Below are 53,934 nucleotides of genomic sequence, written 5' to 3'. Positions count from 1 at the left end.
CGACTGCTTCGTGCTCCTGACCCCGCCGGGGGAAGACCGGGTTGTGGCACTCAACGGCTCGGGCCGGGCGCCGGCGGCGCTCTCGGCCGCCGGGATGCGGGAACGGGGCCTGACCGCAGTACCCGAACGCAGCCCGGAGGCGGTGACGATCCCCGGCGCGGTCGACGCGTTCTGCCGGCTCTCGAAGGACTGGGGACGCATCGGGCTGAAGGCCAGTCTCGCCCCCGCGATCCACTATGCCGAGGCCGGGGTGCCCGTCGCGCCGCGCGTGGCGTTCGACTGGGCGATCGCGGCCGACACTCTTCAGGGCGCGGCGCGCGACAGCTATCTGCTGGGCGGCAAGGCGCCGCGCGTTGGCCAGGTCTTCCGGGCGCCGGGCCAGGCCGAGGTGCTGCGGCGCGTGGCGATGGACGGGCGCGCGGGCTTCTACGAAGGCGAAGTGGCCGAGGACATGGTCGCCAGCCTCAATGCGCTGGGCGGTGTCCATACGCTCGACGATTTCGCCGCCACCGCCTGCGACTATACCGAGCCCGTCTCGGGCCCCTACGGCCCGTTCGAATTGGTGGAGCACCCGCCCAACGGCCAGGGTGCAGTGGCGATCCTGCTGGCCAACATCCTGAGCCGCTTCGACCTGACCGCGATGGATCCGCGCGGGGTGGAGCGCGCGCATCTGGAGGCCGAGGCCGCGAAACTCGCCTATGACGCCCGCAACAGGTTCCTGGCGGATCCCGACCATATGACCCGGCTGGAACACATGCTCGCCCCCGAGACGGCGGAGAAACTGGCCGGGCTCATCGACATGAAGCGCGCCATGGACGCCCCCGCGGCGCTGAGCGAACAGGTCCACAAGGAGACGATCTATCTGACCGTGGTGGACCGCGACCGCATGGCGGTGTCGCTGATCTACTCGATCTTCCACAGCTTCGGCTCCGGCCTGGCCTCCGACAGGTTCGGGATCAATTTCCAGAATCGCGGCACGGGCTTCACGCTGGCAAAAGGCCATCCGAATGAGGCTGCGGGCGGCAAGCGCCCGATGCACACGATCATTCCCGGCATGCTGAAACGCGGTGGCCGGGTGGTGATGCCCTTCGGCGTGATGGGCGGGGCCTATCAGTCCTGCGGCCACGTGCACTTTGCCAGCAACCTCGCCGATTTCGGCATGGAACCGCAGGAAGCGATGGATGCGCCGCGCACGTTCGGCGCGCTGGGCGAGATGCAGGTGGAACGCGGCTATGACGAGGCGGTGCGGCGCGGGCTGGCCGATCTCGGGCACAAGGTGGTGATCCCGGAGAGCCCGATCGGCGGCTCGCAGGCGATCCTGATCGACCACGAGAACGGCGTGCTCCACGGCGCGTCGGACCACCGCAAGGACGGGTGCGCGCTGGGCTACTGACGCGGGGCTGCCCCGCGGCGCCGTCAGTTCAGTTGCACGTCGAGATCGTAGCAGCCGTTTTCGAGCGAGCCGAAAATCGACGGGATGTCGGGATGATCGACCGGATCGCCGGTTTCGTCGGGAACGAGGTTCTGTTCCGAGACGTAGGCGACATAGTAGCTTTGATCGTTCTCGGCCAGCAGGTGGTAGAACGGCTGATCGCGCCGCGGGCGGCTCTCTTCGGGGATCGCGTCGTACCATTCGTCCGTGTTCGAGAACTCGGGGTCGATATCGAAGACCACGCCGCGGAACGGATGCTTCCGGTGGCGCACGATCTGTCCGAGCATGTATTTGGCGTGCAATGCTTGCATGGTTAAAATTGCCCCCTTCCTTAATCGATAACGCCGCCAAGGCTTTGAGTCCACGGGGGGTTTGCCATTTTCCTGCCATATTCTGGAAACAGTCTGTGGACCGCAATTTAACAGTTTGCCCCCGAAAAGCGCCAAATCGGGAAACGCAGTGGTGCTTAGACCGTTCCAATTCGGGCGCAAATGTCTTAGTCTAGGCGCAATAAAAGACAAGACGATCGAGCAGGAAAAATGAGAAAACAGGCACTATTCGCGGTGCTCCTTCTTGTCGCGGCCTGCGGCGGGGGGAACGCCCCGCCGCGCAATCTCGACGATGCATGCCAGATCGCCGACGACCGGCGGAACTGGATGCGCGACATGGAACGGGTGGAACGCCGCTGGGGCGTCCCCGTTCATGTGCAGCTGGCCACGATCTATCAGGAGAGCAAGTTCGACGGCAAGGCCCGCACCCCGATGCAGTATTCGCTGGGTGTGATCCCGATGGGGCGGCAATCCTCGGCCTACGGCTTCGCGCAGGCCATCGACGGCACATGGGACTGGTATCGCGACGAAACGGGGCGGCGCTTCGCGCAGCGCGACAAATTCAGCGACGCGGTGGATTTCATGGGCTGGTACATGGACAAGAGCACCAAGCAGGCAGGCATCCCGAAATACGACGCCCGCAACCAGTATCTGGCCTATCACGAGGGGCATACCGGCTTCAAACGCGGCAGCTACAACAGCAAGTCCTGGCTTCTGCGGGTGGCCGACAGTGTTCAGGACCGGGCGAATATCTACGCCGTCCAGCTTGGCCAGTGCCGCCGCTAGGCCGCGCGGCCCGTCCTACTTGGTCGGGCCGGGCTGCTGGCCGATATCGGGCACGTCGAAGAGGCTGCCGGCCATCCGGACCCCGCGCTGCATCTCGCCCAGCACCACCGTCGTCTGATCGCCGGCTTCATTGGTGATCACCCATTGGCGTAACGCCAGCGGCTCGTCGGTGAACTTGAGCTGTATGTTGCCGTATTCGGGATGCTGCGGGTCCTGCGCGACGACCGTCGTCGCGGTGCCGTCGCCGGTGTGGCGCACCACCATGCGCGAGTCGGCCAGATCGACGCGCTCGGCCAGGATGATCGACAGCGGCGTGCGCCCCAGCGGGAACATCTCCGGCGCGGTGTTGGATTTCCGGTCGAAGACGGCGACATGGCCGCGCCCCACCACGACCAGCCCGTGCGCGGGCGGGTCGTATTCGAACCGGGCGCGGTTCGGTCGGCTGATATAGATCGTGCCGGTGGAGATCGACCCGTCCGCGTTGATCTGGGTGAACTCGCCCTTGGCGCGCTTGAGGCTGTTGAGATAGGCCGAGATTTCCGACAGCGGGATCTTCTCGGCGGCCGCGGCGGGCAGGGCCAGCGCGGCGGCGATAAGGGCGGGGAGGAACAGGCGCAATGTCTTCATGTCCCTTAGATAGGGCGCCCTGCGGCGGAGTTCACCTGTCAAGCAGCGCACCCCGGCAATTTATTGCTGCTCGGGCACCAGGATCTCGCGCTTGCCGACATGGTTCGCGGCCGACACGAGCCCGGCATCCTCCATCTGTTCGACCAACCGCGCGGCCTTGTTGTAGCCGATCGCCAGCTTGCGCTGGATGTAGGAGGTCGAACATTTCCGGTCCTTGACCACGATTGCCACCGCCTGGTCGTAGAGCGCGTCCTCGCTGTCGGTGTTGCCGCCGAGGCCCAAAACAAGGTCGATATCGCTTTCCGTGTCGTTGTCCGGGCCGTCCACGACGCCGCCGACATACTCCGGCGGGCCGTAGGCCTTGAGGCTGGCCACGACCTCTTCCACCTCCTCGTCCGACACGAAGGGCCCGTGGATGCGGGTGATCCGCCCGCCCCCGGCCATGTAGAGCATGTCGCCCATGCCCAGAAGCTGCTCGGCGCCCTGTTCGCCCAGGATTGTGCGGCTGTCGACCTTGGATGTGACCTGGAAACTGATCCGGGTCGGGAAGTTCGCCTTGATCGTACCGGTGATGACATCGACCGAAGGACGCTGGGTGGCCATGATCAGATGAATGCCCGACGCCCGCGCCATCTGCGCCAGGCGCTGGATGCAGGCCTCGATCTCCTTGCCGGCGACCATCATCAGGTCGGCCATCTCGTCCACGATCACGACGATATAGGGGATCGCCTCGGGGGCGAATTCCTCGGTTTCGAAGACCGGATCGCCGGTTTCGTCGTCGAAGCCCGTCTGCACGGTGCGGCTGAACATCTCGCCGCGGGACAGCGCCTCCTTCACGCGGCCGTTGTAGCCGTCGATGTTGCGCACGCCCATCTTGGACATCTTGCGATAGCGCTCCTCCATCTCGCCGACGACCCATTTCAGGGCGGCCACGGCCTTCTTGGGGTCGGTGACGACGGGCGAGAGCAGATGCGGGATGCCGTCATAGACGCTTAGTTCCAGCATCTTCGGGTCGATCATGATGAGCCGGCATTCATCGGGCGAGAGCTTGTAGAGCAGGCTCAGGATCATCGTGTTGATCGCCACCGACTTGCCCGATCCGGTGGTCCCGGCGATCAGCAGATGCGGCATCTTCGAGAGGTTCGCGACGACAGACTCGCCGCCGATATCCTTGCCGAGCGCAAGCGGAAGGCGCTGCGTGCCGTCCCCGAAATCGCGGCTCGACAGGATCTCGCGCAAGAGCACCTTCTCGCGCGTGGCGTTCGGCAATTCGATCCCGATCACCGACCGGCCCGGCACGGTGGAGACCCGCGCCGAAAGCGCCGACATCGACCGCGCGATATCGTCGGCCAGGCCGATCACCCGGCTGGCCTTCAGCCCTGGCGCGGGTTCAAGTTCGTACATCGTCACCACGGGGCCGGGGCGGACGCTCACGATCTCGCCCTTGACGCCGTAATCGTCCAGCACGTTCTCCAGCATCCGGGCGTTTTCCTCCAGCGCCTCGTCGCTGAGATGGGTGCGCACGACATCTGTGGGCGGGGTCAGCAGCGACAGCGGCGGTGGGGCATAGGCCTCGGCCTTCTCCTCGAACTCGAAGGCCGGCTGCGCCTCGGCTCGGGCCCGGCGGCTGGGCACGGCGGACTTGGTCGCGGCGGGCTGGACCACCTTGCGTTCCGCCGCCGGGGCGGGGGCCGCAGCGCGCCGGCGGGTAAAGACCGGCTCAGGCGGGGTGTCGGCATGGTCCGCGCCGGCGTTCAGGCGCGGGGCAGGCGGCACGCTGGCCGCTTCCGCCCCGATCGGCGGCTCCGCGCGCTCCTGGTACTCCAGCACCTTGGGCCGCTGCGTCCGGCTGCGGATCACATCGTTGATCTTGTTGCGGATGCGCTCGTCGCTGGGCGCGCTGACCTCGGCCTCGTCGCTGATCTGCGCATCGACCAGTTCCGGCTCGGGATCGGGCGCGCGGGCCGAGAGGATGGGCATCCGCGCCAGGAAGGAGGCCTTGCGCGGCGGCGCGGCCAGGCGGTCGTCGCGCGGTGCCGGTTCGGCCACCGGGATCGCGCGCTGCACGACCGGCTCGCGGTGGCGGGCCGCGGCGGCTGCGCGTTCGTCTGCACGGGCTTCGGCGCGGGCCTGCGCGGCGTCCCGGCGGGCCTGGTGAAGCGCGCCGGCGACCTTGACGCCGCGCGCGGTCAGCCCGCCCAGCCGCGACATCACCGCGACGATGCTGGCATAGCTCAGTACCGCGCCCACCAGCAGGAACCGCGCGGCGGCGCGCAGTTCGGCCTTGTCCGCACCCAACGTGAAGACCGTCATCCAGACCATCGTCACGCCCGACAGGACCGCCAGCACGCGCAGTCCGGCCTCGGCGCCCACCGGCAGGAAGGCCAGCACCGCACCCAGGACCGTGTCGCCGAAAAGCCCGCCCAGCCCGAAGGAATGGGTCCAGTCGCTCACCGGCACATGGGTCGAGGCATAGACCGCGGCCAGCGCGACGGCGATCGGTGCGAAGATCACCCGCGACATGGCGCGGTCGTTGCCGCGATGCAGCACGAAGCGAAGCCCCCACCCGCCCAGCAGAAGCGAGATGCCCCAGGCGCCCCAGCCGATGGTGATGTAGAGCATGTTGGCCACGGTCGCGCCGAATTGTCCCAGCGCGTTCTGCGCCGGCGCATCGGTCGAGGACAGCCAGTTCGGGTCCTCCGGCACATAGGAGCCCAGCATCATCGCCACCGCCAGACCCGCGGCCATCAGCGCCAGCCCCAGCAACTCCTTGCTGCGCCGTTCCAGCGCGGCTGCCATGTTGGTGTCCAGCAGCGGATCGCGTTGCCTTGTCTGATATGCCATCTCTACCCCGTCCTCGTGCTTAGTCGTACAGGCAGCTTCGGATTGCCTTCAGTCCGTGCTGCGTCTCTTGCTTGGGCGCCACAAGCGCTACCCTGATGAATTCGCGCCCCGGCGAGCGGCCCTCGACCTCGCGGCTCAGATAGTCGCCGGGCAGAACCCGCACCCCGGTTTCCCGCCAGAGCCGGATCGTCGCGGCCTCGCCGTCCGGCACCGGCAGCCACAGGAAAAATCCCGCCTGAAGCGGCGTGTAGCCGGGCACGCCCGCGAAAATCTCGTCGGCAATCAGGTATTTGTCGACATAGGCGGCGCGGTTCGCGGCGACATGATCCTCGTCCGCCCATGTGCGCTGCGCGGCGCGTTGCAGTGGCAGGGGCAGCGGCGCCCCGGCATAGGCGCGCAGGCGGCGCATCCGGGCGATGCTTTCCGGCCCGCCGGCGGCAAACCCGGACCGCAGACCGGGCAGGTTGGACCGCTTCGAGAGCGAATTGAACACCACCAGCCGTTCCGGATCGGTGCCGAGTTCCGCCGCCACCTCCAGCGCGCCTGCGGGCGGCGTATCGCCGCGGTAGATCTCGGAATAGCATTCGTCGGCGAAGATGCGGAAATCATGCGTCTCGGCCAGGCGCAGAAGGTCCGCCCAATAGTCCCGGCTGGCGACTGCGCCCTGCGGGTTCGATGGCGAGCAGAGATAGACCACCGCCGTCTGGTCCAGCACCGCGGGCGGCTGGCCCGCCACATCGGGCAGGAAGCCGGTCTCCGGCAGGGCGGGCAGATAGACGGGCTCGGCCCCCACAGCCAGCGCCGCCACAGCGTAGACCTGGTAGAACGGGTTGGGCATCAGCACCAGCGGGATGCGGCCGTGCTTCTGCTCGGGGCAGAGCGCCACGCAGGCGTTGAAAAGCCCCTCGCGCGTTCCGTTCAGCGCGATCAGGTGGCGTTCCGGGTCGAGCCGGACGTCATAACGCAGGGCGATCCAGTCGGATATCGCGTCCAGCAGTTCCGGCGCGCCCTCGTTGGGCGGGTAGGCCCCGAAACCCGCCGCATTCTCCGCGACGATGCGCGCCACCCAGTCCGGAAACGGGTGTTTTGGCTCGCCGATGGACATGTGCAGCGGCTCGGCGCCCGGCTGATAGGCGTCGAGAAGCGCGCGCAAGCGCGGGAACGCATATTCAGGAAGGGTCGAAAACCGCTCCGGGAATGCCATAACTGCCTCATGTTCGGGGTCTAAGTGCCCCTTTTCACTCACGATACAGAGACACCCCCTGCCGGTCCAGCCCTAGAACGCGGGGAAATATCCGCAGCGCGCGGTTGTGGCATTTCTGTTCGGGCCTGACCCGCTCAGGCCAGGGCGCGTTCCGCCGCCGCGCCGAGCCTCAGCAGCCGTTCCTCGGCCATCGGGGCGCCAAGAAGGCTGACGCCGGCCGACGGTACGCCGCTGGGCAGGGTCAGCACCGACAGCCCCATCAGGTTGCCGATCCGGGTGTTGCGGAGCGTCAGCAGGTTGCGTTCCTGGTAATAGGCCGAGTCCTTGCCCAGCCGGCGGATGTCGGGGGGCAGGATTGGGCAAGTCGGCACAAGGACCGCATCGAAACCGGCGACGCGCGTGGCCCAGATCTCGCGGATCGCATCCAGCCGCTGCCAGGCCTGGACGTAATCCGCCCCGGTATGGCGCGCGCCGCCGCGGAAGCGTTCCAGGATTTCCACGAACATCAGCCCCGGCGTGGCCTCGATAATGTTCTTCCAGGTGCCGTAGGCCTCGGTGGCAAAGAGAATGCCGGACATCTCCGTCGCTTCGGCAAGTTCGGGGATCTCGGCGTTGACGATCTGCGCGCCGGCACCTTCGAAGCGGCGCAGCGCGCGGTCGAACCCGGCGCGCGGCTCGGTTTCCAGATCCTCGAGCGCGGCCGTCTCCAGCACCATCAGCCGGGCGCCCTCCAGCCCCGTGTCCTCCAGGTCGGGCGGATTGCGGCCTTCCAGCGCGGCCAGGACCAGGGCGGCGTCCTCGACCGTGCGACAGAGCGGCCCGACCGTGTCGAACCGCGGACAGAGCGGCACCACCCCGTCGAGCGGCAGGCGCCCGGAGGTCGTCTTCAACCCGACGAGATCGTTCCAGGCCGACGGAACCCGGACCGACCCCCCGGTGTCGGAGCCGATGCCGGCCGCCGCCAACCCGAAGGCGACCGATGCCGCCGCGCCGGAGGACGACCCGCCGGCCACCGCGCTCTCGTGGTTCACGCAGGGCGGGGTGGCTGTGACCGGGTTGTAGCCCAGCCCCGAGAAGGCCAGTTCCGACATATGGGTCTTGCCCAGGCAGACGAGGCCCGCCGCGGTGGCGTTGCGCAGCACCTCGGCATCGCCAAGCGGCGTCCGGCCCTTGAGCAGCGCCGATCCGGCCTCGGTCTCCACCCCGGCTGTGTCGAAAAGATCCTTCCACGACACCGGCACACCGTCGAGCGGCCCGCGCCGCAGGCCGGCGGCGGCGCGCGCGGCGGCGGCTTCGGCCTCGGCGCGGGCGCGCTCATGCGTGACGCGGGCATAGATGCGCGCGGCAAGCGGATGGCTGTCGATCGCCGCGAGAAAGGTTTCGGTCAGCGCCGCCGGGTCGATCGCGCCCGCGCCGATGCCGCGGCCCAGATCGGCGGCGCTCATCCAGAGCCAGTCCTCGGACATAAGGTGCCTCCCGCGTTCTTGCCGGCGCGACGGTAGCGCCCAGATGGCGGATGGACAATCGCCAATGCGCGCGCATATTGAGGGACATGGACAGCACGGCGGATATCCTGATCGTGGGCGGCGGGCTCAACGGCCCGGCTCTGGCGCTGGCCCTGGCGCAGGGCGGGCTGCGGGTGACGCTGATCGACGCGCTGGAACCCGCCGCGCAGGCCGATCCGGGTTTCGACGGGCGCGCCTACGCGCTGGCGCTGGCCTCGCGCAGGCTTCTGGACGCTCTGGGGGTCTGGGGCAAGGTGGCGGGCGAGAGCCAGCCGATCCTGGAGATCCAGGTCACGGACGGGCGCGCGGGCGAAGGCGCCGCGCCCTGGTTCCTGCATTTCGATCATGGCGAGATCGAGGAAGGGCCGATGGGCCACATGATCGAGGACCGGTATCTGCGGCGCGCGTTGCACGAGGCGATGGCCGCCGATCCCCGCATCGCCCTTGTCGCGCCGGCGGAGGTCGTCGCGCAGGAGACCGGGCCGGGGGGCGTCACCGTCACCCTGGCCGACGGGGCGCAGCAGGCGGCGCGGCTTCTGGTCGGTTGCGACGGGCGCTCCAGCGGCACGGCGGCGCGCGCGGGCATCGGGCGCACCGGCTGGGACTACGGCCAGACGGCACTGGTTTGCGCGCTGCGCCACGAGCTTCCGCATCACGGCACCGCGCATCAGTTCTTCATGCCGCCGGGCCCGCTTGCGATCCTGCCGCTGCCGGGGAACCGCTCCTCCATCGTCTGGACCGAACGGACCGAGGCCGCGGCGGCCATAAACGCCTTGGACGATTCGGACTACCTGGCGGTGCTTCGGCCCCGCTTCGGGGATTTTCTTGGCGAGATCGCACTCGAGGGCGCCCGGTTCACCTATCCGCTAAACCTGACGCTGGCCAATGCCTTCGTGGCCGAGCGGCTGGCGCTTCTGGGCGATGCCGCGCATGGCGTCCATCCGATTGCGGGGCAGGGGCTGAACCTTGGGCTGCGCGACGTGGGCGCGCTGGCCGAAGTGATCGTCGACGCCGCCCGCCGGGGCGAGGATATCGGCGCGCCGGACGTGTTGGAGCGTTACCAGCGCTGGCGGCGTTGGGACACGACCACGCTGGCGCTTGGCACCGACATGGTCAACCGGCTCTTTTCCAATGACAACCCGCTCTTGCGGGCGGCGCGCGACATCGGCATGGGGGCGGTCAACGCGATGCCTGGCCTCAGACGGCGCTTCATCCGCGAGGCCGCGGGGCTGACCGGCGACCTGCCGCGGCTGATGAAAGGGCAGGCGATATGACCTTGCGGGACGCCACTACATGACGCGCCCGGCGGTGATCTTCCCGCTGGCGCTGGTCTTCATGGCCGCGGGCCTTTTCATGACCGGGCTGGTGCTGCTGGCCTCGCCCGACGCGCTGGTCGTGCAGGCGGCGCGCTTCATATCGGTGCCGCTGGCGCTGGTGGCCATGCCTGTCGTGCTGATCGGCGCACCCACGGCCCGCGCCGCCACCACCCGCGGACTGCTGGTGCTGGCGCTGCTGTGCTTCTGCGTCGCGGTGACCTTTCTCCGGGAGCCCTATCCAGACGGGCTGCTGGCCGACCTGCGCAACGGGCGCGACATTCACCCGGTCGGCGCGGTGCTGGCGCTGATCGTCTTCCTGCCCTTCGTGGTGGTGCTGGGCAAGGGGCTGGGCGTGGTCGCGGCCGGGCTGGGCGCAGCCTGCATGCTGGGTGCGCTTTTTCTGCGCCGGGCGGAAGGCTGACGCGCGCGTCCGTCAGTCCAGCTCCCGCGCCTCGTCCACCAGCATCACCGGGATGCCGCCGCGGATCGGGAAGGCCAGCTTGGCCTTCTTCGACACCAGTTCCGACGCCTCCGCGTCGTAGCTGAGCGTCTCGCCCGTCACCGGGCAGACCAGCGCTTCCAGCATCTTGCGGTCGAACTCGGGGGCGGCGGGACCGGTCACTGCAGCTTTTCCTCACCTTGCTGGCCGTGCAGTGCGAACTCGATCAGCGTGACCAGGGTCTCGCGCCGCGTCTTCAGGCAGGGCGCCTCCAACAGTGCCTGTTTCTCCTCGGGATCAAAGGGGCAAAGCATGGAGAGCGAGTTGATCAGCAGCTCGTTCTCGGCGCCCTTCATGCTGTCCCAGTCAGTGGACAGGCCCGCCTCCTCGAAATAACGGCAAAGCTGGGCCATGAATCCCTCGCGGTCAAAATCCTCGTCCTGTTCGGGTCCGCCCAGATCGCGTTCGAATCCATTCCAGCTCACATCCGCCCGGCGATAGGGGGAGAAACCGGCAATCTCCTCGCGGATGCGGAAGCGCGACTTGCCGGTGAGGGTGATCATGTAGCGCCCGTCCTCGGTTTCCGAGAAGGCGGTCACCCGACCCGCGCAGCCGATGGAGTGCAGGCGGCGCTCCGCCCGGTGCGGCACTTCCTGCGGCTGGACCATGCCGATCAGCCGGTGCGGCGTCTTGAGCGTATCGTCCAGCATCGCCAGGTAGCGCGGCTCGAAGATATGCAGCGGCAGGCGCGCCCGCGGCAGAAGCAACGCCCCCGGCAGCGGGAAGACTGGAATCGAATCCGGCAGATCGGGGCGATTCATCATGGCATTTGAGCTAGCCCGCCGGCCGCATCAGGCAAATATCATCGACGACAATTTCCGCCGCCCGTTCAGGACAATGGGATCCTGCGGCTTGAGCGCGTCGAAAATCGTCAGAAGCTGCGCTTTGGCGGCGCCGTCGTTCCATTCACGGTCGCGGCGGAAAAGTTCCAGCAATTCGGCGACCGCGTCTTCGGTCTGACCCGCGGCATGGAGGGCGGTCGCGAGGTCTAACCGTGCCTGGTGATTGTCGGGGTCGGCCTCGACCGCGGCGCGCAGTTCGGCCACGGGACCGGCCTCCCTTGCCTGGCGGGCAAGCTCCAGCGCCGAGCGCGCGGCGTGGATCTCCGGCGCGTCCGCGATCTCGGCCGGGGCGCCGTTCAGGACCGCCTCGGCCTGCTCGTCGTCGTCGAGCGCCAGATGCGCGCGCGCCAGCCCGCCATAGGCGGCGGCGCATTTGTCGTCCTCGCCCAGGATCGCGGCGTAGGTCTGGGCGGCATCCGTCACGGCGCCTTCGGCCAGCATCTGCTCGGCCGCTTCGAGCGCCTCGGTCAGCCCGTCCTCTTCCTCGCCGCCGCCCATCGCGGCCAGCTTCTCAACGAATTGCTTGATCTCGCCCGGTCCGATCGCGCCCTGGAAGCCGTCCACCGGCTGGCCCTGGAAGAAGGCATAAACCGTGGGGAGCGACTGGATGCGAAGCTGCGCGGCGATGGCCTGGTTCTCGTCCACATTGACCTTGACCATGCGCACCTTGCCGCCCGCCTTGGCCACTTCGGCCTCCAGCGCCGGGCCCAGCGACTTGCAGGGGCCACACCAGGGCGCCCAGAAATCCACGATTACCGGCACCGTGTTGGAGGCCTCGACCACATCGGCCATGAAGGTCGCTTCGGTCGTGTCCTTGATCACATCCGCCGCCGGCGCGGCATTCGCGTTTCCACCGAGTTCGAGCATGGGATTCCCCGTTTTTCTTCGCGTGTCAGATTTACAGTCTATATGAGCCGTCAAGCCCCGCGAGCCAAGACCGCCGTCAAAGATCGAAGCGCGCGAAGACCGGGGCATGGTCGCTGGGTTTCTCCCAGCCCCGCGCTTCGCGCAATATGCGCGAGCCGTGACCGGCCTGCGCGATGTCGGGCGTGGCCCAGACATGGTCCAGCCTTCGGCCCTTGTCGGCGGCGTTCCAGTCGCGCGCGCGGTAGGACCACCAGCTGTAGAGCCGGCCGTCGGGAATGTCGGCGCGGGTAATGTCCACCCAGCCGCCGGCCTCCTGCGCCTCGGCCAGGTGATCGACTTCCACCGGCGTGTGGCTGACGACCTTCAGAAGCTGCTTGTGGGACCACACGTCATCCTCGCGCGGGGCGATGTTCAGATCGCCCACCAGGATGGATTTCTCGGGCCGCTCCCGGCCGTACCAGTCGCGCATCTCGGTCAGGAAATCGAGCTTGTGGCCGAACTTCTCGTTCACCTCGCGATCGGGCACGTCGCCGCCTGCGGGGATGTAGTAGTTGTGGATCGTCACGCCGGTCTCCAGCCGCCCGGCGACATGGCGGGCATCGCCGCGTTCGCAGAAATCGCGGTGGCCCGCATCCGTGATCGGCAGGCGCGACAGGATGGCGACGCCGTTATAGCCCTTCTGCCCGCGCGCGATCATCCAGTTGTAGCCCAGCGCGCGGAAGCTTTCGGTCGGGATCTTCTCCACCGGGGACTTGCATTCCTGCAGGCACAGGATGTCCGGCGCCTCCTCGTGCAGCAGCTTCAGCACGATCGGTTCGCGCAGGCGAACGGAGTTGATGTTCCAGGTGGCGATGGTAAAGGTCATGGGCTGGCTCCGCTCCGGGTTTGGCGTATCTAGACCGACGGTCCGGGGCGCCACAAGGGGGCGGCGGCCCGGAGGCGCGTATGCGGCTGAAGAAACTGGAGAAGCGTATCCGCAAGAGCGCGTGGTTCCAGAAGACCACGCGCGCGTTCTATGCGCGCTATATCCGCTTCGTCTACCGGACCACGCGCTGGACCTTCCACGGGCATGAGGCGTTCGACGCCGACCTGGCCGCCGGCGTGCCGCATGTCCTGTGCTGCTGGCACAGCCGGATCGCGCTTTCCACCTTCTACCGGACCTGGGAGGATCACCCGTTCTACATCCTGGCCAGCGAGCATGAGGATGCGCGCATCGTCACCTCCGAGATGGTGGGGCGGGGGCTGAGGATCATCTGGCTCAAGACCTCCGGCGACAACCGCGTGGCGATCCGCGAGGCGGTGCGCGCGGTGCGCGGCGGCGCGCTGGTGGGGCTGGCCCCCGACGGCCCGCTCGGCCCGCGCGAGGAGGTGAAACCGGGTGCGATCATCCTGGCCTCGATGGCGCGCGCGGCGGTCACGCCCTATGCCTTCTCCACCCGGTGGCGCATCGTGCTGAAGACCTGGGACCGGTTCGTGCTGCCGCTGCCCTTCGGCCGCGGCGTCTTCCTGATGGGCGAGAGCTTCACGCCGCCCGCCCGGCTCTCGCAGGCCGCTCTGGACGCGCAATGCGCGAAACTGGCCGCCGCACTCGACGCCGTCTCGGCCGAGGCCGACCGCCTGGCCGACGGGGGGTGAAGGCGGGCGGGGACGGGCAAGAAAAAAACCCGGCGCGGGGCCGGGTTTTCGGGGGGTCTCGGGCGCGGCCGTCAGGCCATCAGGCGATAGCCGCCCGATTCGGTGACCAGCAGGCGGGCGTTGCCGGGATCGGGCTCGATCTTCTGGCGCAGGCGGTAGATATGCGTCTCCAGCGTGTGGGTCGTGACCCCGGCGTTGTAGCCCCAGACCTCGTGCAGCAGCGTGTCGCGCGGCACCACGTTGTCGGTGGAGCGGTAGAGATACTTGAGGATGTTGGTTTCCTTCTCGGTCAGCCGCACCTTGCGGTCGTTGCTGTCGATCAGCATCTTCATCGACGGCTTGAACGTGTAGGGCCCGAGCTGGAAGATCGCGTCCTCGGACTGTTCGTGCTGGCGAAGCTGCGCGCGGATGCGGGCCAGCAGGACCGGGAACTTGAACGGCTTTGGAATATAGTCGTTGGCGCCCGCGTCGAGCCCCAGGATCGTGTCGGCATCGGTGGTGTGGCCGGTCAGCATGATGACCGGGCATTTGACGCCCTGCTTGCGCATCAGGCGGCAAAGCTCGCGCCCGTCGGTGTCGGGCAGACCCACGTCGAGGATGACGAGATCGTAGAGCGCGGCCTTGGCCTTGGTCATCGCGGAATGACCGTCATCGGCTTCAAACACGTCGAATTCCTCGGTCATCACAAGCTGCTCGGACAGCGCCTCGCGCAGGTCGTCGTCGTCATCGACAAGCAGGATTCTCTTGAGTGTGCTCATGGTGAACTATCCCTTCTGTGAAACCCAGATGCGACTTCATCACGGGTTCAGCAATAACCTCACGAAACATTTCACGCGCTCGTGTCGAAACCGAGGGTTTTGTTTCATATTTCTTGCAAGGCACGCTATTGATGCGCGCAGAAACGCCGAACGGGACCTGTCAGGATGAGTTTCGCACCCACCCCGGAAGAACGTATCGCCCGCGCCCGCGCCGATCTCCGGCTGGGCGTGCCGGTGGTGCTGTCTGCGGGCGGCGGCGGCATTCTGGTGGCGGCTGCCGAGACCGCGCCGCCCGTGCGGCTGGCGGCGATGCGGGCGCTGGCCGCGCCGCTGGTGCTGGCGGTGACGGCGCGGCGTGCGGTGACGCTCAAGGCGCGGGCCTATGACGGCGATCTGGCGCGCATCCGCGTGCCCGCCGATGCCGACGCGGCCTGGCTGCGCGCCGTGGCCGACCCGAAGGACGACCTGAGCCACCCGATGAAGGGCCCGCTGATGACAGAGCGCGGTGGGTCCGCCGCCCTGCACCGCGCCGGGCTGGCGCTGGCCAAGCAGGCACGGCTGCTGCCCGCGGTCCTGGCGGTCGAACTGTCGGACGCCGCGACCTTCGCGGCGCTGCATGGGCTGACCCGGCTGGACATGGCCGACGCCGACCCGACCCGTGCCGACATGCGCCCCCCGCGCGAGGTGGTCGCGGCCCGCCTGCCGCTTGAGGTGAGCGAGGCCGGACGGCTGCATGTCTTCCGCCCCGACGATGGCGGCGAGGAGCATTACGCGGTCGAGATCGGCACGCCGTCGCGCCGCGCGCCGGTCCTGGTGCGGCTGCATTCCGCCTGTTTCACGGGCGACGTTCTGGGCTCGCTCAAATGCGATTGCGGCCCGCAGCTTCGCGCCGCGATGGCCCAGATCGGCGAGGCGGGCGCGGGCATCCTGCTCTATCTCAACCAAGAGGGGCGCGGCATCGGGCTGGCCAACAAGATGCGCGCCTATGCGCTTCAGGATCAGGGGTTCGACACGGTGGAGGCCAATCACCGGCTGGGGTTCGAGGATGACGAGCGCGATTTCCGTATCGGCGCGGAGATCCTTAAGAGCCTCGGCTTCTCGGCGGTCCGGCTGATGACGAACAATCCCGCGAAACTGGCGATGATGGAAGGCTGCGGGCTGCATGTGGCCGAGCGCGTGCCCCTGAAGGTCGGCCGCACCAGCCACAATACCGGTTACCTGACCACCAAGGCCGAGAAATCCGGACATCTGCTGTGATCCCGCGGCGCGGCGACCTGCGCGTCGGGAGCTGGGGCGCGGCTTTCGGCGGGCGCCGCCTGCCCTGCGCCATAGGGCGGGGCGGCATCACAAGCGACAAGCGCGAGGGCGACGGCGCGACGCCGGCGGGCAGTCACCGGATCACCGGGCTGCTCTACCGGCCCGACCGGATCGCGCGCGGCCTGCTGCCGGGCTGGGCGGAGCCCATCGGGCCGCAGGACGGCTGGTCGGATGACAGCGCGGATCCGGATTACAATCTGTGGGTCCGCCGGCCGCACCGATACGGACATGAGCGGCTGGCGCGAGCCGATCCGCTCTACGACATCATCCTGACGACGGATTGGAACTGGCCGCGTGCGGCGGCCGGGCGGGGCTCGGCGATCTTCCTGCATACCTGGCGCGCGCCCCGCCACCCCACGGCGGGCTGCGTGGCGTTTTCCCGCGCCGATCTTCTTTGGCTTGCCGCGCGCATCGGTCCGGGCACGCGGATGATCGTTCAGCCGTAGTCGCGTTCGCCGAAAATCGCAGATCCGACGCGCACATAGGTCGCGCCCTGCGCCACGGCGCGCTCGAAATCGGCGCTCATGCCCATGGACAACTCCGGCAGGCCGTTGCGCGCGGCGATCTTGGACAGAAGCGCAAAATGCAGGCTCGGCTCCTCCTCCAGCGGCGGGATGCACATCAGCCCTTCCACGGGCAGGTCCATGTCGCGGCACTGGGCGATGAAGGCGTCCGCATCGGCGGGCATTATTCCGGCCTTCTGCGGCTCCTCGCCGGTGTTGACCTGAATCATCAGCCGCGGGCAGGCGCCGCGTTCCTGCGCAAGATCGGCGAGCTTGCGCGCGAGCTTCGGCCGGTCGAGCGACTGGATCGCCTCGAAAAGCTCCACCGCCTGGCGCAGCTTGTTGCTTTGCAGCGGACCGATCAGGTGCAGCTCAATCCCGTCGTAGCGGTCGCGGAAATCCGGCCATTTCCCGGCCGCCTCCTGCACCCGGTTTTCACCGAAAAGCCGGTGGCCCTGATCCAGCACCGCCTCGATACGGTCGAGCGGCTGCACCTTCGAGACGGCGATCAGGCGGGTCGAGCCGGGGCTGCGCCCGGCCGCCTCCTCGGCCTTGCGGATACGTTCCAGGATATCGTCCAGTGCCATGTTCTCGCTGCTCCGGTAACGGTCCCTCTCTTTCAGCCACAGAGCGGTGGAAAAGGAAAGGGGGCGCGGGCGGATCACGTCCCGGTACGGGGCATGGAAAAACCTTGTCCCCCGATAGACGCTTCGGTACACATCCCCAACGGATACGGGCGGGGACCAACCGACATGAAACCTCTTTCGGGGCTAACGAAATGCCTGATCTGCGTGACGGTTCTCGCGCTGGCGGGCTGCGGCAATGTCGGCAGCGGAAACCTGTTCGGACGTGGCGGCGGTGACGACGAACGAGCCGAGCCGCGCCGCGGCCTCTTCGGCGGCGACAGCGGGCTTTTCGGCGGACGTCGCGACCGCGACAAGGTGGGCGAGCGGCCCGATCCCGGCGTCGCGGATCCCGGCGGGATGCCGGCGGGACCGGAACGTGTGCGCGAGGGCGAGCAGCCAGGCGAATTCAAGGTCGGTGGCGCCGATGTGGAAGAGGCCGGCGGCATGCCCCGCGGTGAGCCCTATACCGGCGACGGCAGCTACCGGCCCGGCGTCGACGTGGTCCTCGGCAGCGGCGCGCGGCCCGTGGGTGTTGCCGATCCCGGCGGCATGCCGCGCGGCCCTTCGACCGGTGGGCAACAGGGCGGCGTGCGCGTCGGCGGCGGCGGCGGCCGCCAGCTCTCCAACATTCCCGTCATCCGCCAGATCCAGCAACTTCTGGGCGGCGGCCGGGCACAACCCGCGCAGCAGGTGGCGGGGCCCGCCGGCGGCGAGCCCTCGCAGGCCGCCGTCGACGCGCGGGCCGAGGCGCAGGTCGCCGCCGCGCTCAGCAACCGGCGCGCCGCGCGCAAGGGCAATGTCTTCGGCCGCCAGCCCGATACCGGCATACAGGTCAACCGCTACCTGTGGCATGCCTCGCTCGACGTCCTGAGCTTCCTTCCGGTCCAGAGCGTCGATCCCTTCACCGGCGTCTTCGTCACCGATTGGGGCGCGCCGCCGGGCGGCAGCACCGCCTACAAGGCCACGGTTCTGGTGCAGGAGCCCGCGCTGGATGCGCGGTCGCTGAAGGTGGCGCTCAGCACCCGCTCGGGCCCGGTGGACCGCGACACGATCCGCGCGGTGGAAGACGCGATCCTGACGCGGGCGCGCCAGCTTCGGATCGAAGACGGGAAATATTGACGCCTCGGCCTAGACCTTTCCCGCAGGTGAGCATTAAAAACGCGCCGGGCCTTCTGGTCCGGCGCAGTTGTTGAAGGATGGATCACATGTCGCGCTACGATGCCAAGCTGGTGGAGCCGAAATGGCAGGCGGAATGGGACAAGGCCGATGTCTTCCGGGCCCGGCGCGACGAGACGCGGCCGAAATACTACGTGCTGGAGATGTTTCCCTATCCGTCGGGGCGCATCCATATGGGACATGTGCGAAACTACACGATGGGCGACGTGATCGCGCGCTACAAATCCGCCGCCGGCTTCAACGTGCTGCACCCGATGGGCTGGGACGCTTTCGGAATGCCCGCCGAGAACGCGGCGATGGCCGAGGGCGGGCACCCCGCCGACTGGACCTACCGCAATATCGCGGACATGCGCGACCAGCTTAAGCCGATGGGGCTCTCCATCGACTGGAGCCGCGAATTCGCCACCTGCGACGCTGAATATTACGGCCAGCAACAGGCCATGTTCATCGACATGATGGAGGCCGGGCTGGTCTACCGCAAATCCGCCACCGTGAACTGGGACCCGGTGGACATGACCGTGCTGGCCAACGAGCAGGTGATCGACGGCAAGGGCTGGCGGTCCGGCGCCGAGGTGGAGCGGCGCGAACTCACGCAATGGTTCTTCCGCATCTCCGATTATGCCGAGGACCTGCTCGACGCGCTCGACGGGCTGGAGAAATGGCCGGAGAAAGTCCGCCTGATGCAGCGCAACTGGATCGGCCGGTCGCTCGGGCTGCAATTCGGCTTTGCGACCACGGGTGCGCCGGCAGGCCATGAGCGGCTGGAGGTCTACACCACCCGGCCCGACACGCTGCTGGGCGCCAGTTTTGCCGCCGTCTCGCCCGATCATCCGCTGGCCAAGGCGCTGGAGAAGGACAACGCGGAGGTCGCGGCCTTCTGCGCCGAATGCCGCCGCATGGGCACCAGCGAGGAGGCGCTGGAGACCACCGAGAAACGCGGGGTAGACACTGGCATCACCGTGCGCCACCCGACCGACGGGCGCGACCTGCCGGTCTGGATCGCCAATTTCATCCTGATGGATTACGGCACCGGCGCGATTTTCGGCGTCCCCGCACATGACCAGCGCGACCTTGATTTTGCGCGCAAGTACGGGCTCGACGTCATCGACGTCTACTTCGCCGAAGGCGACGACACGCCGGTGGGCGACACCGCTTTCGTGCCGCCCAAGACCGACCTTGTGCGCTATGCCCGCGCCTGTGCGGGCCCGGAAATGCAGACCGGCGAAGCCGCCATCGAGGCCGCCATCGCGGCAGCCGAGGCCGCGGGCTTCGGCACCGGCGTCACCAAATACCGGCTGCGCGACTGGGGCATCTCGCGCCAGCGCTACTGGGGCTGCCCGATCCCGGTGGTGCATTGCGACGCCTGCGGCGTGGTGCCCGAGCGCAAGGAGAACCTGCCGGTCGAACTGCCCAGGGATGTCAGCTTCGACAAGCCCGGCAACCCGCTCGACCGCCACCCGAGCTGGGCGCGGACGGCCTGCCCGAAATGCGGCAAGCCCGCGCGGCGCGAGACCGACACGATGGACACGTTCGTGGACAGCTCGTGGTATTACGCGCGCTTCACTGCGCCGCGGGCCGAGACGCCCACGAACCTGGCGGATGCGGAATACTGGATGAATGTCGACCAATATATCGGCGGCATCGAGCACGCGATCCTGCACCTCCTTTACTCGCGCTTCTTCGCGCGGGCCATGCACAAGACCGGCCACCTGCCCGCCAAGGCGATCGAGCCTTTCGACGCGCTCTTCACGCAGGGGATGGTCACGCATGAGATCTATGTGACGAGCGATGCCAATGGCCGCCCGGTCTTCCACTTACCAGAGGAGGTGATTTGGAAGGATGGCAAACCTTTTGTAGAAGGTGGACATTTGCTTCTAGAAGATGGCGGAAAGCTGCCTTTGGAAGACGGTTCTCCACTCAAGCTTGAGGATGTGAAAGTCATCCCCTCCGCCAAAATGTCGAAATCCAAGAAGAACGTCGTCGATCCGGTGAACATCATCGGCGCCTACGGGGCCGATACCGCGCGCTGGTTCATGCTCTCCGACAGCCCGCCGGAACGCGACGTGGAATGGACCGCCGCCGGGGCCGAGGCCGCGTGGAAGCACCTCTCGCGGGTCTGGCGTCTGGCCGACGAGGTGCGCGCGGCGGGCGACGGGGACGGGGCAGCGGATACGGCGCTGGAACGCGCAACACACCGCGCCATCGACGAGGTGACGCGCGGGATCGAGGGGTTCGCCTTCAACAAGGCGGTGGCCAAGCTCTACGAATTCACCAACACCATCGCCCGATCCGGCGCCGGGGCGGGGGCGCAGCGCGCCGCGCTCCGGGTCATGGCGCAGCTCATGGCGCCGATGGTCCCGCATCTGGCCGAGGAGGTCTGGTCGATGCTGGGCGGCGCAGGGCTGGTGGCCCGCGCGCCCTGGCCCGAGGCCGATCCGGCGATGCTGGTCGAGGACACGGTGACGCTGCCCATCCAGGTCAACGGCAAGCGGCGGTCGGAGATCGCCGTGCCCCGCGACATGGCCAAGGAAGAGGTTGAAAAGCTGGTGCTGGCGGATGATGCTGTCGTGAAGGCGCTCGCGGGCGGTGCGCCGAAGAAGCTGATCGTCGTCCCGGGCCGTATCGTCAATGTCGTCATCTGACCGCCGTACCTTCCTGACCGCGCTCGCCCTGCTGCCGCTGGCCGGCTGCGGATTCGAGCCCGCCTTTGCGCCGTCGGGGGCGGCCCACGGGTTACAGGGGCAGATCCTGGTGGCCCCGGCGACGAACCGCACCGGATTCGTTCTGGTCGGGCGGCTGGAAGACCGCCTGGGCCGCTCCGGCGCCGGCGCGCGTTATGAGCTGAAGGTGTCGATGCGCACCCGCAAGGAGGCCATCGGCATCACCACCGCGAACGAGATCGAACGGTTCAACGTCATAGGCGAGGCGGATTTCGTGCTGCGCGAGATGGCTGGCGGCACCGTCGTGCAAAGCGGGCAGGTGCAGAATTTCACCTCCTACAGCGCCACCGCCTCCACCGTGTCGACCCTGACGGCGGAGCGCGACGCGCTCGAACGGCTGGCCGCGGCGCTGGCCGATCAGATCGTCACACGCCTTTTGGCCGGGGCTGCCGGCCGCGGCTCATGAAGCTCTCGCCACGGGACGCGCTGCGCTATTTCGCCCGGCCCGACCCGGCGCGTACGGGGCTTCTGATCCACGGTCCCGACACGATGCGCATCGCCCTGCGCCGGCAGGAGGTGATCGCCGCGCTGATCGGCCCGGAAGGCGAGGCCGAGATGCGGCTGACCCGCATTTCCGCTGCCGACCTGCGCAAGGATGCCGCGCAGCTTGGCGATGCGATCAAGGCGACCGGCTTCTTTCCCGGCCCGCGCGTGGTCTTCGTCGAGGATGCCGGCGACGGGCTGGCCAAGGCGGTCGGCGCGGCGCTCGCGGACTGGCGCGAGGGCGACGCGCAGATCGTCGTCACCGCCGGGCAGCTCAACGCGCGCTCGGCGCTGCGCAAGCTCTTCGAGGCGCATCCCAACGCCCATGCCGCCGCCATCTACGCCGATCCGCCCACGCGGGAGGAGATCGAGGATGCGCTGGCCAAGGCCGGGCTGCGCGACATTGCGCCCGCGGCGATGACCGACCTGACGGCGCTGGCGAGGATGATCGACGCGGGCGACTTCCGGCAGACGCTGGAGAAGTTGGCGCTCTACAAGCACGGGGACGCAGCACCGGTGGAGAGCGCCGATGTCGCGGCCTGTGCGCCCAGCACCTCGGAGGCGGTCCTCGACGATGCGCTGGATCTTGTGGCCGAGGGCCGCAAGGCGGAACTGGGCGACGTGATGCAGCGGCTGCGCGGGCAGGGCATGACGCCGATTTCCATCGTCATCGGGGCGAGCCGCCATTTCCGCCGCCTGCACGCCGCCGCCGCCGATCCCAAGGGCGTCGAGGCAGGGCTGGCGCGGGCGCGGCCGCCGGTCTTCGGGCCGCGCCGCGACCGCATGGCGCGGCAGGCGCGGGCCTGGGGGATGCACCGGCTGGAAGAGGCGCTGCGGCTGTTGACCGATACCGACCTGGCGCTGCGCAGCGCCCGCCCGGTGCCGGCAGCGGCGATGCTGGAACGCGCGCTCATCCGCCTGGCGATGATGGTCAAACGGTGACTGGCACGCGTCTGCTTCTGGTGATGGCCGCCCTGGCGATGGGCCTTGACGGCGCGGCGGGCGCCGATACGGTCCGCGATCCGGCCGAGCTGGAGCGGACATGGCAGGCGGCGCTGGTTCTCGCGCCGGATCCGGACGGGCAGCGGGAACGGCTGGAGACGGCGGCGCTGGGTGAATGGCTCGCGGGGCGCGCGGCCCCGCCCGTCATCCTCTACGCGCATGGCTGCGCCGGTATCGGTGAGATCGGGCAGTCCGCGGCAAGGCTCTATGCCGCGGCGGGCTATCTTTTCGTGGCGCCCGACGGGTTCGCCCGCCAGGACAAGCCCGAAAGTTGCGATCCGGCGATCCCGCGCGGCGGGCTGCACCGCGCGGTACTGGGTTGGCGGCAGGCCGAGATCGACTACGCGCTGACGCGCCTGCGCGCGCTGCCGGGGCTGGCGTCGGCGGCGCTGGCGCTGGTGGGGCATAGCGAGGGCGCGATCACCGTGGCCACGATCCGGACCGGCCCGGTCTCGGCGCGCGTGGTGGAAGGCTGGACCTGCAACGCGGGCTGGCCGGAATATGGCGGGCTCAACGCGCCCGCCGCCGAGCCGGTGATGGCGCTGGTGGGCAAGCGCGACCCCTGGTTCCGGCTGCCGGTCTTGCGTGGCGATTGCGGCGCGTTCATGGACGCAAACGACCGATCCGTTGTGTTCACGGCGCCCGATCCGCTGCATGACCGGCACTGGTTGTCGGACACCGAGCGAGTGCAACGGATGATCCTGCGTTTCCTGCGCGAGGAGATGTAAGACGGACGGAAGGAAGGTCCGGCGATGTACATCGTGATCGGAATGACGCAATCGCGGGCGATGCGTGTGCTCTGGATGCTGGAGGAACTGGCGCAACCCTATGAACTGTCCCGGCCTTGCCGCGCAGCCCGGGGGTGGTCGACATTTCCCTTTGAGGCACCCGGCATTGCTACTTATCTGGAGCGGATGAGCGCCCGTCCGGCCTATTGGCGCGCACGGGCGAGCGGAGGCTGAACAAGCGGCGCGCCTGCGGCGCAAGGCTGTTAGTGGCCCCTGCGGGGCCGTTGGGGCGCTGCCCCAAACCCCGGAGTATTTCGGGAAAGATGAACTAGTCGGAAGTCTGGTTGGATGCCCAGGCCGCGGCATGCCGCCCGGCCCAGAGTCCGGTCGCCAGGCAGGCGGTCAGCAGGTAGCCGCCCGTGGGGGCCTCCCAGTCGAGCATCTCGCCCGCGCAGAATGTGCCGCGCAGGCCGGTTAGCATGAGCCCGGAATCGAGGGCGGCGCGGGGCACGCCGCCGGCGGTCGAGATCGCCTCGCCGAGCGGGCGCGGGCCGGCATGGTTCACCGGAAGCGCCTTGATCAGCGCGGCCAGCGCGGCGGGGTCTTCGGGCAGGGGGCGGCCGAATTCCATGAGCAGGGCGCGCGCCGGGGCGGGCAGGCCGAGCGCCTTGCGCAGGTGGTTCGCGCGGCTGGTCTTGCCGCGGGGCCGGGCCAGCGCGGACGCGATCCGGTCACTACTCCAATCCGGCTTGAGGTCGATCGTCAGGGCCGCACCGTCGCGCACCGCGCGGGAGACGGCATAGATGCCGCCGCCTTCGAGCCCGCGCGCGGAAATCACGTAGTCGCCCCGGCGCGCCGGGCCGCCTGCGCTGAGCGCCGTGCCTTTCACCGGCTGGCCGAACTGCGTCCGCATATGCGCCGACCAGTCGACCCGCAGCCCCATATTCGCGGGCCGGAACGGTGCGGGCATCACGCCGCGCGCGGCCAGCATTTCCGCCCAGGCGCCGTCCGAGCCGAGGCGCGGCCAGCTCGCGCCGCCCAGCGCCAGGACGCAGGCCGCCGGCGCGATCCGCGCCTTGCCTTTGGGTGTGTCGAAGGCGAAGGCCGGGCCGTCCCACCCGGTCCAGCGCCAGCGCGTGCGGAAGGTGACGCCCTGCCCGGCGAGCCGCGCCAGCCAGGCGCGCAGGAGCGGCGAGGCCTTCATCGCGCGCGGGAAGACCCGACCGGAGGAGCCGGTGAAGACCTCCTGCCCCAGGCCGCGGGCCCAGTCCTGAATCGCATCGGGCCCGAAATCCCGAAGCATCGGCGCCAGCCATTCGGCGGCCTCGGCATAGCGCGGAAGCAGCGCCGCCAGCGGCTCGTCCATCGTCAGGTTGAGCCCGGATTTCCCGGCCATGAGGAATTTCCGGCCCAGCGACGGCCTGGCCTCGGCCACGGTCACGGCATGCCCGGCCCCGGCCAGCGCCCCGGCCGCCATCAGACCTGCCGGCCCACCCCCGATGACGAGCGTCTGCGCCTTTTCCATTGATATATTCCCGACTGCCGCGCGCATTCTCTCGCACCCGTCACGCGGCTTGGCAAGGGCGCGGGATTGGCCTGCGTCAGGTGCGCTCCAGCCCGAAAATCCGGTCGCTGTGCTCGGCCAGGTATATCCGCAGCCAGGGCGTGAACCGCTCGGGCGTGGCGGCGATCCCGGCGCGCAGCGCGTTGAGCGTGATCCAGCGTGTCTCCATCACCTCAGCGGGGTCCGGGGCGACCGCGATGCGGTGGCCGACCGTCGCCAGGTAGATGTCCACAAGCTCATGCTCGGTCAGCCCGCCGCCGACATCGGCGCGGTATTCGACCCGGTCGCGATGATGCGGCGCGATGTCGGTGATCCCCAACTCCTGCCGGAGCCGGCGGATGGCGCAATCGCGCGGGTCTTCGTCCCAGTGGGGATGCGTGCAGCAGGTATTCGCCCAGAGTCCGGGGGTGTGATATTTGCCCAATGCGCGCCGCTGGATCAGCAGATGCGCGCCATGCATCAGGAAGACCGACACCGCCTTGTGGCGCAGCCCGGTCCGGTGCGCCTCCAGCTTCTCGACCGGGGTCAGCTCGCCGTTCACCCAGGCCGGGATCATTTCGGTCATGATGCGGTTGCCGGGATCGGGCGGGCCGGATGCGCGATAGTCTTTGCCATGTTCCTGAAATGGGCCATCGGGCGCGCGCGCGCAAGCGTCCTGTGCATGTCGGCCTCGGATGTGAGCTTCCGGACATCCACGTTGCGGCGAAGCGAGACGAATGTTCGTGGTGCTCATTATACGTGTAACAGGCGTCCTGAAACGCGCCCGCCCCCGGAACACAGGGCGGCGGTCGCGCATGAAGCTGCGGGCGTGCCGGGCAAGGCGTTCAACGTGGCGAAAGTTATGTCGCGCGCGACGGCGCGCCCGCGAGAGCCGGAATTTTTCTGCCGCTTGGCTGGAACGCCGGCGGCGGGCGGGCGTTGGGAACGTACACCTTGTGAGAGTACAGTAAGCAAAAGGAGGCAGACATGCGAACTCTTGCCGTATCACTTGCCGCGCTGGGCCTGGCAGCAAGCCCCGTGCTGGCCGATAAAGTCGGTGAAACCACGGGCGCGACGCAGGACTATGCCACGCTGCAAGAAAGCAGCACCGCAGTCGAAAGCGGTGTGTTCCGCACCCGCGATATCGTGGGCAGTGACCTCTACACCACCAACGAGGGTGCCCATCAGGAGATGATCGAAGGCCCCTCGCGGCTGGACCCGAACTGGGTCGATATCGGTGACGTCGAGGACATCGTTCTCGGCGCCCAGGGCCAGATGATCGGCATCGAGGTGGATCCGGATGATGGCCTGATCGGGTCGAGCGACACGGTGTTCCTGCCCGTGGACGAGCTTTCGGTCGTCCATACCGAGGCTGACGAGGTGGTCTATGTCACCACCCGCAGCGAGGAACAGGTCGCCGAGCTCAAGCAGATGAGTAAAGATTTCTGGCAGTAGGGCCAGACGGCGTTCGAGTACCGGAAAGGGGGCCCAGGCGGCCCCCTTTCTGCATGCGCGGACTACACATGCCGAATGGCCGCTTCCGGTGCGGGGCCCGCGTCACCCCGCGAATCGTGCCCTTGTCCGGTTGGCGAATGCAACGAGTGTCAGCATGACCGGCACTTCGACCAGGACGCCGACAACCGTGGCCAGCGCCGCGCCGGAATTCAGGCCGAAGAGGCTGATCGCCACGGCCACTGCGAGCTCGAAGAAGTTCGAGGTGCCGATCAGCGCGCAGGGGGCCGCGATGCGGTGCGGCACCCTAAAAGCGAAGGCCGCCGCATAGGCGAGGACGAAGATGCTGTAGCTCTGCAGGACGATCGGAACCGCGATCAGAAGGATCACGAAAGGTCTGGCGGTGATCACCTGCCCCTGAAGACCGAACAGGATCATCACCGTCACGATCAGGCCGATCACCGAATAGGGCTTCACCCGCGCCTGGAATGCGGCGACCGCAGCGGTCTCGCCGAGGTGCCGGCGTGTCAGCAGGCCGGCGGCGAGCGGCAGCGCGACGAAAAGCAGAACCGACAGGACCAGCGTTTCCCAGGGCACCGCGATATCGGTGACACCCAGCAGGAACGCCACGATGGGCGCGAAGGCGATGACCATGATCAGGTCGTTCACCGAGACCTGCAGGAGCGTGTAGGTCTCGTCCCCGCGCGTCAGTTGCGACCAGACGAAGACCATCGCCGTGCAGGGCGCGGCCCCCAGCAATATCAGGCCGGCGATGTATTGCGACGCGTCCTCGGGCGCGATCCAGGGTGCGAAGACATGCTGGAAGAAGACGACGGCCAGCGCCGCCATCGTGAAGGGTTTGATCAGCCAGTTCACGGCCAGGGTGATCAGCAACCCGCGCGGCTGACGCGCGACATCGCGCAACGATCCGGGATCGACCCCGACCATCATCGGATAGACCATCGCCCAGATCAGCACGGCCACGACCAGATTGACGCTTGCGAACTCCGCCGCCGCGACGGCCTCCACAAGGGATGGGGCCGTGTTGCCTATGACAATGCCCGCGATCATTGCCAGTGCGATCCACAGCGACAGGAATTTCTCGAATACGCCCATGCCATCCAGTCCTTGTTGTCCCGGACCAGCACTTGGGGGACGCGAAATCCGTTTGGCAACACCAAAAACGCCGTGGTGCCACGGCATCGTGGCGGCGCGTCGAATTGACACGCAGGCCCCGCGCACAAGAAAAGGCGGGCCGCATGGGGCCCGCCTTTCTGCCGCTCAAGGCGGTTCGTCCCGTCAGTCCTGTGCGTCCTGCGCGGTGTCGGTGACGGCTTCTCCGGCGCTCTCGATGTCGCGGCCCGCGCCTTCCACGGTATTGCAGGCGGCGAGCGCTATCAGTGCGGCGAAGGGCAGGGCGATGGGTGCGAAACGGGTCATGTAGCCTCCGGTCATGTTGCGTTTGCTCATGCAACCTAACGCCCGAGGCGCCATCCGGTTCCCTGCGCCGGCGCGCGGCGGATTCATTCGGCGGCGTTCGCCTCCCCGGCCAGAACATCCGCGATCTCGAACGTGACCTTCAGGACGAAACAATCCGGTTCCCGGATCGTCCGCAGCGTGCCATCGAGTTGCGCCACGAAGGATCCGATCAGCTTGGAGCCCAGCCCGGACGGGGCCGATTCCTCGTCTCCCTCGCCCTCCGGGTCGGGCCCGGCGGCGCGGGAATTGGCGACCGAGAGGCGGACCTGGCCGTCACCGGGACTTTCCAGCGCGATCTCGATCCAGGGCTGTGCGCCGCCATTCGCGCCGCAATGCTTGATCGCGTTCATCATCGCCTCGGAGGCCAGCAGCGACAACGGAACCGACTGGTCGGGGCCGATCTCCACCGGGCTGAGACGCGTGCTGATGGCGATCCGGTTGCCGGCACCGTCCACGCAGCCCACCGCGACGAGTTGGCCCACGATCTCTCCGAGCAGGCGGTCGGCCTCTATCTGCGAGAGCTTGCTGGAACTGTAGAGATACCTGTGGATCGTCGCCAGCGCCGTCACGCGGTCCTGAACCCGGTGGAGTGCGCGCCGCGCCTCGTTACTCGATGCGCTGCGGATCTGCATGTTCATGATGCTGGAAATGAGCTGGAGGTTGTTTTTCACGCGGTGATGAACCTCCTTGAGCAGGACCGTCTTTTCGGCCAGGTCGCGGTTGCGTTCGGCCTCGTGCTGGTCCAGCCGTTCGGCCATCATGCGGAAGGAGGCGGCGAGCGATTCCAGCTCGCTCGGCGCGCGGTTCAGCCTGGAACGGCTGACATCGAAATTCCCGGTCGAGTATAGCCGCATCCAGGCGTTGAGCCGCCGGACATGCCGGATCACCAGCCGGTGCAGCCCGAAATAGGCGACCACGGCGCTGGCCAGCCACATCAGGAGCGGAAAGAAAAGCGTCAGCCGCTGCCGCGTGCCGGGCACCAGCCCGCCCTGGCCGGGGGCCCAACTTCCCAGCACGTAGACCTTGTCCTCCACGATGGGCACGATGGCGAAGTCTCGGATACTGCCGCGCCGGTCGAGGCCGCGGAAGGTCTGCCGCCCGCGCCGCGACAGGGCGGCCAGTTCCGCGCCCGCTGGCAGGACCGCCTCGACATCGTCCTGGGTGATCTCGGTGGTCAGTATCTTGCCGCGCGCGTCGAAGATCACGAGATCGGCTGTGCGGGTCCAGTCCTCCAGCATGATACTGGCGATCGAATTGGGCATGGATATCCAGACGAATCCCAGAAGCGCGCCGTCCTCGATCACCGGCAGCGTGACGCTCAGCACCGTCTGGCCCGTGATCAGCTCGTGGGGCAGTGTGCTGACCTTCGGTCCGGGGGTCTCCAGCAGGCCCTGGAAGAATACGCTGCCGCCGAGATCCCGGCGCTCGGCCGACGAGGAACAGTTGAGCTGCCCGTCCGCGCCGATGAATCCGGCGAAGACGTAGAATCGGTTCTGGTCCACCAGGCGCGACATGAAGGCGTCGCAGATCGGCGCGAACCCGCTCAGGACGTTCCGCGCCGCGCTCACCGTCTCGGCCGCGCCGAAAGCGGTCTGGATCATCTCCCGTTCCTGGGCGGCGGCGCTTTCGGTCCGGTCCATCAGCGCCGCGCCGGAAAGCGCGCGCGCCTCGCGCTGCACTTCCCATGTCTGGTAGACGGAGATCAGGCCGATGGGCAGCAACGCCAGTGTCAGGATCACGATGAGCCGGGCCGGCAAGCTCGCCCAGAGCGCGCGAAGCCCCGATGGCTCGGTGCCGTTCATGCCGCCGGCTTGCCGGAGACAGCCGCGACGGTCGCGGCGTCCGTCATTTCAATCTGCTCGTCCTCGGCCAGATCCATGAGTTCGGCCAGACGTCTGCGTGCGCGGAATGTCCGGCTCTTGATCGTGCCCACCGCGCAGCCGCACATCTCGGCTGCCTCCTCATAGGAAAAGCCCGAGGCGCCGACCAGCGTCAGGGCCTCGCGCTGCTGGTCGGTGAGTTGCGCAAAGGCGGCGCGGAAGTCGGACATCGCCAGGCGCCCGTCATGGGCGGGTTTCTCGGAAAGCTGCCCGGCCATGATGCCGTCGGGATCCTCGACCTCGCGCCGGCGCTTGCGGTGCATCGAGTAGAAGGTGTTGCGCAGTATGGTGAATAGCCAGGCGCGCATGTTGGTGCCCGGTTCGAACTTGTCGAAATTGCTCCACGCCTTGACCAGCGCGTCCTGCACCAGGTCGTCGGCCGTCGCGGGGTTGTGCGCCAGGCTCATCGCGAAGGCGCGCATGGCTGGCAGATGCTCGACAAGCTCGTCGCGGGGATCGGGTGCGGACATCAGCTCTCCCCCCCGTCTTCGCCTCCGGTTCCGCCCGCGGAATTGCCTTCGCGGCGGCGCAGTTCCTCGAGCAGTTTGAGGAACCGTTCGGGCACCGCTTCTTCCGCGGTTTCCGAATAAGCCCGGCGGAGATTCTCGTCGATTTGCTCTTTGAGCGTGGATTTTCTACGTTCTTTACCCATGATGCCTGCGATCTGCGACTTTTTCCGATTGTAACGGAACCAAACGCCCCGTGTCGCGTTTCGTTCCGTCAGATTGCAGAAAAATTCAGGAAACCTCATGACCGACGCCACATCAAACGAAAGCATCACGGACCTTATCGGTGCCGATCTTCCCTATCTGCGGCGCTATGCGCGTGCCCTAACCGGCAGCCAGGAGACCGGTGATCACTATGCCGCCGCCACGCTGGAGGCGATCCTGTCCGATCCCGGCTGCATCGGCGCGGCGGAAACGGCGAAGGCCGATCTCTTCCGCGTTTTCCACGGAATATGGGTGTCGTCCGGGGCGCCGGTCGAGGCCGGGACAGGTGGCACCGGCATGCAGGAGCGCGCGCAGGAGCATCTCGCGCGGCTGACGCCGAATACGCGCGAGGCGATGCTGCTGCACAGCATCGAGCGTATGACCGATGCGCAGATCGCCCGCATCATGGATATCGCGGAGGCCGATGTCGGCCCGTTGCTGGACATCGCCCGCCGCGAGATGGCCGACAACGTGAAGGGCCGCGTGCTGGTCATCGAGGACGAGGCGATCATCGCGATGGATATCTCGGCCATCGTCTCCAACATCGGGCACAAGGTCACCGGCGTGGCGCGCACCCGCGCACGTGCTATCGATCTGGCGCGCTCCGACCCGCCCGACCTGATCCTGTCGGATATCCAGCTTGCCGATAATTCCTCGGGCATAGACGCGGCGCGCGAGATTCTGACCGAACTGGGCGATCGCCCGGTCGTTTTCATCACCGCATTCCCCGAACGGCTGCTGACCGGCCGGGGGCGCGAGCCCGCCTTCCTTATCACCAAGCCCTATACCGAGGATCAGGTTGTCTCGGCGGTGGGCCAGGCGATGTTCTTCGCCAGTACCGACAGCCTGATGGCGGGCCGCTAGGGACGCCGGGCGTGCGGAACGGCGGCGAAAAAATGGGGCGGCACGGGAACGGCGCCGCCCCTGTTTGTGTGTGGCGGGTTCAGCGCGCGGTGGTGTCAGGGTGCGCGTCCGCCCACGGCCCGCGCGATCAGGGCGACCACGAAGAGCACGATGAAGATGAAGAACAGGATCTGCGCGATCCCGGCCGAGGCCGACGCGATCCCGCCGAAGCCGAAAACGGCGGCGACAAGTGCGACCCCCAGAAAGATCAATGCCCATGTAAGCATGTCCGTAATCCTTTCGATGATTGCCTACCGGTCGCTCAACGCCAGCCCCGGTCTGGCGGTTCCGGAAAATATGCAGGTTCGGCGGGTTGGAACCTGTCCGGCGCCCGGTGCGTTGAAATGCGAGCAACCAGGAACGAACGGAGGATGGAATGGCACAGAAGGACACGGCCGCGCAGGCGGATACCGAACAGCTTTCCAAGCAGATCGAGATGCTCAAGAACGACATCGCGTCGATCTCGCAGACATTGACGGACATGGGCGCGCAGCGCCGGGACGAGGCTGTGGAAGGCATGCGCCGCACCGCGTCGGAGTTGCGTGATCGTGGCCAGGCGCGCGCGGCCGAGGCGCGGGAATATGCCGAAGATACCGGCCATCAGGTCGCCGATGCCGTCCGGCAGCAGCCCGCGACGGCGGTCGGTCTCGCGGTGGGGCTCGGCTTCATCCTCGGATTCCTGACCAGCCGGAGATAGTGGATGGTCGCGTTGATCGAGCGCACGCGCCAACGCGCGCGCCTGGCGGCGCGCATGGCGGCCTTCTCGGTGCTGGGGGTTGTGCTGGTCGGAGTCGGTTGCTGCTTTTTCACGCTTGCGGCCTGGCTGTTGCTGGCCGCGATGGAGGGTCCGCTCTTCGCCGCGACCGTGATCGGTGCGGTCTTCCTGGCGGCCGGCTGCATCTTCCTGGCCGTGGCGGCGGGACAAGGCTCTGCCGCTTCCGCATCGGACCCCCGGACGCAGGCGCAGGAAACCGCCGACCGCCCCCGCCGCACCTCTGCCGGCGCCCACCCACTGACGCTGCTGGCGGAGGGCTTCGTTTTGGGATTGGAGGCGGGCCGGTCGGCTGGCGGCGGCGGCGGCAGGCGGCGCGAGTGATGCGGTCGTTACGCCAGGCTTTCGCGAATCATCTTTTCCGAGAACGGGCGCTTGAGCACGCGCCATCCGTAGTCCGAGACGTCGTCGTCTCCGATCGTCAGGACGACCCGCGCGCCGCGCATCCCGAGCTGCTGGTCCAGTCCCATCGCCACCAGCGTCTCGCGACGGGCTTCCAAAACGGCGGTGGTGATCCGTTCCAGCGTCGGAAGCGCGCCCTGAAGTTCCGCCAGTGTCCTGAAATGAATGACGCGGCACCGGCCCATGGCGCGTATGGTTTCGATCAGGTCCGTGGCGATCAGGCTGTCGCGCTCGACCACCAGGAAGACGGGGATCCCGTCATCGTGGTCTCCCACCGGCACTGGCTTCTCCTTGATCGCAAGACGCATCGCGGTCATCCTTTCTGCCCGCAACTTGTACTATAGCATCAGGACGCCCGCATTAAACTGTGACATGTCAGGAGCGATAACGTTCATGGCTACCCTATGCCGAAACTGCCCGATCCGAAAGCGCCGTATCTTCGCGCCCATGACGCGCCGGGAAGTCGCCTTCATGGAACGGTTCAAGGCCGGCGAGATGAGCGTCGACGCCGGGACCACCCTGCTGATCGAGGGTTCCAACAGCCCGCAGCTCTTCACCGTGCTGAGCGGCATGGGGCTGCGCTACAAGACGATGCCGGAGGGTCGCCGGCAGGTGGTGAACTTCGTTCTGCCGGGCGATTTCGTCGGGCTTCAGGCCGGGGTGATGCGGGAGATGCAGCACTCGGTGGAAGCCAGCACGCCGATGAGATTGTGCGTCTTCCGACGGGACGAGCTCTGGTCGCTTTTCCGCGATCACCCCGAGCGCGCCTTCGACCTGACCTGGCTGGCCGCGGTGGAAGAGCATTTCCTGGGCGAAAGCCTCGCGGCGCTGGGTCAGCTCGACGCGATCGAACGGATCGCGCGGGCCTTCGTCAAGTTCCACGATCACGGCCAGGCGCTGGACCTCGTCACGGGGGGCGAGATGAGGTTGCCCTACACCCAGCAGGATCTCGCGGATGCACTGGGCCTGTCGGTGGTCCATACCAACAAGACCCTGCGCAAGCTCCGGGATCAGCAGGTCGCAAGCTGGCAGAACGGCAAATTGCGCGTGCTCTCCTATGAGCGGCTCTGCGACCTGGGGCAACTCGACCCGGAGCGCGTGCCGCTGCAACGCCCGCTGATCTGAAAGGCCGGAGAACCCGGACGCGTATTTGGCGTTGATGCGGACACCCGCGCCGGAGCCTGAAACCGGCGCGTCCAGGCAAGGGCGAGGCAAGAATGAACGGCAACGGCGGGATCGGCGACATTCTGGACTGTCTGGAGCGACGCGCGCGCCCAGGCGGCACACTGAGCATCGATCAGGTCCTAGGCATCTTCGGGCGGCGTACCTACGGCCCGTTCCTGGCCTTTCCCGCGTTGCTGGCAATTTCGCCCCTGGGCGGCATCCCCGGCGTGCCGACGGGCCTGGCGCTGGTGACATTGCTCTTCTCGCTTCAGATCTTGGCGGGGCGCCGGCATTTCTGGGTGCCCGACCTGCTGCGCGTGCGGCGCCTGGGCGCGGATCGCTTGCGCGGGGCCGTGCAGGCGTTGCGGCCGGCCGCGCGCTGGATGGACCGTTATCTCGGCCAGCGCCTGACCGCGCTGACCGGCCGAGGCTGGAGCCGCATCGCCGCTGGGCTCTGCGCGCTGCTGGCGCTTCTGGTGCCGCCGCTGGAGATCATCCCCTTCGCCGCGACAGCGCCGATGGGTGCCATCGCGCTGCTGGGGCTGGCGGTGCTGATGCGCGATGGCGTGGTGATGATCGTGGCGCTGGTGGCCAGCATCGCGGCGCTGGCCGCGGCGGCGCTGATGCTGCTCTAAGCGCGGGCACACCCCGCGTTAGCGGTGGCATATGCGGGCGGAGCGTGGCAGCCTGCACGGGCAGTCCGGGCCGATTGTCCGGGCAAGGAATTGGAACGGAGGCGGCGCAACATGTCACATGCCATCAGTGACCTCGTGCATCACCGCGCGCGCAGCGGCGACGCGCGGTTTCCCATCCACGAGGTCTTCTTCGATGTTCCCGGCGGGGATATCCGCTATGTCGCGGTCGATATCGGCGGCTGGCTGGAGGCCACGGAGATCCTCGTCGCGGCATCGCATCTCGACGCGCCGCAGGCCGGCGGCCGGGACTGGGCCGTCAGCCTCAGCGAGGAGGATATCGCGGACGCGCCGCGCTGGCGGGATGACACCAGCGACCAGCCCTGGCATATCGAGAACTGGCCACCGCTGGTGGTCGGGCCTTTCGGCTATACCTATTCGCCGCTCCTGATCTACGAGCAGCTCGCCGCCGGGCACGCGGCGGCGGATACGGGACATCCGGCGACCCCTGGAGACAGCCGCGTGCTGCAACTGGAACGCGCGACCCGCTGGCTGGGCAAGCCGGTCTTCGGCAGCGACGGCGAGCTGGGCAAGGTGGACGACCTGATCTTCGACACCGGGGCGATGAAGATAACCCATTTCGTTGTCGGTCAGGGCCGCCTGCTGTCGCATCACGGGCATCTGGTGCCGTTCGGACGGCTGCGCCACATGGCCGAGGGCGACACGCATCTGGTACTCGACATGACCGGGGCCGAGGTCGCGAAGGCGCCCGAACCCGGCTGACCCGCGGCGCCGGAAGGGGAACCGGTCCGGTCGCCGCGGGCTCACCCCGGAAAAGAGCGATCCGGGAGCCCCGTCAGGCTGCCGCGCTCAGGTCGAGCACATGGTGTTCGCCCAGATCGGGCGTGGCATTCGGCTCGGTGGCGGCGCGCAGAAGCTCCAGCCCGAAAAGCAGCCTGCTTTTGCGCGTGCTCCAGCATTCGACCTCTCGGAGCGGCATCTTGAGCAGCCGCACCTTCCAGTCATCGCGGCCTTCCTCGAAGAAGGCCGAGGCCACGGTCGACCAGATTTCGTCGAGTTTCTCCTCGCTCGCGCTGGGGCGCACGGTGCCGCGCAGGCAGGCGTAGTAGTCCTGATCCGGCGTCTGCAACGTGAAATGCCCGGTCGCGCCTTCGCCCAGGGTCTCGACCAGCGTGCTGTCGGCGGAGGCGATGAACCAGATCGCCCGGTTCTCGCGGTCCACGTGATGGGTCATCGGCTGGACATGTCCGCCAGCGCAATCGAGCCCGAGCATCCCGGCCCGGACCTTGGCGAGCTGGTCCCATAATTCGTTCAGCGCGGCGTCCTGCGTTTGTTCGTTATCGGTCATCGGTTCACCTCAAATCTCGCGGGACCATTCATCGACCTGCTTCTCTGCGGCTTCGCGAGCGATGCCGTAGCGTTCCTGCACCAGCCCGATCAGCCGGTCGCGGTCGCCTTGGGCCTGTTCCAGTTCGTCATCGGTGATCTCGCCCCATTTCCGCCGGGCGGATCCCTTGAGCTGCTTCCATTGACCTTTGATCTGATCCCAGTTCATCGTTTTTCCTTTCTCGGTTTCGTGTCCTGCCGGCTCAACGCCCGCGAACGCCGGCGGTTCCTCCGATGCGATCGGGAACCAAGAAGCCCACATGGGGGTTGGTGGCTTTGTTATGAGGGACATGACCCCCAACAACCGGATTTACCTTTCCGCGGTTGTCCTGATCGCTGCGGTGGCCGGATTCACCGGCCTCAAACTTGCCGAGGATGTCGTGGCGCCGCTGGTCTTCGGGCTGGTCAGCGGCGTGATCCTGGCGCCGGTTTCCGACTGGTTCGACCGACGCGGGCTGCCGCGCGCCCTGGTGGCCCTGACGGTGCTGCTCTTCAGCGTCGTATTCCTTGCCGGGATCGCTTTCCTGCTGGAGCCCGTGATCTGGCGGCTGGTGGACGAGTTGCCGCGCATCCGTTGGGAAATCCGCCAGACGATCTACGAGTTCCGGGGGCTCATCCAGGGCATCGACGAGGTCAACGCCGAGATGAAATCCGCGCTGGGCGCGGAACCCGGCATTGACGCCGGCGACGGCGATGCCGCGGATCGGCTGCCGACGGTCACCGACGCGCTGTTGATGGCGCCGCTCCTGCTTGCTCAGGCGGTGATCTTCATGGGCACCCTCTTCTTCTTTCTCCTGACGCGCACCGGCATCTATCGCTGGATTTCCCAACGGCTGGGCGCACGGGCCGACACGCCGGTGATCCTGGAACGCTTCTGCGCCGCCGAATCGCGGGTGTCGCGCTATTTCCTGACCATAACTCTTGTCAATGCCGGGCTGGGCGCGGCGCTGTCGCTGGCGCTGATGAGCATTGGCATGCCCTCGCCCTTCATCTGGGGGTTCGTCGCGGCGCTCTTGAATTACGTGCTCTATATCGGGCCAGCCGCGATGGCCGCGTCGCTGCTGCTGGCCGGTCTCGTGGTGTTCGATGGGCTTGCATCATTGCTGCCGCCAGTAATCTTCCTGACCCTCAACCTGATCGAGGCGAATTTCGTCACGCCCTCGATGGTCGGGCGGCACGTGGCGGTCAACCCGCTGCTCGTCTTCGTCTCGCTGGTCTTCTGGCTCTGGCTCTGGGGGCCTCTGGGCGGGATCGTCGCGATCCCGATCCTGGTCGCGACGCTGGCGCTCTTCGACGTGTTCGGCGACAACCCGATGAGTTGACGCCCGAGGTGCGGACGGATCAGGCTGACTTCTCCAGGATGCCGGGCGGGGGCCCGCCGGGTGCGGTGCGCAAAAGTCGGCCCCCGCCACGGGGGGACGGGGGCCCTATCCGCCGGATCTGGCGGATGTTTCGGCGGATCACCGTTACCGTCTTTGAAGGGCCGGCACATGGTGCCGCCGCGGACCGCGTGCCATGGGGGGACGTTGCGGCCCACCGAAAAAACGCGTGTCGGGCCCGATTGTTCCGACCGAGGCGCCCGGCGGCCGTCAGACGGTCCGTGAGGCGCGCGGCCCGGCGATGAGCCAGACGATGAAGCCGATGAGCGGCAGCAGGATGACAAGCAGCGTCCAGAGAACCTTTCGGCCGGTGGTCTCCGACGATCCGATGATGGAAATGATGGCCCAGAGGTCCAGTATCAGAAGGATCAGGCCGCCAAACCCGGTTATCTCCGTCATGGGAGGTTCCTTTCCGTAACAGTAAAGCGGGTCGAGTCGATCGTTGACCAATGCTCGAACCGGAGGAATGGTTCCCGCAAGGCGTAATGCAACCAGCCACGCCGGGGAGGCGTTGACCGTGATGTTCGCTTCGCTCTCGCTTGCCGCCGTCGTGACGGTCTTCGCCCTTGCTGCGGCCGTCGTGCTGGTCGCGGGCACGGCGATGACCGGGATGGCCGACCGGATCGCCGATCGCACCGGGCTGGGCGAGGCGCTGACCGGCGGCGTGCTGCTGGGTGTTGCGACCTCGCTTTCGGGCACGGTCGTCTCGCTGACCGCGGCACTGGACGGCAACGCCTCGCTGGCCTTCTCCAACGGGGTCGGCGGCATAGCCGCGCAGACCGCCTTTCTGGCGCTGGCCGATATCGTCTATCGTCGCGCCAATCTGGAGCACGCCGCCGCCGAGCTGACCAACATGTTCCAGGCGGCGCTGCTGATCCTGATGCTGGCCATCCCGCTGGCCGCCTTCGTCATGCCGCCGGTGACCGTGCTGGCGGTCCACCCGGCCTCGGTCCTGCTGGTGGCGATCTTCTGCATCGGCGTAAAGGCCACGGGCGAGGTACGCCGGGCGCCGATGTGGAACCCGGTCGATACCGCTGAAACCCGCCGGGATGTGCCCGAAGACGAGGATGACGCGCGCAGGAGCGCCGGGCGCCTGCTGGCGGGGTTCTTCGCGCTGATGCTGATCCTGGGGCTTGCCGGCTGGACGATCGCGCGCGCCGCGGCGGAACTGACGGATCGTCTCGATCTCTCGCAGGCGCTGGTGGGCGCGCTGATGACCGCGGTCGTCACCTCGTTGCCGGAGCTTGTGACGACGATGGCGGCGGTGCGCCGCAACGCACTGCAGCTTGCCGTGGGCGGGATCATCGGTGGCAACACCTTCGACGTGCTCTTCCTGACCCTGTCGGATATCGGCTATCGCGAGGGCTCGATCTATCACGCGGTGGGCAAGGCCGAACTCTTCTGGCTGACCGTCGGCATGGCGATGACCGCCATCCTGCTGCTGGGCCTGATCATGCGCGAGAAGCGGGGGCCCGGCGGGATCGGCGTGGAAAGCCTGTCGATCCTGGCGATCTATTGCGGTGCCGTCATGGTGCAGGCGCTGCAAGGCTGACGCGCCTCGCGTCGCTTTCACGCGGCGTCGGGTTCCAGACATTGTTCGGGAGTTTTTTCGCCGCACGGGGAAACCGGAGCGGGGGGGCGGGCGTTTCCGGGGCATCATGCCACGGCATCGGGCCGGGCACGAAATTTAAGGAGAATGACCATGAAACGTCTTATGGCCACGACCGCCATCATCGCGATGGCCGCCATGCCGGTCTTCGCGGACAGCCACATGAGTTCCGAATCCGGGGCGCAGACCAATATGCAGGAGGGCGCCGACGCGGCGACGGACGAAGGCGCCGCCACCTCGGCCGACGCTGCCACGGAAGGCGACGCCGGCATGGACGAGGGCGCCTCCACATCAGCCGATGCAGCCACGGAAGGCGACGCCGGCATGGACGAAGGCGCAGAGGGCTCCGCGCAGTCGCAGGCCGACGCCGGTGCGTCCGGTGACGAGAGCATGTCCGTCAGCGACGTAAGCTCGCTGACCGCCGAGGAGCTTGAAGGCGTCTCGGTCTATGACTTCAATGACGAGAGAATCGGGGAAATCAACACGTTGCAGCTTAACGACGACGGCATGATCGAACAGGTGATCATCGATATCGGCGGCTTTCTGGGTCTGGGGGAGAAGCCCGTGGCCGTGCCGCTTGAGCAACTCAACATCTCCCGCGAGGAAGGCGCCGACGGCACCATGGGCCGTCTGCGCGTGACCGTGGACGCCACCGAGGAAGAGCTGAAATCGATGGAGCGCTGGGAAGGCTGACGCCGGACCGGACCCAAGCCTGCGAAGGGGCCGCTGCGGTGGCCCCTTTTTGCTGTCCGGAGGGTTGCCCGCGCTTGTTTGCCCGCGCGGGATGTGAAAGATTCGACCCAATCGAGCAGACATAAACCGGGCCAAAGCCACATGCAGGACATGCGGGAGGTTCTCGCCTCCGTTTTCGGATTCAAACGCTTCCGCCCCGGACAGGAAGAGATCGTCGAGGCGGTGATCGCGGGCCGCAACACGCTGGCGATCATGCCCACCGGCGGCGGCAAGTCGCTGTGCTACCAGTTGCCCGCGCTCTGCCGCGACGACGGCGTGACGGTCGTCATTTCGCCGCTCATCGCACTGATGCGCGACCAGGTGCGCGCCCTGCGCGAGGCCGGCGTTGTGGCCGGTGCGCTGACCTCGGGCAACACCGAGGCGGAGACCGAGGAGGTCTTCAGCGCCCTCGACGCGGGGCGGCTGAGGTTGCTCTACATGGCGCCCGAGCGGCTGGCCTCCGGCGGGACCGAGGCGCTGCTCAGGCGCATCGGCACCCGGCTCATCGCCGTGGACGAGGCCCATTGCGTCAGCCAGTGGGGCCATGATTTCCGCCCCGACTATCTGCGCATCGGCGCGCTGCGCGCCCGGCTGGGCGTGCCGCTTGCCGCTTTCACCGCCACGGCGGATGCCGAGACCCGCGAGGAGATCGTGGCGCGGCTTTTCGACGGGCAGGCGCCCGAGACCTTCCTGCGCGGCTTCGACCGGCCCAATATCCGGCTGGCCTTCGCCGCCAAGGACAGCCCCCGCAAACAGCTCCTTTCCTTTGCGGCGGCGCGCAAGGGTCAGCCCGGCATAGTCTATTGCGGGACCCGCGCGCGGACCGAGGCGCTGGCCCGCGCGCTGGCCGAGGCGGGCCACAAGACCGCCTTCTACCACGGCGGCATGGATCCCGAGGAGCGCCGCGTCGTGGAAGCGCAGTTTGCGCGCGAGGACGGGCTGATCGTGGTGGCGACGGTGGCCTTCGGCATGGGGGTGGACAAGCCCGATATCCGGTGGGTTGCGCATTCCGACCTGCCCAAGTCGATCGAGGCCTATTACCAGGAGATCGGCCGCGCCGGCCGCGACGGCGCCCCGGCCGACACGCTGACGCTCTATGGTGCCGACGACATCCGCCTGCGCCGCAGCCAGATCGACGAGGGTCTGGCCCCGCCGGAGCGCAAGGCGGCCGACCACGCGCGGCTCAACGCGCTTCTTGGCCTCGCCGAGGCGCTGAGCTGCCGCCGCCGCAAGCTGCTGGCCTATTTCGGCGAAACCGCCGAGCCCTGCGGCAATTGCGATCTCTGCGAGACGCCGGCGGATGTCTTCGACGGGACCGAGGCGGTGCGCATGGCGCTCTCGGCGATCCTGCGCACGGGCGAGTTCTTCGGGGCGGGCCACCTGACGGATGTCCTGACCGGCAACGCGACCGAGAAGGTCCGCGCGCGCGGCCATGACGGGTTGCCGACCTTCGGCGTGGGGCGGGCCTATGACCGGCGCATCTGGCAGGCGGTCTTCCGGCAGATGATGGGGCATGACCTGATCCGCCCCGATCCCGAACGCTTCGGCGCCTTCCGCATGACCGACGCCGCCCGCCCGATCCTGAAGGGCGAGGCCGCGATCGAGCTGCGCCGCGACACCATGACCCGCGGTGCCGCCCGCCCCGCCGTCAAGGCGCTGGTCTCCGAAGAAGACGCGCCGCTGCTCTCGGCGCTCAAGGCCAAGCGCCGGGCGCTGGCCGAGGAGGCCCGCGTGCCAGCCTATGTCATCTTCAACGACCGCACGCTGATCGAGATGGCCGAGCGGCGGCCGGAGACGCTCGACGCGCTGGCGGGCATCACCGGCGTGGGCGCCACGAAGCTGGAGAAATACGGCGCCGCCTTCCTTGCGGTCATCACCGGGGCGGCGGCCGAGCGGCCCCACCCGGCGCGGCGCCGGCTGGCCGGGCAGGCGGGCGGCCTGCTCTACGACCGGCTTCTGGAGGTGCAGAGCGACCTGACCCGCGGGTCGGACGGCACGGCCAAGCCGATGAGCTGTCCGGCCGGGCTGATCGCGAAGCTGGCGGAGCTGCGCCCGGCGGACATGCGGGGGCTGGAGCGCATCCTGGGCGCGCGCCGCGCCGAACGCTTCGGCCCGGCCTTCCTGGAGGTCCTGCAGGAGGCCTGAGGCGCTGGACGCCGCCTGTCGGGACGCTATGGTCCGGGCGACGCTCATGACGGGGGGAAAGGCGCATGCTGGTTGTGGTATCGCCGGCCAAGAAACTCGACTGGTCCGAGGCGCCCTATGGCGGCTCGATGACGGATCCGGTCTTCGCCGCTGAAGCCGCCGGGTTGCGGGACGTGGCCCGGAGACTGTCGCCGGCGCAGTTGCAGAAGCTGATGCGGATCAGCCCGGCCCTGGCCGCGCTCAACTTCGAGCGGTTCCGGGCGTTCTCGGCCAGTCCGGACCCTGAAAGCCTGCGCCCGGCGGTCTTCGCCTTCGCGGGCGATACCTATCAGGGGCTGGAGGCGCGCAGCCTCGACCCTGACGAGATCGCCTGTGCGCAGGTGCGGCTGCGGATCCTTTCAGGTCTCTACGGGGTGCTTCGGCCGCTCGACGCGATCCAGCCCTACCGGCTTGAGATGGGCAGCCGGCTGGGCACGAGCCGGGGCCGCACGCTCTATGACTGGTGGGGCGACCGGATCGCGGAACGGCTCAACGCGGATGCCGAAGCGGCAGGCACGGACCTGCTGGTGAATTGCGCCTCGGTCGAGTATTTCTCGGCCGTGTCGGAGGCGCTTCGGCCGCGCGTCGTCACACCGGTCTTCCTGGAGGAGCGGGACGGCAGCCGGAGCATCGTGAGCTTCCATGCCAAGCGGGCGCGCGGCGCGATGGCGCGGTTCATCCTCCAGCGCCGGATCACCGCGCCCGAGGGGCTGCACGATTTCGACGCCGGGGGCTATGCCCATGCGCCCGATCTGTCGGAGGGCGACCGGATGGTGTTCGTGCGGGCCTGGCCCGCGGCCTGAGCGGCGGCGCCCTGAAAAGAGTATTCCGCCTCCGGCGGGGATATTTGAAGCAAGAAGAAAGCGGCGGTCCGGTCAGCCGAAATCGCCCTGGCAGAACCAGCCGCCCGAGGTCAGCCGCCCGCGGGCGTGGAACAGCCACAGCCGCGCACCGTCCTCGGTTTCCACGCGCCAGTAGTCGCGCGGGCCGCTGCGCCAGTCGGGATCGTCGAGCCACCATTCCGGCGCGATGCGCTCCGGCCCGGCCGCCTGCGCGGTGCGGAACCGGCGCCGGCGCCAGCGGAAGGCGGCCGGGGGGCGGCCATCCGTCTCGACCGTGACCGGCTCGGGCCGCCAGAGCAGAAGCGGGCGCGGCGCGGGCGGCGCGGGCCAGTCCCCGGCCGGGTCCGACCAGGCGGCGGCCATGTCATGCGCGGTCTTTTCCGGGATATGACTCTCGGCCGGGTGGGCGCGGGTGATCGCGTCCAGCCCGATCCGCGCGCCGATCCGCGCTATGAGATCGGCCTCGGCGGGGGCGGCGGCGCGGGGGGTGTGGGCGGCGTCCTGGCGCGGCGCGACGGGTTCGGTCACGTAAGCCTCCAGCCGCAGCCGGTCGATGCCGAACCCGGCTTCCAGCGCGTTGGCCTTCATCGCCAGGAGCGGACGGATCTGCGCGGCCTGCCGCATCGGGCGGGCCAGGCCCAGCGTGACGCTTTGTGTCGTGCGATCGCAGCGTTCGATCTGCAGCCGCAGCGCCCGCGCCCCGCGGCCTGCGCGCTCGAGCCGCGCGCAGAGCGGCGGCAGCAGCTGGTCGATGGCGGCCAGGATGTCGTCGGTGAGCCCGATCGGCTCGGGCAGGGTCAGGCGGGTGGCGAAGCGCGGCGGCGCCGGCGCGGGGGAGAGCGGCTCGTCCAGAAGGCCCAGCGCCTGGTCCAGCCTGCGGGTGAGCGCCGGCCCGAAGCGCCGGGCGAGCGGGGCCCGCGGCGCGCCGGCCAGATCGCCCACATGCCGCAGCCCCATCCGGTTGAGCCCGGCCACGGTATCGGGATCCAGCCGCAGGGCCGCCACCGGCAGCGGCGCCAGCGCACTACGGGTCTGCCGGGGGGCGGCGATGCGGCCGGTGCCGGCGGCGGGCGCGGGCGGCGCGCCGATGCCTGTCCGGTGGTGCCGCCGCGCCGCGCGGGAGCGGGTGGCGCGGGCCTCCTGGTCGATCGCATCGCCGCTGCGCGCCGGGGCGGCGGGCTGGTCGGCGAAGCGCGCCAGCGCCCAAGCCGCGCCCTGGGTGTCGGCCAGGCCGGCGCAGAGGCTCAGCCCGTGGCGGGCGCAGCCGGCCTCGATGCGCTCCAGAAGCGCGGCCTCGCCGCCGAAGAGATGCGCGCAGCCGGTCAGGTCGAGCATCAGCCCGTCCGGCGGGGTTTCCGCCACCCAGGGAGAAAATATCCCGGCCCAGCGGCGCAGCGCGGCCAGGAACGCCTGTTCAGTGGCGGGATCGGCGGGGCGGGTGACCAGCGCGGGGCAGAGCGCCAGCGCATCGGCCAGCCGCTGCCCCGCCGCCAGGCCCGCAGCGCTGGCCGCCGCCGAGACGCTGGCCAGGTGCCGGCTGTTGGCGGCCTCGGCCACGATCGCGAGGGGGGCGGTCAGACCGGGTGCCTGCCGCAGGACGCGCTCGGCCGCGAGCCGGGGAAGCCACAGGGAAAGGAAACGTCGCCGGGACATGACGGGAAAGCTATATGTTCGCTATTTGTTCCAAATCTAGCGCGCCATATGGGCGGAGTCGAGGGGCCGGGCGGGCCGGGGTCTCTCAGCGCGGGGAGCGCTTGGCGAGGATGCGTTGCAGGGTGCGGCGGTGCATGTTGAGCCGCCGCGCGGTCTCCGACACGTTGCGGTCGCACATCTCGTAGACGCGCTGGATATGCTCCCACCGGACCCGGTCGGCGGACATCGGGTTCTCGGGCGGCGGCGGCAGTTCCTCGCCATCGGCGAGCAGCGCATTGGTGATGTCGTTGGCGTCGGCGGGCTTGGACAGGTAATCCGTGGCGCCCATCTTGACCGCCGAGACCGCCGTCGCGATGGCGCCATAGCCGGTCAGCACGATGATCCGCGCGTCGGGACGCTTGCCGCGCAGAAGTTCGACCACATCGAGGCCGTTGCCGTCCTCCAGCCGCAGATCGACCACCGCATAGGCGGGAGGACGAGCCGTCGCGATGGCCTTGCCGGCGGCGACGGAGAGCGCCTGTTCGGGCGCAAAGCCGCGCTTTTCCATCGCGCGGGCGAGCCGGCGCAGGAAGGCTTCGTCATCGTCGACGATCAGCAGGGAATTGTCGTCACCGATCTCGCGCAGCTTGCGTTCCGCCATCCATCCGTCCCTTGAAAAACTTTCGTTCCCAAACTTCTAGAACGCGGCTGGCCTGCGGTCAAATGTCACGTTTGGGCGTCGATGTAACACGCGACGGTATCGGCGATCTGTTCCGGCGTCGCCTCGCGGCGGAAGAACTCCACGAAGCCGTGGCCCGGCAGGACGAGATAGGTATAGGTTGTGTGATCGACCAGGTAGAACTCGTCATCCTCCTGATCGTTCAGCTTGAAGTAGACGCGGTAGGCCAGCGCGGCGGCGCGGGTCTGGTCCGGCGTGCCGGTCAGACCGACCATCTTCGGGTGCAGATAGCCGGTGAAATCCTTCATCACCTCGGGTGTGTCGCGTTTCGGATCGACGGTGATGAAAACCGGCTGCACGTCGTAGCCGCGTCCCGTCAGCGCATCGACGGCCCCGGCATTGCGGGCATTGTCCAGCGGGCAGACATCGGGGCAATAGGTGTAACCGAAATAGACCAGCGACGGCTTGGTGAAGACGTCCTTTTCGGTCACCGTCTCACCCTCGGTATTCACCAGCTCGAACGGTCCGCCGATCTGGTCGGAACCCGCGACGGTCGCCGAACTGCAGGAGGCGAATTCGCTCTCCTCCTCCCGGCCAAGGAAGGACATCGCCGCGATGGCACCCAGGAAGGCGGCGGCGAGTACGGCGGCGGTTATGGCGTAAATCCGGGTCATGGAAAATCCTGTCGGCTCGTTCAGCTTCGTTGATCTGCGAAGATAGGCTCTCTATCAAGTCGGGACAGGGCTTGTGTGACAAAGAACCCCAGAAAAGATCATGGCCGACCCGAGCGCGTTTCTCCTCCAGACCGGCACCCGCCGCAAATGGGTGCGGCTGCGCACGCTCATCATGCTGCGCTGGCTGGCGATCGCCGGGCAGATGTCGGCCATCGTCTTCGCCAGTTTCTACCTGGGGATGCGCATCAATCTGGGCCTGTGCCTGCTGGCGATCGGCGCGTCGGTCATCTCCAACCTGATCGCGGTCTTCGTCTATCCCGAGAACAAGCGCCTGGGCGAGCGCGACGTGTTGCTGACGCTGCTTTTCGACCTGTGCCAGCTTGCCTTCCTGCTCTACCTCACGGGCGGTCTGAACAATCCTTTCGCGCTGCTGATCCTGGCGCCGGTGACCATCGCGGCGACGGCGCTGCGGCTGCGCGACACGGTCTTCCTGGGGGCGATGGCGATCGTGCTGATCTCGATTGTCGCTCTCTGGAACGAACCGCTCAGGGACGCGCAGGGCTACATCCTGCTGATGCCGCGGATATTCCTCTACGGCTTCTGGATCGCGCTGGTGATCGGCGTGGTGTTCCTGGCCGCCTATGCGCGGCGCGTGACGATGGAGATGCATTCCATGTCGCAGGCGTTGCTGGCCACGCAGATGGCACTCTCGCGGGAGCAGAACCTGACCAATCTGGGCGGCGTCGTCGCGGCGGCGGCGCATGAGCTGGGCACGCCGCTGGCCACGATCAAGCTGACCAGCGCGGAACTGGCCGAGGAACTGGCCGACCGGCCCGACCTGCGCGAGGATGTCGAGTTGATCCGCGATCAGGCCGATCGCTGCCGCGACATCATGCGCTCGATGGGGCGGGCCGGGAAGGACGACCTGCACACCCGCCACGCCCCGCTGGAAGAGGTGATCCGCGAGGCTGCCGAGCCGCATTCGGGGCGCGGCGTCGAGCTGATCTTTCAGATTGGGCCGGATCGTGGCGGCGATTCCGAGCAGCCCGAGATCTGGCGCCGGCCCGAAATCATCCACGGGCTGCGGAACCTGGTGCAGAACGCCGTGGATTTCGCCCACGCCCGCGTCTGGGTGGATGCGCAATGGAGCGACGAGAAGATATCCATCCGAGTCGCAGATGACGGACGGGGCTACCCGCCGGACATGCTGGGCCGGATCGGGGACCCGTTCCTGCGCCGCCGCAAGCATGGCAGTGCGCGGGCCGAGGAACGGCCCGGCTACGAGGGGATGGGACTGGGCCTCTTCATCGCCAAGACGCTCCTGGAACGCTCCGGCGCGGAGGTGAGCTTTGCCAACGGCTCGGACCCGTTCCTGGCGCCGACCGAGCGGCCGGAACGCTCGGGCGCCATCGTCGAGGTGGTCTGGCCGCGCGCCGGCATCGCGCTTGCGCCGGGCGACGGGCGCGCGGCGCTGGGTGAGAACCAGCCGATTCGCGTCTGACGCCTGTCGCGGCCCCTGACGTTTACCTTTCGTTAACCCTGGGCCGGCTAGGCTCGGCGCCAAGGGTGCGGGAACAGCAGGGGCGATGGGGACGCGATGTTGGAAATCGGCATTCTGACCTTCTGGCAAGTGTCCGGGGTCGTCGCCGCCGCCAGCCTGGGGACCGCGGTCGCGGTGCTGCTGCTTCTGTCGCGCAGCCTGCCGCGCCCACCCGACTTCGACGCCCCCGGACCGGTGACGGATACGATCACGCTGCCCGCGCGGGATTTCGGCGAGATGCAGCGCCAACTCGACGGGTTGCGCCGCGCCACCGAAGGCGCGCCGGTGCTGATCTGGTGCCAGCGCAAGGACGGCACCATTCACTGGGCCAACTCCGCCTATCGCGACATGCTCGCCACCGCAGGGCTGACCCGGCCCGCACCCGATGGCGGGCTTCCGTCGCTTTTCGGGCCGCTCGCGCCGGGGCAGGCGCCCGCCGAGGGCACGTCCCGGCGGATGTCGGTCGATCAGCACGGCGATCCGCGGAAATGGTGGTTCGACTGGCAGGTGCAGCAGCTCGACGGCGGCGAGGTGCTGAATTACGCCGCCCATGCCAATCCGGTGGTCCGCGCGGAGGAGGCGTTCCGCAATTTCGTCCAGACCCTGACCCTGACCTTCGCGCATCTGCCCACCGGGCTGGCGGTGTTCGACCGCAAGCGTCAATTGGGCCTGTTCAATCCCGCGCTGAGCGACCTGACCCGGATCGAGCCCGAATGGCTCAGCGCGCGGCCGACGCTCTATGCCTTTCTCGACCGGCTGCGGGACAAGCGGATGATGCCCGAGCCCAAGGACTACAAGAACTGGCGCCAGCGCATGAGCGAGCTGGAACAGGCCGCGGCCGACGGCACCTACGAGGAAACCTGGCCGCTGCCCGGCGGCCAGACCGTCGGCCTCATCCCGAAGGCGCGCTGGCCTTCCTGATCGAGGACATCACCGCGGAGGTGTCGCTCAAGCGCAGCTTCCGCGCCGAACTGGAGCTCAGCCAGTCGGTGATCGACAGCCTGCCCGAAGCGGTGGCGGTCTTCTCGCCCGCGGGGCGGCTGGTGGTGTCCAACAATGCCTATGCCGCGCTCTGGGGCAGCGATCCATCGACCATGCTGGGCGAGATGTTCCTGTCGGAGGCCAGCCGGGACTGGCAGGATCAGTGCACACCCAGCCCGGTCTGGGACGATCTGCGCGATTTTGCCACTCGCCGCCACGACCGGGCGGAATGGACCGTCGACCTGACGCTGCTCGACGGGCGCGGCCTGCGTTGCCGCGTCACGCCGCTGGCGGGGGGCGCGACGCTCTGCGCCTTTTCGGTGCAGGGGGCGGCGCTGCCTGCGGATGACGCCGCGCAGGCCGTACGCGCCCACTGACCCCTTGCAGGCGGGGTCGTGGCGGTTAAAGTCGCGGCCATGCCCGAGCCCGACGCCACCGCCTTCAGCGCCGATGCGATCCTGCCCTCGCCAGCGGCCACCGCCCGGCTGGCCGAGCGGATGGCGACGCGGCTGGCGCCAGGCGACACGCTTCTCCTTGACGGGCCGATCGGGGCGGGCAAGACGCATTTCGCCCGCGCCCTGATCCAGCATCTCCAGTCCCGCCACGGCCGGGCCGAGGACGTGCCTTCGCCGACCTACACGCTGGTGCAGATCTACGAGGCCGGCGCGCTGGAGATCTGGCATTGCGACCTCTACCGCCTGGGTCATCCCGACGAGCTGGCCGAACTGGGGCTGGAGGAGGCCTATGAGCGCGCGCTCTGCCTGATCGAATGGCCCGACCGGCTTGGCGCGGCCGTGCCACCCGATGCACTGCGCCTGACCTTCGCGCCGGTGGCGGATCGCCCCGAGGCGCGCCGCATCGCCGTTTCCAGCCCGGTGTGCTGGGCTTGGGTGGAGACGCTGTTGCATGACTGACCGCGCGGCGCAGAAATCCGCGTTCCTGCGGGCGGCGGGCTGGGACACGGCGGTGCGCTCGGCGCTGGCGGGCGATGCCTCCGCCCGCGGCTACGACCGGCTCTCCCGCGCCGACGGGCAACGCGCGGTCCTGATGGACGCGCCGCCGGAGCGGGGCGAGGATGTCCGCCCCTTCACGCGGATCGCGCGGCACTTGCGGGACTGCGGCCTCAGCGCGCCCGCGATCATGGCCGAGGATACTGAAGCGGGCTTCCTGCTGCTGGAAGATCTGGGCGATGCGGTCTTTGCGCGGGTCGCCGTGGCGGAACCCGCGCGGGAGGCCGCGCTCTACGCCGCCGCGGCCGATGCGCTGGCCGTGCTGCAGGCGCATGCCCCGCCCGGCGGCCTGCCGCATCTTGACGCCGCGACGCTGGGGCGGATGACCGCGCCGGTCTTCGAGTGGTACGCCCCGGACGCGGCGCACGGCGCCACTGACGCGCTCGCTGGCGCGGTGGCCGAGGTCGCGGGCTGGCTGGACGCCGCCGCCCCGGTGCTGGTTCTGCGCGATTTCCACGCCGAGAACCTGATCTGGCTGCCGGACCGCGCCGGACCCGCGCGGGTCGGGCTGCTGGATTTCCAGGACGCGGTCACGGGCCATCCGGCCTATGATCTGGTGTCACTGCTGGAGGATGCGCGCCGCGATCTGGGCGCCGGTATCCGCGCTGCCACGCTGGCGCGCTTCGCGGCCGCGACGGGTGCGGACCCGAGGGCGTTGGAACACGCCTGCGCGGTGTTGGGCGCACAGCGCAACCTGCGCATCCTGGGCATCTTCGCGCGGCTCGCGCTGCGCGACGGCAAGCCCGAATATCTCGACCTGTTGCCGCGCGTCTGGCAGCATCTGCGCCACGATCTCGCGCATCCCGCGCTGGCCGGTCTGCGCGCGCTGACCGACCGCCACATCCCCGAACCCGACGCCGCGCGCCGCGCGGAACTGAGAGAGCGATGCAACCCGACAGCCTGATGATCTTCGCCGCCGGGTTCGGCACCCGCATGGGCGCGCTGACAAGCGACCGGCCAAAGCCGCTGATCGAGGTCGCGGGCCGCCTGCTGATTGACCACGCGCTGGCCTTGGCGGGGGACATGCGCCGCGTCGTCGTCAACACCCATTACCATGCCGATCAGATCGCCGCGCATCTGGCCGGGCGCGGCGTGACCCTATCGCATGAGGCGCCGCGGCTTCTGGACACGGGCGGCGGGCTGCGGCAGGCGCTTCCCGATCTGGGGCCCGGTCCCGTCTTCACGCTCAACTCCGACGCGGTCTGGACCGGACCGAACCCGCTGACGCGGCTGGGCCACGCCTGGGACGCGGCGCGGATGGACGCGCTTCTGATGCTGGTGCCGGGGGCGGCGGCGCGGGGCCATTCCGGCAGCGGCGATTTCCTGATGGACGGCACCGGGCGGCTGATCCGCAAGGGCGGCAGAGACGGCCCGGTACTGGTCTATTCCGGTGCGCAGATCATCGCCACCGGCGCGCTGAAGGAGATGCCCGACGGGCCCTTCTCGCTCAACCTCCTGTGGGACCGGATGCTGGCGGAGGGGCGGGTGCATGGGCTGCTCCACACCGGCGGCTGGGCCGATGTCGGTACACCGGAGGGCATCCGCGCGGCCGAGGCGATGCTGGCGGAGGCGGGCGATGTTTGAGCCGCAGGACACGCCCCGCGTCTTCGCCCTGCCGCCGGGCTGCGACTATTCCGCCGCGCTGGTCGCCGGGCTGCGGGCACGGCTCGCCGGCCAACCGCCCGAGGCGATGGCGCGGGTCACGCTCTACGTCAACACAAGGCGGATGCAGCGTCGGCTCAAAACGCTCTTCGCCGCCGGGCCGGCCGGGTTCCTGCCGCGCATCCGGCTCATCACCGATCTGGCGCAGGATCCGGCGCTGCCCGGTCCCTCGCCGGTCTCGACCCTGCGGCGCAGGCTCGACCTGGCGCAGGCGGTCGCGCAGCTTGTCGAACGGCAGCCCGATCTGGCACCGCGCAGCGCGGTCTTTGACCTCGCCGACAGCCTGGCTGCACTGATGGACGAGATGGCGGGCGAAGGCGTGGAGCCCGAGGCATTGCAAAGCCTCGATGTCTCGCGCCATTCGGCGCATTGGGCGCGCAGCCTGCACTTCGTCGACGTGATCGCGCGGCACTGGGCGCCGGACCAGCCCCCCGGCCTGGAAGAACGACAGCGCCGGGCGATCGAGGCGCTGGCCGACCGTTGGGCGGTGGACCCGCCGCAGGCCCCGGTGATCCTGGCGGGGTCCACCGGCTCGCGCGGGGCGACGGCGCTCTTCATGCAGGCGGTGGCGCGGTTGCCGCAGGGCGCGGTCGTGCTGCCGGGTTTCGATTTCGACATGCCGGGAGCGGTCTGGGAGGCGCTCGACACGGCGCGCGGCGGCGAGGACCACCCGCAATTCCGGTTCCACCGGGTGATGCGGGCGCTAGGGCTGACGCCCGGCGATATTGCGCCGTGGTCCGATGCCGCCCCCGCCGCTCCGGCGCGCAACCGGCTTCTGTCGCTGGCGCTGCGGCCTGCGCCGGTGACCGATCAGTGGCGCGCGGAGGGACCGGCGCTCGCGGATATCGGGGCGGCGGCGGAGGGCATGACGCTGGTCGAGGCGCCCTCGCCACGGGCCGAGGCGCTGGCCATCGCACTGCGCCTGCGGCAGGCGGCGGAGACCGGTGGAACCGCGGCGCTGATCACCCCCGACCGGGTGCTGACCCGGCGCGTGTCGGCGGCGCTCGACCGCTGGGGGATCCTGCCCGATGACAGCGCGGGACTGCCACTGGCGCTGTCGCCACCGGGGCGGCTCCTGCGGATGCTGGCCGAGGCGTTCGGCACCCGGCTGACGGGCGAGGCGCTGCTGGCGCTGCTGGCGCATCCGCTGAGCCATAGTGGCGCGGGTCGCGGCGCGCATCTCAAGTTCTCCCGCGATCTGGAGCTGGAGCACCTGCGCGGTGGCCCGCCCTTCGCCGATTTTGCCGCCCTCCGCGCCTGGGCTGCGAAAAGGGGCGCGGATTGCGCCGCCTGGGCGGACTGGATCGGCGGACGGCTGGAAGGGCTGGACGAGATCGGGCCGCGCCCGCTGGCGGCGCATCTGGCCGATCTGCTGGCACTGGCCGAGGGGCTCTGCGCAGGGCCACGCGCCGATGGCAGCGGCGCGCTGTGGGAGAAGGAGGCGGGCGAGGACGCGCGTTCTGCCATGCGCGAGCTGGAGGCCGAGGCGGAGGCGGGCGGTACGCTCCGCCCCGCTGAATTCGCCGCGCTGATCCGCACGGTTCTCGATGGCGGCGGCGAGGTGCGCAGTCCGGTCGAGTCGCATCCGCATATCATGATCTGGGGCACGCTGGAGGCCCGTGTGCAGGGCGCCGACCTGGTGATCCTGGGCGGGCTCAACGAAGGCGTGTGGCCGCAGCTTCCGCCCCCCGATGCCTGGCTCAACCGCGACCTGCGTGTGCAGGCGGGGCTGCTTCTTCCCGAACGCCGGATCGGACTCTCGGCACATGATTTCCAGCAGGCCGTGGCCGCGCCGGAGGTGATGCTGACCCGCGCCATCCGCGACGGCGAGGCGCCGACGGTTCCGGCGCGCTGGCTGAACCGGCTGACCAACCTGATGGGCGGGATCGGCCCCGAGGCGCGTGCGGCACTCGACGCGATGACCGCGCGCGGGCGCGGCTGGCTCGACATGGCCGCGGTGCTGGAGACGCCTGCGGTGCGTGCGCCGGCTGCCCGTCGCCCGTCGCCGCGCCCGCCGGTGGCGGCGCGCCCGCGCCGGCTGTCGGTCACGCGCATCAAGACGCTCATCCGCGATCCCTATGCGATCTACGCCCAATACGTGCTGGGTCTGCGGCCGCTCGACCCGTTGCGACCCGAGCCCGACCCGCCGCTGCGCGGGCAGATCGTGCATGACATCCTGCACCGTTTCGTGGACGAGACCCGCGACGGGCTGCCGGAGGACGCGCGCGCACATCTCATGCGTATCGCGCAAGCTGAATTCGCGGCCAAGGCGCCCTGGCCCGCCGCCCGGCGCATCTGGCTGGCCCGGCTCGCCCGAGTGGCGGACGGGTTCCTGGCCGACGAGGCGCGGCGCCGGGCCGAGGCGCAACCCGCGCAGTTCGAGATCCCCGGACGGCTGGCGCTCGACGGGCGCGACTTCACGCTCACCGGCACAGCCGACCGGGTGGACATCACGCCCGAGGGCCGGCTGGTGATCTATGACTACAAGACCGGCAAGCCGCCGACCGATAAGGAGGTTCGGCACTTCGACAGGCAGTTGCCGCTGGAAGGCGCGATGGCCGAGCGCGGCGCCTTCGACGGGCTGGCGCCCGCGCCCGTGGCGGGCCTGCGCTATGTCGGGCTGGGCACCTCGGCGGGCGAGGCCGAACGGCTGGAAGATGGGCTGATCGCCGAAACCTGGCAGAACCTTCAGGCCCTCATCGCCGCCTATGACGACCCCGCGCAGGGTTACACCGCGCGCACCCGGATGCAGCGCCGCAAGGACGCGGGGGATTACGACCACCTCTCGCGGCTGGGCGAGTGGGACGAGGGCGATGCGCCCGCGCCGGAGGACATGGCATGACGCGGCCCGATGACGCCACCGCCGAACAGGCCCGCGCCGCCGCCCCCGACCGATCGGTCTGGGTGTCGGCCAATGCGGGATCGGGGAAGACCAAGGTGCTGACCGACCGCGTGGCGCGGCTGCTGCTGGCGGGCACGCAGCCCGAGCATATCCTCTGCCTGACCTACACCAAGGCCGCCGCGGCCGAGATGCAGAACCGGCTCTTCGAGCGGCTGGGCGGCTGGGCGATGTTGGAGGATGCGAAGCTGACCGAGCGGCTGTGCGAACTGGGCGAGCCGCCGGGCAGCCTCGACAGCGACCGGCTGCGGGCGGCGCGCACGCTCTTTGCCCGCGCGCTGGAGACGCCGGGCGGGCTGAAGATCCAGACCATCCATTCCTTCTGCGCCGCGCTCTTGCGCCGGTTCCCGCTGGAGGCCGGCGTGTCGCCCGGCTTCACCGAGATCGAGGAACGCGCCGGCCGGCGGCTGCGCGCCGAGATCGTGGAGCAACTCGCGGAGTCGCAGGAGGAGGTTTTCGACGGGCTGGCCGCGCATCTTTCGGGCGGCGAGTTCGACAAGTTCCTGGGCGAGATTGCCCGCCATGCCGACCGATTCCGCACCGAGCCTGACGCGGCGGCGATCTGGCG

The 53,934-nt window shown here is 68.6% G+C and carries 59 protein-coding genes (2 of these 59 cut by a window edge); 33 read left to right on the top strand and 26 right to left on the bottom strand.

The annotated features are described in order from the left end of the window. Positions 1-1,393: the 3' portion of a gamma-glutamyltransferase family protein gene (locus DDZ14_RS04800; protein ID WP_109423804.1), read on the top strand. Its footprint begins 188 nt before the window's first position; only the last 1,393 of its 1,581 coding nucleotides appear in the window; its start codon lies off the left edge, out of view; the stop codon is at positions 1,391-1,393. Positions 1,394-1,416: 23 nt separating this feature from the next. Here the strand turns inward: DDZ14_RS04800 and hspQ are convergent, their stop codons facing one another. Beyond that, positions 1,417-1,743: a heat shock protein HspQ gene (hspQ, locus tag DDZ14_RS04795; protein WP_109423803.1), complete on the bottom strand. Its 327-nt coding sequence runs from the start codon at positions 1,741-1,743 to the stop codon at positions 1,417-1,419. A 228-nt stretch (positions 1,744-1,971) separates the two neighbouring features. On the opposite strand from hspQ, the gene DDZ14_RS04790 reads away from it, so the two are divergent. Beyond that, on the top strand, positions 1,972-2,547 hold the full coding sequence (locus DDZ14_RS04790) for a lytic transglycosylase (protein WP_109423802.1): 576 nt from the start codon (positions 1,972-1,974) through the stop codon (positions 2,545-2,547). 15 nt (positions 2,548-2,562) lie between these two features. Here DDZ14_RS04790 and DDZ14_RS04785 read toward each other — a convergent pair whose 3' ends face one another. From DDZ14_RS04785 to DDZ14_RS04770, 4 genes are all read right to left on the bottom strand, one after another. After that, positions 2,563-3,174, bottom strand: coding sequence for an outer membrane lipoprotein carrier protein LolA (locus tag DDZ14_RS04785; RefSeq protein ID WP_109423801.1), 612 nt, complete (start codon positions 3,172-3,174; stop codon positions 2,563-2,565). Positions 3,175-3,234: 60 nt separating this feature from the next. Continuing rightward, the gene (locus tag DDZ14_RS04780; RefSeq protein WP_109423800.1) at positions 3,235-6,018 is read right to left on the bottom strand and encodes a DNA translocase FtsK; all 2,784 of its coding nucleotides are present in this window, start codon (positions 6,016-6,018) and stop codon (positions 3,235-3,237) included. Between the two features lie 19 nt (positions 6,019-6,037). Further along, positions 6,038-7,222, bottom strand: coding sequence for an aminotransferase class I/II-fold pyridoxal phosphate-dependent enzyme (locus DDZ14_RS04775; protein WP_109423799.1), 1,185 nt, complete (start codon positions 7,220-7,222; stop codon positions 6,038-6,040). Between the two features lie 134 nt (positions 7,223-7,356). Then, on the bottom strand, positions 7,357-8,688 hold the full coding sequence (locus DDZ14_RS04770) for an amidase (protein WP_233252485.1): 1,332 nt from the start codon (positions 8,686-8,688) through the stop codon (positions 7,357-7,359). A gap of 86 nt (positions 8,689-8,774) precedes the next feature. Here DDZ14_RS04770 and DDZ14_RS04765 point away from each other — a divergent pair, with 86 nt between their 5' ends. Beyond that, complete coding sequence (locus DDZ14_RS04765) at positions 8,775-10,001, top strand: FAD-dependent monooxygenase (protein WP_109423797.1); 1,227 nt, start codon at positions 8,775-8,777, stop codon at positions 9,999-10,001. Between the two features lie 19 nt (positions 10,002-10,020). Continuing rightward, entirely contained in the window at positions 10,021-10,464 is a 444-nt protein-coding gene (locus DDZ14_RS04760) for a hypothetical protein (protein ID WP_109423796.1), read from the top strand. 12 nt (positions 10,465-10,476) lie between these two features. On the opposite strand, the gene DDZ14_RS04755 is transcribed toward DDZ14_RS04760, so the two are convergent. The 4 genes from DDZ14_RS04755 to DDZ14_RS04740 form a co-directional block, all read right to left on the bottom strand. Further along, on the bottom strand, positions 10,477-10,629 hold the full coding sequence (locus DDZ14_RS04755; protein WP_109423922.1) for a Trm112 family protein: 153 nt from the start codon (positions 10,627-10,629) through the stop codon (positions 10,477-10,479). 32 nt (positions 10,630-10,661) lie between these two features. Next, positions 10,662-11,306, bottom strand: coding sequence for an LON peptidase substrate-binding domain-containing protein (locus DDZ14_RS04750; RefSeq protein WP_109423795.1), 645 nt, complete (start codon positions 11,304-11,306; stop codon positions 10,662-10,664). A gap of 27 nt (positions 11,307-11,333) precedes the next feature. Beyond that, positions 11,334-12,251, bottom strand: a complete 918-nt coding sequence (locus DDZ14_RS04745; protein WP_109423794.1) for a co-chaperone YbbN — start codon at positions 12,249-12,251, stop codon at positions 11,334-11,336. A gap of 76 nt (positions 12,252-12,327) precedes the next feature. Further along, positions 12,328-13,116: an exodeoxyribonuclease III gene (locus DDZ14_RS04740; RefSeq protein WP_109423793.1), complete on the bottom strand. Its 789-nt coding sequence runs from the start codon at positions 13,114-13,116 to the stop codon at positions 12,328-12,330. A gap of 80 nt (positions 13,117-13,196) precedes the next feature. Here DDZ14_RS04740 and DDZ14_RS04735 point away from each other — a divergent pair, with 80 nt between their 5' ends. Continuing rightward, the gene (locus DDZ14_RS04735) at positions 13,197-13,886 is read left to right on the top strand and encodes a lysophospholipid acyltransferase family protein (RefSeq protein WP_109423792.1); all 690 of its coding nucleotides are present in this window, start codon (positions 13,197-13,199) and stop codon (positions 13,884-13,886) included. A 71-nt stretch (positions 13,887-13,957) separates the two neighbouring features. Here the strand turns inward: DDZ14_RS04735 and DDZ14_RS04730 are convergent, their stop codons facing one another. After that, positions 13,958-14,644, bottom strand: a complete 687-nt coding sequence (locus DDZ14_RS04730) for a response regulator transcription factor (RefSeq protein WP_109423791.1) — start codon at positions 14,642-14,644, stop codon at positions 13,958-13,960. Positions 14,645-14,809: 165 nt separating this feature from the next. Between DDZ14_RS04730 and ribA the strand changes: the two genes are divergently transcribed. Continuing rightward, entirely contained in the window at positions 14,810-15,901 is a 1,092-nt protein-coding gene (gene ribA, locus DDZ14_RS04725) for a GTP cyclohydrolase II (RefSeq protein ID WP_109423790.1), read from the top strand. Next, positions 15,898-16,407 carry a L,D-transpeptidase gene (locus DDZ14_RS04720; RefSeq protein WP_233252484.1) on the top strand — a complete coding sequence of 170 codons (510 nt, stop codon included), beginning with the start codon at positions 15,898-15,900 and terminating at the stop codon, positions 16,405-16,407. The genes ribA and DDZ14_RS04720 overlap by 4 nt, the downstream gene beginning before the upstream one ends. On the opposite strand, the gene DDZ14_RS04715 is transcribed toward DDZ14_RS04720, so the two are convergent. Next, complete coding sequence (locus DDZ14_RS04715) at positions 16,398-17,051, bottom strand: YggS family pyridoxal phosphate-dependent enzyme (protein ID WP_109423920.1); 654 nt, start codon at positions 17,049-17,051, stop codon at positions 16,398-16,400. The two genes, DDZ14_RS04720 and DDZ14_RS04715, sit on opposite strands and share 10 nt — an antisense overlap. 165 nt (positions 17,052-17,216) lie before the next feature. Here DDZ14_RS04715 and DDZ14_RS20235 point away from each other — a divergent pair, with 165 nt between their 5' ends. The 6 genes from DDZ14_RS20235 to DDZ14_RS19955 all read left to right on the top strand — a co-directional run bounded on the left by DDZ14_RS20235 (position 17,217) and on the right by DDZ14_RS19955 (position 23,433). Beyond that, a complete protein-coding gene (locus DDZ14_RS20235; protein WP_369914481.1) occupies positions 17,217-18,209 on the top strand; it encodes a DUF3576 domain-containing protein in 993 nt (330 codons plus the stop codon). An 86-nt stretch (positions 18,210-18,295) separates the two neighbouring features. After that, positions 18,296-20,908, top strand: a complete 2,613-nt coding sequence (leuS, locus tag DDZ14_RS04705) for a leucine--tRNA ligase (RefSeq protein WP_109423918.1) — start codon at positions 18,296-18,298, stop codon at positions 20,906-20,908. Continuing rightward, entirely contained in the window at positions 20,895-21,392 is a 498-nt protein-coding gene (gene lptE / locus DDZ14_RS04700; protein WP_109423789.1) for an LPS assembly lipoprotein LptE, read from the top strand. Before leuS ends, lptE begins: the two co-directional genes overlap by 14 nt. Next, complete coding sequence (holA, locus tag DDZ14_RS04695) at positions 21,389-22,411, top strand: DNA polymerase III subunit delta (RefSeq protein WP_109423788.1); 1,023 nt, start codon at positions 21,389-21,391, stop codon at positions 22,409-22,411. The genes lptE and holA overlap by 4 nt, the downstream gene beginning before the upstream one ends. Then, positions 22,408-23,199 (top strand): dienelactone hydrolase family protein, encoded by a 792-nt coding sequence (locus DDZ14_RS04690; RefSeq protein ID WP_109423787.1) that lies wholly within the window; start codon positions 22,408-22,410, stop codon positions 23,197-23,199. The genes holA and DDZ14_RS04690 overlap by 4 nt, the downstream gene beginning before the upstream one ends. Positions 23,200-23,223: 24 nt before the next feature. Further along, positions 23,224-23,433 (top strand): hypothetical protein, encoded by a 210-nt coding sequence (locus DDZ14_RS19955; protein WP_233252483.1) that lies wholly within the window; start codon positions 23,224-23,226, stop codon positions 23,431-23,433. Positions 23,434-23,527: 94 nt separating this feature from the next. Here the strand turns inward: DDZ14_RS19955 and DDZ14_RS04680 are convergent, their stop codons facing one another. Both DDZ14_RS04680 and idi read right to left on the bottom strand, forming a co-directional pair. Continuing rightward, a complete protein-coding gene (locus DDZ14_RS04680; protein ID WP_233252482.1) occupies positions 23,528-24,724 on the bottom strand; it encodes a TIGR03862 family flavoprotein in 1,197 nt (398 codons plus the stop codon). A 76-nt stretch (positions 24,725-24,800) separates the two neighbouring features. Next, the gene (idi, locus tag DDZ14_RS04675; protein ID WP_109423785.1) at positions 24,801-25,328 is read right to left on the bottom strand and encodes an isopentenyl-diphosphate Delta-isomerase; all 528 of its coding nucleotides are present in this window, start codon (positions 25,326-25,328) and stop codon (positions 24,801-24,803) included. 401 nt (positions 25,329-25,729) lie between these two features. Here idi and DDZ14_RS04670 point away from each other — a divergent pair, with 401 nt between their 5' ends. Further along, entirely contained in the window at positions 25,730-26,197 is a 468-nt protein-coding gene (locus DDZ14_RS04670; protein ID WP_109423784.1) for a PRC-barrel domain-containing protein, read from the top strand. Between the two features lie 102 nt (positions 26,198-26,299). On the opposite strand, the gene arsB is transcribed toward DDZ14_RS04670, so the two are convergent. The 5 genes from arsB to DDZ14_RS19950 all read right to left on the bottom strand — a co-directional run bounded on the left by arsB (position 26,300) and on the right by DDZ14_RS19950 (position 30,304). After that, positions 26,300-27,310: an ACR3 family arsenite efflux transporter gene (gene arsB, locus DDZ14_RS04665; RefSeq protein WP_109423783.1), complete on the bottom strand. Its 1,011-nt coding sequence runs from the start codon at positions 27,308-27,310 to the stop codon at positions 26,300-26,302. 183 nt (positions 27,311-27,493) lie between these two features. Next, positions 27,494-27,664 carry an entericidin A/B family lipoprotein gene (locus DDZ14_RS04660; RefSeq protein WP_369914477.1) on the bottom strand — a complete coding sequence of 57 codons (171 nt, stop codon included), beginning with the start codon at positions 27,662-27,664 and terminating at the stop codon, positions 27,494-27,496. A gap of 53 nt (positions 27,665-27,717) precedes the next feature. Further along, entirely contained in the window at positions 27,718-29,475 is a 1,758-nt protein-coding gene (locus tag DDZ14_RS04655; RefSeq protein WP_109423782.1) for a sensor histidine kinase, read from the bottom strand. Next, complete coding sequence (locus DDZ14_RS04650) at positions 29,472-30,023, bottom strand: RNA polymerase sigma factor (protein ID WP_109423781.1); 552 nt, start codon at positions 30,021-30,023, stop codon at positions 29,472-29,474. Before DDZ14_RS04650 ends, DDZ14_RS04655 begins: the two co-directional genes overlap by 4 nt. Continuing rightward, the gene (locus DDZ14_RS19950; protein ID WP_233252481.1) at positions 30,023-30,304 is read right to left on the bottom strand and encodes a NepR family anti-sigma factor; all 282 of its coding nucleotides are present in this window, start codon (positions 30,302-30,304) and stop codon (positions 30,023-30,025) included. Before DDZ14_RS19950 ends, DDZ14_RS04650 begins: the two co-directional genes overlap by 1 nt. Between DDZ14_RS19950 and DDZ14_RS04640 the strand changes: the two genes are divergently transcribed. Beyond that, positions 30,303-31,127 carry a response regulator gene (locus DDZ14_RS04640; protein WP_109423780.1) on the top strand — a complete coding sequence of 275 codons (825 nt, stop codon included), beginning with the start codon at positions 30,303-30,305 and terminating at the stop codon, positions 31,125-31,127. The genes DDZ14_RS19950 and DDZ14_RS04640 overlap by 2 nt on opposite strands. 95 nt (positions 31,128-31,222) lie before the next feature. Here the strand turns inward: DDZ14_RS04640 and DDZ14_RS04635 are convergent, their stop codons facing one another. Further along, positions 31,223-31,393 (bottom strand): DUF1328 domain-containing protein, encoded by a 171-nt coding sequence (locus DDZ14_RS04635; RefSeq protein ID WP_109423779.1) that lies wholly within the window; start codon positions 31,391-31,393, stop codon positions 31,223-31,225. 149 nt (positions 31,394-31,542) lie between these two features. Between DDZ14_RS04635 and DDZ14_RS04630 the strand changes: the two genes are divergently transcribed. Continuing rightward, positions 31,543-31,863, top strand: coding sequence for a YqjD family protein (locus tag DDZ14_RS04630; RefSeq protein WP_109423778.1), 321 nt, complete (start codon positions 31,543-31,545; stop codon positions 31,861-31,863). A gap of 3 nt (positions 31,864-31,866) precedes the next feature. After that, a complete protein-coding gene (locus DDZ14_RS04625) occupies positions 31,867-32,262 on the top strand; it encodes a phage holin family protein (protein ID WP_109423777.1) in 396 nt (131 codons plus the stop codon). Between the two features lie 8 nt (positions 32,263-32,270). Here the strand turns inward: DDZ14_RS04625 and DDZ14_RS04620 are convergent, their stop codons facing one another. Further along, complete coding sequence (locus tag DDZ14_RS04620; protein ID WP_146193090.1) at positions 32,271-32,648, bottom strand: hypothetical protein; 378 nt, start codon at positions 32,646-32,648, stop codon at positions 32,271-32,273. A gap of 85 nt (positions 32,649-32,733) precedes the next feature. Here DDZ14_RS04620 and DDZ14_RS04615 point away from each other — a divergent pair, with 85 nt between their 5' ends. The 3 genes from DDZ14_RS04615 (at position 32,734) to DDZ14_RS04605 (ending at position 34,919) form a co-directional block, all read left to right on the top strand. Further along, positions 32,734-33,465, top strand: coding sequence for a Crp/Fnr family transcriptional regulator (locus DDZ14_RS04615; RefSeq protein ID WP_109423775.1), 732 nt, complete (start codon positions 32,734-32,736; stop codon positions 33,463-33,465). A 92-nt stretch (positions 33,466-33,557) separates the two neighbouring features. After that, complete coding sequence (locus DDZ14_RS04610) at positions 33,558-34,139, top strand: exopolysaccharide biosynthesis protein (RefSeq protein WP_109423774.1); 582 nt, start codon at positions 33,558-33,560, stop codon at positions 34,137-34,139. 111 nt (positions 34,140-34,250) lie between these two features. Further along, on the top strand, positions 34,251-34,919 hold the full coding sequence (locus DDZ14_RS04605; protein WP_109423773.1) for a PRC-barrel domain-containing protein: 669 nt from the start codon (positions 34,251-34,253) through the stop codon (positions 34,917-34,919). A gap of 73 nt (positions 34,920-34,992) precedes the next feature. Here the strand turns inward: DDZ14_RS04605 and DDZ14_RS04600 are convergent, their stop codons facing one another. Together DDZ14_RS04600 and DDZ14_RS04595 are read right to left on the bottom strand one after the other, a co-directional pair. Next, complete coding sequence (locus tag DDZ14_RS04600; protein ID WP_109423772.1) at positions 34,993-35,505, bottom strand: pyridoxamine 5'-phosphate oxidase family protein; 513 nt, start codon at positions 35,503-35,505, stop codon at positions 34,993-34,995. A gap of 9 nt (positions 35,506-35,514) precedes the next feature. Then, the gene (locus DDZ14_RS04595; RefSeq protein WP_109423915.1) at positions 35,515-35,712 is read right to left on the bottom strand and encodes a CsbD family protein; all 198 of its coding nucleotides are present in this window, start codon (positions 35,710-35,712) and stop codon (positions 35,515-35,517) included. Between the two features lie 112 nt (positions 35,713-35,824). Here DDZ14_RS04595 and DDZ14_RS04590 point away from each other — a divergent pair, with 112 nt between their 5' ends. Next, positions 35,825-36,865, top strand: a complete 1,041-nt coding sequence (locus DDZ14_RS04590) for an AI-2E family transporter (RefSeq protein WP_109423771.1) — start codon at positions 35,825-35,827, stop codon at positions 36,863-36,865. 267 nt (positions 36,866-37,132) lie between these two features. Here the strand turns inward: DDZ14_RS04590 and DDZ14_RS04585 are convergent, their stop codons facing one another. Next, entirely contained in the window at positions 37,133-37,321 is a 189-nt protein-coding gene (locus DDZ14_RS04585) for a PLD nuclease N-terminal domain-containing protein (protein ID WP_109423770.1), read from the bottom strand. Positions 37,322-37,442: 121 nt separating this feature from the next. Here DDZ14_RS04585 and DDZ14_RS04580 point away from each other — a divergent pair, with 121 nt between their 5' ends. The 4 genes from DDZ14_RS04580 to yaaA all read left to right on the top strand — a co-directional run bounded on the left by DDZ14_RS04580 (position 37,443) and on the right by yaaA (position 42,250). Then, on the top strand, positions 37,443-38,474 hold the full coding sequence (locus DDZ14_RS04580) for a sodium:calcium antiporter (protein WP_109423769.1): 1,032 nt from the start codon (positions 37,443-37,445) through the stop codon (positions 38,472-38,474). A 150-nt stretch (positions 38,475-38,624) separates the two neighbouring features. Then, positions 38,625-39,224: a PRC-barrel domain-containing protein gene (locus tag DDZ14_RS04575; protein ID WP_146193089.1), complete on the top strand. Its 600-nt coding sequence runs from the start codon at positions 38,625-38,627 to the stop codon at positions 39,222-39,224. A gap of 141 nt (positions 39,225-39,365) precedes the next feature. Further along, positions 39,366-41,408, top strand: coding sequence for a DNA helicase RecQ (recQ, locus tag DDZ14_RS04570; protein ID WP_109423767.1), 2,043 nt, complete (start codon positions 39,366-39,368; stop codon positions 41,406-41,408). A gap of 65 nt (positions 41,409-41,473) precedes the next feature. Continuing rightward, positions 41,474-42,250 carry a peroxide stress protein YaaA gene (yaaA, locus tag DDZ14_RS04565; RefSeq protein WP_109423766.1) on the top strand — a complete coding sequence of 259 codons (777 nt, stop codon included), beginning with the start codon at positions 41,474-41,476 and terminating at the stop codon, positions 42,248-42,250. A gap of 72 nt (positions 42,251-42,322) precedes the next feature. Here yaaA and DDZ14_RS04560 read toward each other — a convergent pair whose 3' ends face one another. The 3 genes from DDZ14_RS04560 to DDZ14_RS04550 form a co-directional block, all read right to left on the bottom strand. Further along, positions 42,323-43,942, bottom strand: coding sequence for a DNA polymerase Y family protein (locus DDZ14_RS04560; RefSeq protein ID WP_109423765.1), 1,620 nt, complete (start codon positions 43,940-43,942; stop codon positions 42,323-42,325). Positions 43,943-44,027: 85 nt separating this feature from the next. Further along, positions 44,028-44,582 (bottom strand): ActR/PrrA/RegA family redox response regulator transcription factor, encoded by a 555-nt coding sequence (locus DDZ14_RS04555; RefSeq protein WP_109423764.1) that lies wholly within the window; start codon positions 44,580-44,582, stop codon positions 44,028-44,030. A gap of 65 nt (positions 44,583-44,647) precedes the next feature. Further along, entirely contained in the window at positions 44,648-45,274 is a 627-nt protein-coding gene (locus DDZ14_RS04550) for an SCO family protein (RefSeq protein ID WP_109423763.1), read from the bottom strand. 100 nt (positions 45,275-45,374) lie between these two features. On the opposite strand from DDZ14_RS04550, the gene regB reads away from it, so the two are divergent. From regB to addA, 8 genes are all read left to right on the top strand, one after another. After that, on the top strand, positions 45,375-46,775 hold the full coding sequence (regB, locus tag DDZ14_RS04545; RefSeq protein ID WP_109423762.1) for a sensor histidine kinase RegB: 1,401 nt from the start codon (positions 45,375-45,377) through the stop codon (positions 46,773-46,775). 96 nt (positions 46,776-46,871) lie between these two features. After that, positions 46,872-47,735 carry a PAS domain-containing protein gene (locus DDZ14_RS04540; RefSeq protein WP_109423761.1) on the top strand — a complete coding sequence of 288 codons (864 nt, stop codon included), beginning with the start codon at positions 46,872-46,874 and terminating at the stop codon, positions 47,733-47,735. Positions 47,736-47,755: 20 nt separating this feature from the next. After that, on the top strand, positions 47,756-48,172 hold the full coding sequence (locus tag DDZ14_RS04535; protein ID WP_109423760.1) for a hypothetical protein: 417 nt from the start codon (positions 47,756-47,758) through the stop codon (positions 48,170-48,172). Positions 48,173-48,211: 39 nt separating this feature from the next. Beyond that, on the top strand, positions 48,212-48,709 hold the full coding sequence (tsaE, locus tag DDZ14_RS04530; RefSeq protein WP_109423759.1) for a tRNA (adenosine(37)-N6)-threonylcarbamoyltransferase complex ATPase subunit type 1 TsaE: 498 nt from the start codon (positions 48,212-48,214) through the stop codon (positions 48,707-48,709). Next, positions 48,702-49,709 carry an aminoglycoside phosphotransferase family protein gene (locus tag DDZ14_RS04525; protein ID WP_109423758.1) on the top strand — a complete coding sequence of 336 codons (1,008 nt, stop codon included), beginning with the start codon at positions 48,702-48,704 and terminating at the stop codon, positions 49,707-49,709. Before tsaE ends, DDZ14_RS04525 begins: the two co-directional genes overlap by 8 nt. Next, complete coding sequence (locus DDZ14_RS04520; RefSeq protein ID WP_233252480.1) at positions 49,691-50,389, top strand: nucleotidyltransferase family protein; 699 nt, start codon at positions 49,691-49,693, stop codon at positions 50,387-50,389. Before DDZ14_RS04525 ends, DDZ14_RS04520 begins: the two co-directional genes overlap by 19 nt. Further along, a complete protein-coding gene (gene addB, locus DDZ14_RS04515; RefSeq protein ID WP_109423756.1) occupies positions 50,382-53,309 on the top strand; it encodes a double-strand break repair protein AddB in 2,928 nt (975 codons plus the stop codon). Before DDZ14_RS04520 ends, addB begins: the two co-directional genes overlap by 8 nt. Next, positions 53,306-53,934 carry the 5' end (the start) of a double-strand break repair helicase AddA gene (gene addA, locus DDZ14_RS04510; RefSeq protein ID WP_109423755.1) on the top strand. It continues 2,761 nt past the right edge of the window, so the window shows 629 of its 3,390 coding nt (coding positions 1-629); its start codon is at positions 53,306-53,308; its stop codon lies off the right edge, out of view. Before addB ends, addA begins: the two co-directional genes overlap by 4 nt.

The organism is Maritimibacter sp. 55A14, from assembly GCF_003122205.1.
Lineage (GTDB): Bacteria > Pseudomonadota > Alphaproteobacteria > Rhodobacterales > Rhodobacteraceae > QEYE01.
This window is presented reverse-complemented; position numbering and strand designations above follow the sequence as displayed.

Bases quoted from the DNA above. Each gene is read 5' to 3' on its own strand.
- hspQ (WP_109423803.1), bottom strand. From the start codon at position 1,743: ATGCAAGCATTGCACGCCAAATACATGCTCGGACAGATCGTGCGCCAC.
- DDZ14_RS04790 (WP_109423802.1), top strand. From the start codon at position 1,972: ATGAGAAAACAGGCACTATTCGCGGTGCTCCTTCTTGTCGCGGCCTGC.
- DDZ14_RS04785 (WP_109423801.1), bottom strand. From the start codon at position 3,174: ATGAAGACATTGCGCCTGTTCCTCCCCGCCCTTATCGCCGCCGCGCTG.
- DDZ14_RS04780 (WP_109423800.1), bottom strand. From the start codon at position 6,018: ATGGCATATCAGACAAGGCAACGCGATCCGCTGCTGGACACCAACATG.
- DDZ14_RS04775 (WP_109423799.1), bottom strand. From the start codon at position 7,222: ATGGCATTCCCGGAGCGGTTTTCGACCCTTCCTGAATATGCGTTCCCG.
- DDZ14_RS04770 (WP_233252485.1), bottom strand. From the start codon at position 8,688: ATGTCCGAGGACTGGCTCTGGATGAGCGCCGCCGATCTGGGCCGCGGC.
- DDZ14_RS04765 (WP_109423797.1), top strand. From the start codon at position 8,775: ATGGACAGCACGGCGGATATCCTGATCGTGGGCGGCGGGCTCAACGGC.
- DDZ14_RS04760 (WP_109423796.1), top strand. From the start codon at position 10,021: ATGACGCGCCCGGCGGTGATCTTCCCGCTGGCGCTGGTCTTCATGGCC.
- DDZ14_RS04755 (WP_109423922.1), bottom strand. From the start codon at position 10,629: ATGCTGGAAGCGCTGGTCTGCCCGGTGACGGGCGAGACGCTCAGCTAC.
- DDZ14_RS04750 (WP_109423795.1), bottom strand. From the start codon at position 11,306: ATGATGAATCGCCCCGATCTGCCGGATTCGATTCCAGTCTTCCCGCTG.
- DDZ14_RS04745 (WP_109423794.1), bottom strand. From the start codon at position 12,251: ATGCTCGAACTCGGTGGAAACGCGAATGCCGCGCCGGCGGCGGATGTG.
- DDZ14_RS04740 (WP_109423793.1), bottom strand. From the start codon at position 13,116: ATGACCTTTACCATCGCCACCTGGAACATCAACTCCGTTCGCCTGCGC.
- DDZ14_RS04735 (WP_109423792.1), top strand. From the start codon at position 13,197: ATGCGGCTGAAGAAACTGGAGAAGCGTATCCGCAAGAGCGCGTGGTTC.
- DDZ14_RS04730 (WP_109423791.1), bottom strand. From the start codon at position 14,644: ATGAGCACACTCAAGAGAATCCTGCTTGTCGATGACGACGACGACCTG.
- ribA (WP_109423790.1), top strand. From the start codon at position 14,810: ATGAGTTTCGCACCCACCCCGGAAGAACGTATCGCCCGCGCCCGCGCC.
- DDZ14_RS04715 (WP_109423920.1), bottom strand. From the start codon at position 17,051: ATGGCACTGGACGATATCCTGGAACGTATCCGCAAGGCCGAGGAGGCG.
- DDZ14_RS20235 (WP_369914481.1), top strand. From the start codon at position 17,217: ATGAAACCTCTTTCGGGGCTAACGAAATGCCTGATCTGCGTGACGGTT.
- leuS (WP_109423918.1), top strand. From the start codon at position 18,296: ATGTCGCGCTACGATGCCAAGCTGGTGGAGCCGAAATGGCAGGCGGAA.
- lptE (WP_109423789.1), top strand. From the start codon at position 20,895: ATGTCGTCATCTGACCGCCGTACCTTCCTGACCGCGCTCGCCCTGCTG.
- holA (WP_109423788.1), top strand. From the start codon at position 21,389: ATGAAGCTCTCGCCACGGGACGCGCTGCGCTATTTCGCCCGGCCCGAC.
- DDZ14_RS19955 (WP_233252483.1), top strand. From the start codon at position 23,224: ATGTACATCGTGATCGGAATGACGCAATCGCGGGCGATGCGTGTGCTC.
- DDZ14_RS04680 (WP_233252482.1), bottom strand. From the start codon at position 24,724: ATGGAAAAGGCGCAGACGCTCGTCATCGGGGGTGGGCCGGCAGGTCTG.
- idi (WP_109423785.1), bottom strand. From the start codon at position 25,328: ATGACCGAAATGATCCCGGCCTGGGTGAACGGCGAGCTGACCCCGGTC.
- DDZ14_RS04670 (WP_109423784.1), top strand. From the start codon at position 25,730: ATGCGAACTCTTGCCGTATCACTTGCCGCGCTGGGCCTGGCAGCAAGC.
- arsB (WP_109423783.1), bottom strand. From the start codon at position 27,310: ATGGGCGTATTCGAGAAATTCCTGTCGCTGTGGATCGCACTGGCAATG.
- DDZ14_RS04660 (WP_369914477.1), bottom strand. From the start codon at position 27,664: ATGAGCAAACGCAACATGACCGGAGGCTACATGACCCGTTTCGCACCC.
- DDZ14_RS04655 (WP_109423782.1), bottom strand. From the start codon at position 29,475: ATGAACGGCACCGAGCCATCGGGGCTTCGCGCGCTCTGGGCGAGCTTG.
- DDZ14_RS04650 (WP_109423781.1), bottom strand. From the start codon at position 30,023: ATGTCCGCACCCGATCCCCGCGACGAGCTTGTCGAGCATCTGCCAGCC.
- DDZ14_RS04640 (WP_109423780.1), top strand. From the start codon at position 30,303: ATGACCGACGCCACATCAAACGAAAGCATCACGGACCTTATCGGTGCC.
- DDZ14_RS19950 (WP_233252481.1), bottom strand. From the start codon at position 30,304: ATGAGGTTTCCTGAATTTTTCTGCAATCTGACGGAACGAAACGCGACA.
- DDZ14_RS04635 (WP_109423779.1), bottom strand. From the start codon at position 31,393: ATGCTTACATGGGCATTGATCTTTCTGGGGGTCGCACTTGTCGCCGCC.
- DDZ14_RS04630 (WP_109423778.1), top strand. From the start codon at position 31,543: ATGGCACAGAAGGACACGGCCGCGCAGGCGGATACCGAACAGCTTTCC.
- DDZ14_RS04625 (WP_109423777.1), top strand. From the start codon at position 31,867: ATGGTCGCGTTGATCGAGCGCACGCGCCAACGCGCGCGCCTGGCGGCG.
- DDZ14_RS04620 (WP_146193090.1), bottom strand. From the start codon at position 32,648: ATGCGTCTTGCGATCAAGGAGAAGCCAGTGCCGGTGGGAGACCACGAT.
- DDZ14_RS04615 (WP_109423775.1), top strand. From the start codon at position 32,734: ATGGCTACCCTATGCCGAAACTGCCCGATCCGAAAGCGCCGTATCTTC.
- DDZ14_RS04610 (WP_109423774.1), top strand. From the start codon at position 33,558: ATGAACGGCAACGGCGGGATCGGCGACATTCTGGACTGTCTGGAGCGA.
- DDZ14_RS04605 (WP_109423773.1), top strand. From the start codon at position 34,251: ATGTCACATGCCATCAGTGACCTCGTGCATCACCGCGCGCGCAGCGGC.
- DDZ14_RS04600 (WP_109423772.1), bottom strand. From the start codon at position 35,505: ATGACCGATAACGAACAAACGCAGGACGCCGCGCTGAACGAATTATGG.
- DDZ14_RS04595 (WP_109423915.1), bottom strand. From the start codon at position 35,712: ATGAACTGGGATCAGATCAAAGGTCAATGGAAGCAGCTCAAGGGATCC.
- DDZ14_RS04590 (WP_109423771.1), top strand. From the start codon at position 35,825: ATGAGGGACATGACCCCCAACAACCGGATTTACCTTTCCGCGGTTGTC.
- DDZ14_RS04585 (WP_109423770.1), bottom strand. From the start codon at position 37,321: ATGACGGAGATAACCGGGTTTGGCGGCCTGATCCTTCTGATACTGGAC.
- DDZ14_RS04580 (WP_109423769.1), top strand. From the start codon at position 37,443: ATGTTCGCTTCGCTCTCGCTTGCCGCCGTCGTGACGGTCTTCGCCCTT.
- DDZ14_RS04575 (WP_146193089.1), top strand. From the start codon at position 38,625: ATGAAACGTCTTATGGCCACGACCGCCATCATCGCGATGGCCGCCATG.
- recQ (WP_109423767.1), top strand. From the start codon at position 39,366: ATGCAGGACATGCGGGAGGTTCTCGCCTCCGTTTTCGGATTCAAACGC.
- yaaA (WP_109423766.1), top strand. From the start codon at position 41,474: ATGCTGGTTGTGGTATCGCCGGCCAAGAAACTCGACTGGTCCGAGGCG.
- DDZ14_RS04560 (WP_109423765.1), bottom strand. From the start codon at position 43,942: ATGTCCCGGCGACGTTTCCTTTCCCTGTGGCTTCCCCGGCTCGCGGCC.
- DDZ14_RS04555 (WP_109423764.1), bottom strand. From the start codon at position 44,582: ATGGCGGAACGCAAGCTGCGCGAGATCGGTGACGACAATTCCCTGCTG.
- DDZ14_RS04550 (WP_109423763.1), bottom strand. From the start codon at position 45,274: ATGACCCGGATTTACGCCATAACCGCCGCCGTACTCGCCGCCGCCTTC.
- regB (WP_109423762.1), top strand. From the start codon at position 45,375: ATGGCCGACCCGAGCGCGTTTCTCCTCCAGACCGGCACCCGCCGCAAA.
- DDZ14_RS04540 (WP_109423761.1), top strand. From the start codon at position 46,872: ATGTTGGAAATCGGCATTCTGACCTTCTGGCAAGTGTCCGGGGTCGTC.
- tsaE (WP_109423759.1), top strand. From the start codon at position 48,212: ATGCCCGAGCCCGACGCCACCGCCTTCAGCGCCGATGCGATCCTGCCC.
- DDZ14_RS04525 (WP_109423758.1), top strand. From the start codon at position 48,702: ATGACTGACCGCGCGGCGCAGAAATCCGCGTTCCTGCGGGCGGCGGGC.
- DDZ14_RS04520 (WP_233252480.1), top strand. From the start codon at position 49,691: ATGCAACCCGACAGCCTGATGATCTTCGCCGCCGGGTTCGGCACCCGC.
- addB (WP_109423756.1), top strand. From the start codon at position 50,382: ATGTTTGAGCCGCAGGACACGCCCCGCGTCTTCGCCCTGCCGCCGGGC.